Consider the following 46,928-nt stretch of genomic DNA (forward strand, 5'->3'; position numbering starts at 1 on the left):
TTTTGCCATGCAACATTCTTTCATAAAAAATGTTGCACTTGGAATTCGAGCGCGCCTCTGCTAATAATGCGCGAATAATCGCTAATGACGATATCGGCCGAAAGCATTGCCCCATAGCGGCGGCTTATTCGATCACCCCCAGCTTGCCGCTGTGGCTGCCCATGTACCATAGGCGTCCCTTGGCATCGACAATCATTTTGCGTATCCCTTCATTTTTTGTCGGCAGCACAAACACACGGAATTTTTCCGTGGCGGGATCGAACAGCGCGACGGTATCGGTGGCGATTTCATTCACCCATACCTTGTCCGCACCGTCGACCGTCACCGCATACGGATTGCCGCGCGGTCCGGCCGGCATATCGTAGCTCTTGAGGGCTTTTGCGGTCTTCGCATCGATGTGCGTTAGTTTGCCATCGCCGTAGCGCGCCACCCACAAAGTGTTGTCGGAGGCGGCGGCAATACGGCGCGGCATTGAGCCGTGACCCAGATCGAGCTCCGTCACCTGCCCGGTGCTGGCATCAATGCGGCCGACGCGCTGGCCGCTTGCCTGGCAGAACCATACGTTGCCGTCGTGATCCATTGCCAATCCGTAGGGGCCGTCGCGCGCGGTGAATTCCGTCATTTTTTTGGTCACGCGATCGAAGCGGGTGACCTTATCGGCCGACTGGTTGGTGAACCATAACGCATTGCGTCCATCGAAGATGATGGTGTGCGGACTCCCACCGGACGGCGTCTTGTGCGCGATCATCGGGCCTGGCTGACCCTGTTTGAATGGGATTTCAAGCAGTGTGCCATTGCCGTTGCCGGTCATCCAGACCGTGCCTTTTTCATCGACCACCAAGCCGTGCGGCTTGGTGCCTTCGGGCAAGGCCCATTCATCGAAGCTCCGGGCAGCAGGATCGAAACGTGCCAGCTTGTCGCCGTGCATGACAGCAATATAGATCCGGCCATCCGGCGCAGCGGCCGGGTCGCGTGCAAATTTCGGCGTCGGCACCGGCCATTCGGATATCTTGCCCCTCGGCTGCGAGGTGCCGGGTGTCACGGTGTAGTTGGAGCCGCCTGCAGCCGCCAGTGCGGGCAGCAACATCAAAATCGATAGAAGGGTTCGCATCGTGCGCTCCTTTCAGGCGGTGAATGGCTCTTGCGTCCGATGCTGCCAGCGTCTGCAGCGCAGACTCCGAACATGCGCTTATCTCTGACTTAAGGCAAGCTTCTCTTGCGTCCGGATTGGCTACTAAATCTCGATCACCAATGCTCGATGCGCATTCGCTTCGGAAAGTAGTCACTCCACATTCCCGTAAAAGTCGCCGGTGATACCAGTGCAAAACTCACCAGCGTTTCCGATCGAAATCCACCACTATTATGAATCAGCTCCTCGCCAGCTGTCTCTGATCGGCCAGTTCCGGTCACTGGCAGGGCGGTGAAAATTGCCGGGCTGAGGGTCCGCAGCACTCCCGATAACTGACGTTGGCGAAAACCTTCCGAAATCCCGCTCCTCGGCCAATCCGGACCTTCTCGACCAAGTGCTAACCATCAACTGGCAACGTCCGCTTTCGGAAACGGAACGCGTACTCCCGACACATTGGGTTGAGTAGACGCTCGTTTAAATACACTCAGGTCACCTCTGATCCTCGGAACGGCCGGCACCGAGCGCCTCGAGCAGCGGCCGGAGGGCATCGAGTTCCGAGCCGAAACCGCTCCAATCTCCCGCCTTCAATCGCTCGATGGCGCGGTCATAATGGGCGAGTGCCTCGCGGGCGCGCGCGTCCGCCATGCCCCGGGGCGGCGATGCTACCGGGGCGGTCCCCTTGAAGAGCGCCGCCAAGGCTTCGCCCAAGGTCTCCTCCATCACCACACGGTCACCATAGGTGGCGATCACCCGCTTCAACTCGGGCAACTGACCGGACGCCGCGCGCAAGTAGAGCGGGGAGACGTAGAGGATCGAGCTCTCGATCGGCACGACCAGAAGATGGCCGCGGATGACGCGCGAGCCCATCTGGTTCCACAGCGAAATCTGCTGCGAGATCTCGGTATTCTGCTGGATGCGCGCCTCGATCTGGAACGGCCCATAGACCAGCTTGTCCTTGGGGAAGGTGTAGACGATGAGCTTGCCGTACTCGGGCGGATCGCAACGCGCCGCCAACCAGGCGATCATATTCTCGCGCTGGCTGGGCACCATCGGCAGCATGAGGACGAACTCGGCGCGCGGCTCCCCAGGGAGCCGCATGATCATGTAGTAAGGCGTCATCGGCGTGCCGGGGGCATTCCCACCATCGATGCCGGCCAATCCCCGGGGGAACTGCCAGAGATCCTCGCGATTGTAGAAGACTTCCGGCGCATCCATATGGTAGGTGCGGTAGAGTTGCGCCTGGATCAGGAACAAATCCTCGGGGTAGCGGATATGCTGCTGCAGGTCTTGTGGCATCGCCTCCAAAGGCTTGAATAGACCCGGGAAGATGCTCTGGTACGTCCGCAGGATCGGATCGGCAGGATCGCTGACATAGAAGTCGACCGTGCCGTTATACGCATCGATCACCACCTTGACCGCGTTGCGGATGTAATTGGCGCCGTCGCCGATACGCGGCTGGGCGTAGGGGAACCAGCGGCTGGTGGTATAGGCGTCCTGCATCCAGAAAAGGCGCCCGTCGCTCGCGACGATATAGGGGTCATGGTCGAGGCTGAGGAACGGGGCGATCGTGCGTACCCGGTCCTGAATGTTACGGTGGAGCAGGATCCGGCTCTCGTCCGTGATGTAGCCGGTAAGCAGGATGTTGGGATCGTCGAACTGCCAGGCGAAGAGGCTGCGTCGCGCCATGCTGCCGATGGCGACACCGTCGCGCCCGCTGTAAGTGGTGTAGACGTTGTCCTTTCCCATGGGGTAGTCGAATTCGGGTACGCTGCCCTTCACGATGACGTAGCCATGACCGCCTCCACCGAAATAGAGGCGCGGTTCGTGGATGGTCGGGCCGCCGTTGGCGACGGGCGGAATATCCTGCAGATAGAGGGAAGGTAAACCTTCCGTGGATTTCTCGGTGACCGGCGACATCACGACGCCGTTGCCGTGGGTGAACAGGAGATGCAGGTTCACCCAGGTCTGGGCGTTCGCCGGAAGCATCGCCGGCTCCAATTCGCGCGCCGACAGCATCACCTGCCGGTAGCCGGCGTCAAGCCGGTAGCGGTCGATGTCCACGGAGAGGAATTTGTAGTAGGTCCTGATCTCCTGCAGCTGCGCGTAGGTATCCATCAGCGGCTGCACATCCCACAGGCGGACGTTGTCGATGGTCGCGCGATTGGCCTGGAGCGAGGCGAGATTCAGCCCCTGCTCGGCCGGAAACGGTTTTACCGCGATCTGCTCTAGGCCGTAGGCCTCCCGCGTCAGCGCGATATTGTGCTCGATATAGGGCGTCTCCAGCTGTAGCTCGCTCGGCTTGACATAGAAGCGCTGGAACAGCGCCGGGTAGATCAGGGCGAACACAAACGAGCTGCCGAACACCAGCAGCACCGAGGCGGCAGGAATTCGATAGCTCCGCCAGCGCATATTGGCCCACGAGGCGACGGATGCGGCAGTGGCAAGACCGACGAGCAGCCACAGGACCGGCAGCTCGACGTGGACGTCCGTATAGCCGGCGCCGACCACGACGCCGTTGTCGCCGTAGAGCAGCAGAAAGCGGTCGAGCCCGTAGGACCAGGCCTTCAGCACAAAGAATAAACCGAGCAGTGCCGAACCATGAGCGGCGGCGGCGGGCGAGAGCCCACGCGGCGACTGCCCGAGCGCGATGTCGCCGCGCACCCCGTAGACCACGCCTGCAACGACCGCGCTGCAGAAGAGCAGCTGCAGCAGCCAATTCTTGAGCGCAACATAAGCGGGCAGCGAGAAGAGATAGAAGCTAATGTCCTTGCCGAAGATCGGATCGCGCTCGCCAAAGGGCACCTGGTGAAGGAAGCGAAGCGCCATGTCCCAGCTCGAGATTTCGAGGGCTGCGATAACCAGCCCAAAGAGGACGGCGCCGCAAGCGATGCTGGAGCGCCAAGGAATGCGCGGCGCGACCTGGTCGGCCAGTTCGCTTATTACGACGAAAAAGGCTGCTTCCGCTTGCGAGGTACCGAGGCTCCTCGCGTAACGATGCGCCAGGAACCCCGACACCCATATAGCGCCCGCCGAGGTGGCGAACACGGCGACAAACAGGAGCGCCTGGGCGGAAAGGACCGTCCAAAAAATATCGACATAGCCGATCGAAGAAAACCACAGCCAGTCGACCAGGACGCCAGTGATGCGCCCGACGACGATCAGGCCGACGACGACGACGACCGCAACCGTGATTGCATTGCGTCTTAAGCGCACGCCGGACCTCACTTGCGACCGCATCGATCCTCCTTTGCTGGGCCGTCACCCATGGCCGGCTGGACCGGACCATTGTGCACCGCTGATCTGCCAGGAGCGTGGCTGAACGGGTTATCAATGCAACGCTCATAGCCGGCGCGCAGCGAGGCAATGACTTGCGCCAGAAAACGCCAGATGAATGATTGTAGCCCAGTGAACCAGGAGGCGGTACGCTCGCCGCCAGACACTCCCTCAAGACCGGCTTGTGTGATGTCTCACTCGGCGCCCGGTTTGTTTGACCTTCCTGCAAGTTTCTCGATGTGCTCAAAAATGCTAATCGCGTCGTTGTTCAGGAGCCGGCTGTGAACCGACAGTTCTTGCGACGAACGATGTCATATCAAGTCAGATTCCGAAGCTGGCAAGGATTGTGAGTTCGACCTCATCTATCACTTCGAGGTCGGCGAATTCCCTTGTTGGAAGACGTACAATCTGTACACCGTCAACGTCGATAGTTCGGGGCTCAGGCGTATCACCAATGAAAAGGAATATCGCCCCAGTCAGTTGTTCTGGATTCACCGACCCGCGCCAGGTCCCACATGTTTTACCAGGCAATGGACGTTCGCGCTGAGGCGCGAAACGGTTCTGTCGCAAATTTTTTGATGGGGCGAGGAAGAGATCTGGTTTAGAACTCGCTTATGCAGCCAAAGCATAAAATTGCTGCGCAGGCGTAAGATCACCGCGGTCTTGCAATTGGCCCTTACGAATCATGTGCATGATTTCGATGCCAGCCAAGGTATTTTGGGCCGACCGAAAAGATCTAAAACCGAGCATCGGCCTGATGATGCGCTTGACTGCTCGATGGTCCTGCTCAACAATATTATTCAGATACTTGATCTGACGGAGTTCAATTTCCGGATTGCCTGCCGTGTTGTAGCCCTCGATTGCTGCAGCATTTGCCCCGCTCTTGTCGATGGTGATTTTCTCTGGAACACCTTGATAGCGGATTGCCTTGGTCAAGAAGCGCGAGGCTGCTTTCTTATCCCGTTGTGCGGTGAGCAGGAAATCGATCGTTTGGCCGTCTTTATCGACCGCACGATACAGGTATTTCCACTTGCCCTTGACCTTCACGTATGTCTCGCCCATCCGCAAGCTGGTGCCCACAGCCCGCTTACGCCGCACAAAGGCTTGCTCCAGCTGCGATGAGTACTTAACCACCCAGCGGTTAAGCGTGGAATGATCCACCTCTACGCCACGCTCTTTCAGCATTTCTTCTAAATTGCGATAACTGATTGGATATGCCACGTACCAGCGGACACCCCACAGAATCACTTCCCGCTCAAAATGACTGCCCTTGAATTCGATCATCGCCATTCCCTGCCTTTTCAAGGAACAGAGATTACCAACAATTTGACTTGACCGAAAATTTGCGACAGAACCGGCAGTTGAGCTTGCTCGAGAACGAAAGTGGATTGCGCGCTCGCCCTTGTTGGGCAAGGACGACCAATGAAGGCAGTCTGTCTGGCCCGCGGCGTAGCGCGCTCCAATCTCCACGCTCGGTTCAATCGCAGCGATGATTGGGCCGATGGCCGCACGGCACGGGTACGCAATCTGGTTCTGTCGCATTAAGCGCAGTCATCAAGGCGTTCGGGTAGGCTGCATCCGTTGAAACTCTCAGGATAACCGACATGCGGGACATCAAAAGGATGCGCTTTCCGATCGACGTTATTCTGGTGTGCATGATGTTACTGTGCGCGAGCGACTTATAGCGAGTCGCGGGGGCGACTTTAGAATGCATGACAATCCGGATTTTTAGAAGGAAGCCGAGTGCAACCGATCATTTCTATCAAAAACCTTACCAAGACCTACACATCGGGTTTCAGTGCGCTGAAGAGCATCAGTCTGGAGATCCAGCGAGGAGAAATCTTTGCGCTGCTGGGCCCGAACGGAGCCGGCAAGACGACGTTGATCAATATTATTTGCGGGATCGTCAGTCCAACCCAGGGCACGGTACTTGCTGACGGTCATGATGTGGTGCTCGATTATCGCGCCGCGCGATCCAGAATCGGCCTTGTTCCACAGGAACTGGCTACCGACGCATTCGAAAGCGTATGGGCGACGGTAAATTTCAGCCGCGGCCTTTTCGGTAAGCCGGCGCATCCGGGCCATATTGAAAAGGTGCTCCGCGATCTCTCCCTATGGGACAAGAAGGATGCGAAAATCAGGACATTGTCGGGCGGCATGAAGCGCCGGGTCATGATCGCAAAGGCCTTGTCGCACGAACCGCAGATCCTGTTTCTCGACGAACCCACCGCCGGCGTCGACGTGGAACTGCGCCGCGATATGTGGAAGATGGTCCGCGGCCTCCGCGAAAACGGCGTGACCATCATTCTCACCACGCACTATATCGAAGAAGCGGAGGAGATGGCTGACCGCATCGGTGTGATCAGGAACGGCGAGATCATCCTGGTCGAAGACAAGGTGGTTTTGATGGAAAAGCTTGGCAAGAAACAGCTGAAACTGCATTTGCAGCATCCGCTGTCCCGCATTCCCGAAGGACTCGGCGGCAACCAGCTCGAGCTCAGTGCGGACGGCAACGAGCTTATCTATACTTTCGATGCGCAAAGCGAGCAAACGGGGATCGCAAGCCTGTTGCGGCAACTGAGTGAGCATGGTATCGACTTCAAGGATCTGCAGTCCAGTCAAAGCTCGCTCGAAGAAATTTTCGTCAGCCTAGTGAAAGCATAACCATGAACATTCACTCTATTCGCGCGATCTACGTGTTCGAGATGGCGCGCACCGGGCGAACGCTAATGCAGAGCATCGCATCACCGGTAATTTCGACAGCGCTTTACTTTGTTGTATTCGGCGCTGCGATCGGTGCGCATATGGTCAACATTGACGGCATCAGTTACGGCGCCTTTATTATCCCTGGCTTGATCATTATGTCGCTGATGACGCAGAGCACCGCCAACGCCTCCTTCGGCATCTACATGCCGAAGTTTTCCGGCACCATTTACGAAGTTCTCTCTGCACCTATTTCCAGCGTTGAGATTGTTGGGGGCTACGTCGGTGCTGCAGCCACGAAGTCGATCATTCTCGGGCTGCTGATTCTGGCTACCGCGTGGCTATTTATCCCGTTCGAGATTGCGCACCCGCTGTGGATGTTCGCGTTCCTAGTACTAATTGCCGTGACGTTTAGCCTGTTTGGTTTCATTATCGGCATCTGGGCCGACGGTTTCGAGAAACTACAGCTGATCCCGTTGATGATCGTAACACCACTGTCTTTTCTCGGAGGCAGCTTTTACTCGATTAGTATGCTGCCGCCTTTCTGGCAAAAGATTGCATTATTCAATCCGGTGGTTTATCTGATCAGTGGTTTTCGCTGGAGTTTTTATGATGTTTCCGACGTCAACGTGTTGATCAGCGCCGGTATGGCATTAGCTTTCCTAGGACTTTGCGTCGCGGTGGTCTGGTGGATATTCAAGACCGGATATCGGCTCAAAGCTTGAAAAGTGCAGGCGCACCATGTGTGTCGCTCGCCTGCGCAGTTGGGAGGTGGCAGGCGTCTGGACTCGCCAAGCAGGATTCCCGTTACGCACCGAAGGTGCGAATTAGCGGATCCTTGTCGGGGTCGCGACCCATCGCTTCGAGGGTCTCCGACACCCATCCAGGGCTAACGACATTTACGCGAATCATGCCTTGCAGTTCAAGTGCCGCCGCCCGACCAAACGCCTCGATGCCAGCGTTCACGGTGCTCACTGCAGCACCGGGCATTGGGTGTTGCGCGAGCAGGCCACTGGTCAGCGTAATCGAGCCGCCCTGGACTATGTACGGAACACCATACCGGACCAAGTTGGCCTGGCCCATCAGCTTATTGGCAAGGCTGAACGCAAAATCATCGTCGGTAATGGTAATCAACGGAGCGAATTTCGCTCCGAATTTCGCTGTGCCCGCCACACAGACCATGGCGTCAACCGTGCCCACTTGTTTGTACATCGCCAAAATTGACTGCTTGTCGGAAATGTCCACAGAGACCGCCGAGCCCTTACGGCTGGCACCTATCACCTCCCGCTCAGCGGACAACAGACCGACAATTTCTTTTCCAAGGAGCCCTGCGGCTCCAACGACCAGTATGCGCATACCTCCTCCTGATGGTAGATGATGGACCTCGGCCTACAGCTCCAGAGCCCCAGCTGGCTTTGAAGACGAAACAGCCCGCCTACCTTATGTAGCATAGACACAAATGGATATCCCGCCATCGTAGATAGGAGCCGACGTGGCCAAGCCAGATAATGCTCGGCATCCGGTGGCATCGAATCTGACAAGAAAAAACCCGCGAGAGCGAAGCTCAACGCGGGTCTTGTATGAAATGTCGTCGTCGTATTTTTAACACGTAAACATTAGCTTTACCCCTAGGCGCGACGTCCAAGGCCTACTTGATACTCACTGCATCAGCGCCCTATCAAGCACCTTATCAAGCTCGCGCTCTACTTCCCTGCTCTGCGCTTCGCCGCTTTCGGGTCGACAGCATCCTTGAAACCTGCGCCCGGTACGAACTTCGGGACTTTGCCGGCCGGAATCTTAATTTTCGTGCCCTTGCTCGGGTTGAATCCAGCGCGCGCTGCGCGGCTCATCTGCTTGAAAGTGCCGAAGCCGACAATACCGACGGTATCGCCTTTCTTGACGGTGGCAACAATGGTCTCTGTGATAGTCGCAATGATGCGCGCGGCCTCAGCTTTCGACAGTTCATGTTTGATTGCAATCTTTTCAGCGAGTTCTAAGCGATTCATGTAAGACCTTAAAGGAAAGAGTGACCCGAGGCCACGGAAATGGCTGGATGCATGAAATGCAATGCCAGAGCCTATTCTCTCGCATCTGTTTGCCTGCGGCAAGCAGCGATAGCCTTACAGGCGACTGCCGGCAGCAGCTAACATGCGCGTTACCTGACAGTCGTAAGCGTTGCGGCTGCACCGTTCTTGACAATGGCGCCCGAATAGCTGCAGTGAATTAGTCGGTTCGAACACCGCGCGCGCGTCCATTGTGGATGATACGGAAGTGTAGCCGGCGCCGGCGAATATGTGCTCCAGCAACGCGACGTTTGCTTCCTGATCATCGACGATCAGTATCTTCGCTTTCAGGATATCGGAATCTTGTCGTCGAAGCTGGGCCAGGGGGTCTGATGTTTGCCAATGAGCTGGGGCTCGAAGCTGCCGTCGCGGTCCCGTGGAATCTTGACGGGCAAGGCGCCAAAATCGCCTTTGAGCGTTTTGGCGCTGCTGCCGTTACGGGTGTTGCCGCTCTCGTTAGCCACGGCTTCATGCTGTCGTGGCCCACGTGGGCAGCCAGTTCGGCTTGCAAGGCGCGTTCCACAATGGCTTTGGTAAGCTGCTTTAAAATCCCGTTCTCGCCGATCAGGTCTTCCGTTTCTGGTAATCGGCGAGCAAAAGATCGATCAGGTCGGGTTGTACCACTTTGCGTTTGGTCATATTTTCCTCGTAGGTGGCAATGTCCTGCCAAATGACCGATTACACAAACTTCAGTACACCCCCGACTATTTTCCATGAGATGACATCACCACCGGAAATCTTGTCCTGAATTCGTTCAACCTCTGCCAGCAGGTTCAGCAATTTCTCTAACCATGGATAGCGCTGATAGCGTTGTGCTTTGTTCTTTGTATCCAGGTCAGCGATGCACTGCGGGGTCAAAATGCGTGGCTGTGTCCTGCTGCATACCCCGCCATGAAGTTGCGCGCGGTTCCCGAGATAAGCCATCGCACACTGTCGTTTGTACGCGCCGACCGCACCATAAGAACTGACAAAATCTTTGTTGTCGTAGTGACCTGTGATGTGATGTAAATAGGCCTTCCAGTCCCCCACACGAATGTCAATCGTCACCGCTTTGGGATAGACGTCAAGCACCAGGTCGTTTGAGTAAAGTACCACTGACACACTACCTCCGGTGCCACGCTATTGAATTGCCATTAAATTCTTATTCATTCCCGCCCAGCGTTCGTTTCAATAGTTGTTGCCATCCCCGCTTTGCCTCTCATTCCATCCTAACCTATCCTATCGGAAACCCCGGTTTTCTCGTACTGGGTTAGCGGCAATCTTAGCTTCCGTTGCTTTTTTAAGACGATTCATTTCGTCTGCCTTGCCCGGCGCCTACCATCACCGCCCTGAATGCTTTGCTGAATGACGCCTTGAGCAATATCGCAGACGAACAGGGCAACGAGAAGGCGATTCCTGATTTGCCCCTCTTACTCGTACGAGCACAGAATCCCGGAGTCGCGCTGTCCCCGCCCATAACATCGAAATAGTTGCTTCCAGCCATCAAAAACACAAGGGCCAGCGGGTCGATCTGCGACGCAAATAGATCCATCATTCCCCCTATCGCAGAACGCATAGATTGCCTAAAAAACAACAAGTAGGCTTGGGAAAAACCGTTAGACACAATCGCATGGACGCCCTATGATTTGCTGCCCCGCACAAGATGTATCCGGTGTCAGCGCAGTCAAATCCCTACCCCAGGAGAAGTCATGTTTTCGAATACAGAACAATATACGTCTGCAAGCAAAGCCTTTTTTGAATCCCAGCTCGCTGCATTGAGCGCGCTGACGAGCATCGCGGTGCACGGAACAGAAAAGCTTGTTGCATTGAACATGGAAGTTGCCAAAGCATCCGCCGCGGACACGGCAGCCGCAGCGAAGGACTTGTTGGCAGCGAAAGACCCGCAAGCCTTCTTCTCGCTGGCAACTGCATACACCACGCCCAACGCAGAAAAAGTTGCTGCCTACGGCCGTCAGTTGACGGACATCGTGTCCGCCACGAAAGCGGAGTTTTCCAAGGTCGCCGACGCGCAAGTCGCCGAAGTCCAGAGCAAGATAAGCGCCTTGGTGGACGACATCGCAAAGAACGCGCCAGCCGGTTCTGAAAACGTGATGGCAATGCTGAAATCGTCCGTCGCGAACGCACATGCCGGTTACGAGCAAATGAACAGCGCCGCAAAACAAGCCGTCGAAGCGACGGACGCCCATGTCACCGCAGCCTCGGACCAGTTGACGCAAGTCGTCAAAAAAGCAGCGGCGAAATAAAAAACAAATTGCCAGTATTTGAACGGGCCGCGCTTGCGGCCCGTTTTCTTACTATATGGCAGAACACCGACATTTCTCAATATTGAAACGTCTCGTCAAGAACGCGCACGTTCAGAACGAGCACTTTCCGCGAGACAGGTCACGGTGCAGGTCCGTCAATTGACAGGTAACGCCCCACAGCGATTTGCTGGCAGTCGAATATATCGCGGTTGCGGCGCACGGGCACCGTGACGCCCAACCCTGCGCTCAGCGGACCGCCGGATTGTATTCAGAGACTCGCTGCATTGCGTCGATGGTGGATGGTCTGGAGCCAGGCATTTCATTTGCAATTATTGCGATCCCACTGCCACGGAATGCGAGCCGTGGCTGATAAATGCAAGCTCATTTGCAGATAATGTGAGCCAGCGTGCTCTATCAGTCGCAGTTAATCTGAGCCAAAAACGGCGTCAAATGGGAGCCCGGTCGTTTTCAAATGCGATCCGTTACAGCTAGGCGAAGCAATGCACACTTGATTCTGTGCTACACTTATCTATGTGTACACTCATTAGGGGAGACCGTCATGGCAGAAACTGTTAATTTTACCGGGGCGGTGGACCGCGAGTTGCTCAAGCGCGCCAAGATCATTGCCGCCAAGTCGGATACATCGGTCAACGCATTATTCAATGCCGAACTGCGTTATCTGGTGGAAACTTTTGAAGCGGCAGAGGCGTCGGACAATCAGAATTTCAAAACGCTGCTGGATTTCTCGTTGGGACGCGCGGGCGATCATGTCGCAATGACTGCCTTGGGGATCGACAGCCAGGAAGATCTGTTTTTGTTGATGGCGCAGGCACACCTTCCTATGCCGCGCTTGCCGGAACCCACGACGCAAAGCATGGTGGACAGCCTTCACGCATTAGCGCCGTAATCGGGCGCATGAACGCCGACACAACAATCCTGCTATTGCCGGATGCAGGGCCACTCATTACGCTGGCCTATGCGGATGCGCTTGATGCGCTATTCAGGCCTGGATGGTCAGTGCAAATCGTGGACATGGTGCTGCATGAGGTCACGCGCAATCAGACACCCACAAGCCAAGCTATCGCGGCGTGGGTCAAAGCGAATAAGTTGCATGTCGTGCCCACCAAAACACTCAAGCACTTCCAACAAGTGCAGACCACCGGCGCTACGGCCCCGAGAAAGTCGAACCTGGGCGAACTCGCCATACAAGAAGCGATGAGCGACTTCGCGCTGATCGATCCACCGCCTACCGGTGTATTCCTGTTTGAAGATCACAAGATTGCCCGTACCGCCTTTCTGTTGCCGGACAGTTGCCGCAAAGTGAGTACGCGCGCTTTTCTGATATTTCTGGAACAAAAGGGTTGGCTGGAGTCGGCGGCAGAAGTCGAGCGCAGAGCTATTCTAAATGGACGCAATTTTTCTCAGTTGCGATTTCCGCCTGCGTGATCTGACGTAACACCGGGGATGTCAGGGCAATCGGTAACGATGGGTAAACCCTGGGCTTCGCCCTATCAAAAAAGCAACCTTTACTGCAATACTGCGCGCTATACTTATCTCAACACGTTTCGAGATTAAGTCTGGGCGGAGTTCGAACGTGCCGGAGGGCGGGTAATGTTTTTTTACCAACTATCGCTCATGTATTCAATTTTTGAAAGACGCATTATGGCAACCGGTACAGTAAAGTGGTTTAATGATTCCAAGGGTTTCGGATTTGTCTCACCAGATGACGGCGGTGAGGATTTGTTCGCCCACTTTTCAGCAATCACCATGGACGGCTTCAAGACCCTGAAAGAAGGTCAAAAAGTTCAGTTCGACATTACGCAAGGCCCTAAGGGCAAGCAGGCTTCGAACATCAAAGCTGCTTAAGGCCCGAACTGCCTTCAGCCCAATCTTGGCCCCCAGGTCTGTTTCAAAAAAACTTGTTCGGGCCAGTCGGTTAATGTGCTGTTGACGCTCGCGCAGAATTGAGCCATATGCTCAATCTGCGTTGACCAGTGCTTGGCTCTCGCGAAACCATTGAATGCAGGTGTTCGGAGTAGCCAGCCGGGTCACTCGAAAATGCGCATACTGGATACAACGTAAAGATGTCGCCGGCACAGAAAAGAGCCCGCAACGTTTCCGGGTGCGGGCCCTAGGTGCGGTTCGTTCAGTTAGTCGCGCGACCCCGTTACAATTCGAAGCATCGCCAAGAACATGTTCAGGATATCCAGGTACAGGCTAATGGTCGCCATGATGTAGTTCGTCTGGCGGCCGGCGATGATATTGCTCGTGTCATACAGGATATAGCCGCCGAAAATCAGCACGCTGACATAAGCCAGCCCCAAGCTCAGCGCGGGTGTCGGGAAAAACATGCCTACCAGGCTCACCACCAGCAATCCGATGAGTGCAACCATCAGGAAGCCGCCCAGGAACGCGAAGTCCTTCTTGGTCACCTGCACGTAGGCGGAGAGTCCAAAAAATGCAGCCCCTGTCGCTAACAGCGCCGTGCCAACAATTTCTGAGCCGTGTGGCAAGCTCAGGTAGTGATTCATCGTTGGCCCAAGGCTAAAGCCCATCAGTCCGGTGAACCCGAAAACCAGTAACACCCCGGCACCGCTGTTGCTGTAAGCGCGAGTCGCAAACAAAAGGCCAATTGCGAGCACCATGATGCCCAGCATGCCCAAGCCGCCTACCGGAAAAAGCATGCCAAGGTAGGCAGTCAGCGCGCTCCAGATGAGGGTCAGCGACAACAGCCGATAGGTGTTCTGCAGCACCGTTGTTCTGGTCGCTACAGCGCCAGAACCAAAGGTCGTATCAATCATGATGTTTCCTTGTTATACAAATGTGTTTCGGCAGGCGGATTGCTCGTGTTCGTGCTGATTATATGCATTTTTTGAATCGCGTGATTGAGGGCGTCGTCTACGCCATCAAGACGGTCGAATGCCTCCTGGACGACTTTTGCAGGCCCCTTCACCTTCCCTGCCATTGCAGTATCAACATAGAAGACACTGCCCACAGGGCCATACGATTTCCTGGATTGAGTGGCCAGTGCAATGCCAGCTCGAAGATAATGCATCTTGCCACCGTCGGCATCGATATCGCTCTGACGTATTTTCAGCACGCCAGCCGGGTGCACGCTTTCTATTTGCCGCAAATCGGTTCTTGCGGCACCTTTTCGCGAGATTACACTTCTTCAAGCGTAAGGTCCCCCACGCCTTTACCCACGGCGCGAGCAATATCGACCAGAAGCTCATGGAGGTTGGCATACTGCTTGCCCTTCTCGATGAGACTTGTCCTGTCCACGCAGCTCTCGTCCGTGATAGAAACAACCTGAAAAGTCCCCCCAGCCCCGGCTCCCTTGCCCGTGGCTCGGTCAAGCTCAACTTCAAAATGGGGCATCTTTGGCTCTCCCCTCAATCAATAAAAGCATCTTTACCTTGATTTCGTCCCATGTAAGAGCTATCCATGGCGTTCGGACCCGCAACCGTAACCGGGTTCCCCCGTCGCCTTGGCATCTGAAATTACCCACATTTTATGTGGATAGCATTGTGGATAACTGATGCTGGCAGTGGACAAAGCTATTGCCAGCAAGGGATGCGAGGGTGTGCAAGTATTAATGGCAGGAACGTGAAAGACCAATTTTTGTTGCCTGCTTGAGCTTAAGGGACTCCCCGGCGCGCCTGCCTGCCTCCGCAGCAGAGCGGCCGACTAGCCGAGACTACTGCAGCTTTTCCGCGGCAGGTCTGTTCTCGCAAATGAACGCTAGCGCGCTTCGCAAATCGTGAAACGAGACTGCAGGATGGACGCTGCTCAACACCTGCGCTTTACCGTCTTTGCTCAGATTCAGCCAGTTCTTATCGCGAATCTTGGCGCCCTGCAACTTGATACGAAACTCGTAACTCCCGCGCTGAGGTGTCAGGAAAGGCAGTACAGTCTCGATGCCTTCCAGTACCTGCTCCACTTGCTCGACCTGGTTACGGACCATCCTTATTTCGGTGACATACTGCCCGGTCTTTGGATTCATTGGGCCTGTCGCGCCCATGCAGAACGGGGACAAAGCCTTGTCCAGCAGGGCCCAAGACCCGGCCGCATGCTTGTCCAAAGCGACGAGTAGCGTGTCCCACCGAGGTCCCTCGTCACTGACTTTCCTTTTGGACGCGACGGCTTCTTGCTCGACAATAATTTTTTCTATGTCCCACGCTTGGCGGTCCTCCAACAACTTTTTGTTGGCACGTTCCTGCGCTTTCGTTCGGGGCTTTGCGGTTTTTGTGAGGGGTGCACCTTGCTTGAGGCGAGGTTCCTGCGGGGCGTGAGTGGCCAATCGAGACTGGGTAGTCGGCATATCGCGTTCTCCGTCGCAAAGGGTCCATATTATACAGGTCGCGCGGCGCTCTAGCGCAACGCGCTCACTCTTGTCAAGAGGAAATCCTTATGCCGCGTTTCTTACTTTCGTCGCACTGTGGGCAAACATGGCACCAACACAATTTAGTGGCCGCCGAACATCGCGTTGAGCTACACCCGCCAAATTCCTGTGTACGAAAAAAAGCCCGCTGCTAAGAGCGGGCTAAATCCAATTCTTGGAGGAGATTGGAGGAGACAGATGAATTATGGTGCATTGCCGCATATATCGCTAATTTTAATTTGACATGATAGATATCATATTCATGAATAATGCTCAGCGCCTGTATGGTGAGAAACTACGCACTCGATTCCGCAATGCGCTTTGGAATAATCCCCATTTAGAATGTTGGCACATCTACGTCTTTACGTAGAATGTTGGCATGCCTGTGTCAGCGTACACAATAGAACCACCATTTTTCGACAAATTACCAATATGTTATTGGATGGATTTTGTAGACGAAGACGATATGTGGTGGTATTCATCTGTCCGCGCGCTCGCTTTTACAATAGTTTACGCGGCGACCCAACGAAATGGCCTGTCTCGAATTACTCGATGCTCTAATCCGTTCAACACTGGACAATCCAGTATACCTATTGCCGGGCGGACCTCATGACTTGGCACACAGCTGACGTTGTATTGCAGATCTTTCACGACAGGTATTCGGCGATTTTATCGTGTATCATATGATTTAATTAAACATATCAATTGATACTTGGTCAATCATGCAAATTGTTACACCAGAAAAAATTGCCGCGGTCATGTCGCTGACACCGCCGCCACACTCTTTTTCCGAACTCGACTACATGGTGCGTCGCGGGCTGCCGAAATCGGCACTACGCGTCAGCGTCGATCACGTCGGCCGCAACACGGAAGAGCGTACCGCACTGCTGTATAGGATCATCGCGGAAGCGACGTACAAGCGTCGCCGGGATCGTCTAACGCCAGATGAGTCCGAAAAAGCCGAGCGCCTCGCGCGCGTGTTCGCCACTGCTGAGCATGTCTGGGACTCTGAAGTTGACGCCAGGGAATTCCTGCATACACCCCACCCTCTCTTGAACAGCCAGACTCCGCTCGATGTGTCGATGACCGAGCTTGGTGCGCGCCGCGTCGAAGAGTTGCTATGGAAGCTGTTCTATGGGCTGCCGGCGTAAATGCGGATCTATCGGATCGCTGATAGCCGACACCCGATATGGGATGGCTCCGGTGCCCTGCTGATCGGCGGTCGCTGGAATAGTCCAGGCAGACCCGTAATTTACGGCTCTGCAAGCTATGCCGGCGCCATGCTCGAGGTCCTGGTTCACGCACGCATCGGCAAACTACCGAGAACGCATGTGTTTGTCGTTGCCGAGACCCCGGTCGATGTCCCCATTGAAGCGCTGTCAGTCGAAAAGCTGGCAGCGGGATGGGACGCAAGCGACAGCCGCACCGCGCGCGAAGTTGGCGATCGCTGGCTGAGTGAATTGAGAAGCGCTGTGCTGATGGTGCCGTCGGTGGTCGCACGCGAAGAGATGAATGTAATCGTGAATCCGCTGCATGCGGATGCGGCGCGGATTGTTGTGTCAGAAGTGAGGCCGGTGATCTGGGATGATCGCTTGTTTTCCGGAGGGCGCTAGAATGACGACTGACAATACAAAGGGCTTGGTAGATGCTTGAAAATCAAGATACCCACAGCAACGCCGCGCCCAGTCAGCTGCTGGCGATTGCGGCCGGTTTAGTCAAGGATGCCAACACGTTCACCAACACCGCCCATGGTCGATACGTACTGGTCAGTGAAGCCGTACACTCGCCATGCGACATGCTGATCAGGGCGTATCAGCGCGAAATCTGCCTGGTACAGATCACTGATTGCATCTTCGCGGATATGAACCAGCGTCAAATTTGGCAGCAACTCGCGCATATCGATTAGCGCAACCGCGCCCGTGTTATCGCGGTTCAGGCATAGCAAGGTGAAGCCTTGGCCGAATTTGTCGTACAGCGAGCTGCCGTCTTGCAGCCAGCCATGCGGCGCCCGATGTCCCGGCCTGGCGCTGGCCTGATAAAGATTCGCGCTATCCGGAGTTGAAGGCCCTGCTTCAGCTCTTACCAGTGGCGACTGTTCGTAGCGCGTGCCCAGATGCACGCCGGGAATGACGAACTCGTGATAAGCATGAAAGGCAAGATATTGGCCAACCGCTTCGCGCATCGCGTCGCCCTGCGCGCCGTCGATGAAGGTCTCTGCCGGCGGTTGTATGTGACCGATGCTATCGGCGAACTTCCTGGCAAATTCCGTGTTGCGCAGTGCAGCCGGATGGCGTTCCGCATGATAACTGTCTGCCAACGCCGAACCAGCGTGTCCCTTGACCAAGGCTTCCAGTTTCCACGCCAGATTTGCCGCATCTTCGATGCCAGTGTTATAGCCGAGGCCGCCGGTTGGCGTAAATAAGTGAGCGGCATCGCCGGCCAGGAACACACGTCCGGCACTGAAGCGTTCTGCCACCAGTGCATAGCCGGCCGTCCATGACGAATTGCTTTTGATCTCGAAAGGAATATCGGCGCCGATCGCGGTGACGATCCGATCTCGAATTGCTGCCGGATTGGCCGCTTCGCCATCGCGTAGCTGGATATTCATGATGAAATGACCATGGCCGTCAATTGCGATCAGCAGTGCGCGCTGGGTCGGGCTGAAAGTCCAGTATTGCCATGCAGGGGCACGCTGGGTAACGCTGTAGAGCGTTGGCGCATAAAAATAGACGGCATCCATCTGCCCGCCCATGAACTCGCGCTTCTCACCGGCCACGCCGTCATAGCGAATATTCAGTGCCTTGCGCACGGAGCTGCGCGGGCCGTCGCAACCGATCAGATAACGCGCTCGTACGGTACGTGTGTGCGCCTCCCGATCCGCCGTGGCAGCAAGGGACACCAGCGCGGTCACGCCTTCATCATCCTGCATGAAGCTGTCTACACATGCAGAAAAATTGATGCTGCAGGCTGATTGCTGATGTGCTGCGTTTAACAGGATGGGTTCAACATACAGCTGCGAACAACGGTGTGGCGGCTCAGCTGTCGGCCAGGTGAATGCACGCTCCTTTGCCCACCGCTCGGAGATTCCCGATGCCGGTTGTTTCAATCTCGCCAGCTCATGTTGCGCAATGGATGTGAAATAGGCGATATCGGGTGCATAGTCCCTTGGCAATCCCGCTGCGCGCACCGCATCGGAAACGCCAATACGACGGAAATGTTCCATGGTGCGCGCACTGTTCGCATTGGCAGCCGGATGTTTGCTCGTGCCAGGCTTGGTATCGAACAGTTGCACTTTGACGCCGCGCTGACCAAGCTCCGCTGCCAGGAACAAGCCGACAGGACCGCCGCCGACGATAAGGACATCGCAATCGAACACGTTAAGTCTCCTGAATTTTTATTTATTGAGACGGATGCTAATCTTCGAACAGATATAAATCTATATAATGAATTTCATATTAATTATGAATACGGTGCATTTATGATTGGTCCGGATCTTAATTTTCTGTACGTCTTACGCGCGTTGTTCGAAGAAAAATCGGTGTCGCGCGCGGCAGATCGCCTTGGTTTGACCCAACCCGCGGTAAGCCATGCCTTGGCCAGGTTGCGCACCCTATTCCAGGACGACTTGTTCGTGCGCGCAGGGGCTGTGATGGCTCCCACCCCTACCGGCGAACGCATTGCGCTAGGCGCCTTGCACGCGCTGGAGGTGATTCAGCAAGACATATGGGATGCGAAAGCATTCGACGCACTGACGACGACCAGAACCTTCTCGGTCTGCCTGAGCGACATGGGCATGATCGTGCTGCTGCCTCGCCTGCTTGCCGCGCTACGCGAACGTGCTCCGCACGCGGCATTAAAACCCATTCAGGTACCCTCACTGGAGCTGGCGTCGGCATTGCAAGACGGTGCGATTGACCTGGCTATCGGCTATCTTGGAAAGATGGGCGACAGTCTCTACCAGCAAGCGCTGTTTCGCCGATCACTGGTAGGTATAGTTCGCAAGGGAAAGCGCAAAAAGCCGGTGATGACGCTTGAACAATTTATCGAAAGCAGACACGTATTGGCAGGAACGCTCGCGCTCTCCAATCAATTGCTGGAGGATGAATTGCGGCAGCTCGGAGCGCAGCTTAAGGTCGGGGTCAGTGTGCCCTACCTGCTGACAGTGCCAAGTCTAGTTGCAACATCGGATTTCATCGCTTGCGTGCCTAGTGAGCTGGCCGAGTTATTCTCACGCCTGGCAGATATCCAGATGTTCGAGCTTCCGGTGCGATTGCCGGATTTAACGGTCAAACAGTTTTGGCACGCCCGTTATCACAACGATACTGCACATCGGTGGTTTCGCGGCCTGGTCGCCAACACGCTGGGTGACGGGACAGTCAAATAGCCGCAATAGAGGTAAATCAGGGAGAGTAGCACTGACCCGCGCGCTCATCGCAAAATTTTTAATGCTCTCTACGCGGCGTTGCAGATTTTGTGAAATTATTTCCAATGATGAGGTTTTGGCACCGCACAAGGCCCGTCAACTTCGACACTTGCAAAATTCGCCGGTCCAACCACCTCAAGGTATTCCATGTCTGGAGAGTAATCGAAAAGAAAATGCCGGAGCCCTGGCGTCTGATGTACGCAGTCTCCTGCGGATACGAGCGCTTCTTGATCGCCGTACATGAAACGCGCCCAGCCTTTCAACATATAGACGATTTGAAAATCCGCAATATGGATGTGCCACCCTGTACCCTCCTCCGGCGTCGCATTTGCTTTTACCAGGTGCGCAATTACACGACCGCCGGTGGCATCCTTAATACCAAGGTCTCGATAAGTGAAGAAGTCTCGCAAACCACCGGCGAGATACGGTGTATCCGATGGCTTAACGTGGGAAAATCCTGTGGCAGGTTGACTGTGTTCCATAATGAATCTCTTCCGTATTTAATAAAATTTATAACACACGCTCTATCGACGATTAAGGTGCGCAGATTTATAGGACGCTTTTAAATTTTCCGTCATTACTGTTCAACATTTGGGAACTTGCTGCAGAGGAAGGTTCAATTAAATGTACCCGCCGCTGCACAGGGAAAAACCGCAGATCGAAACGTTGCTGTATAAATCCCCAAATTCCCTTGGGCCATTTGATCATCACGATGATGGCGACCAAGCCCATCACCATCAGGTACCAACTCCCGTAATCCGACAACATCTCGCGCATGATGAAGAAAATCACAGCCCCGAGGATAGGTCCTTCAATAGTACCGATTCCGCCAATGACTACGATAAAAATTGCAGACACAACCCAACTCAAGTCGAATGCGGAATTGGGCGCAATACGAAGTACGTTCAAATAATAGAGCGCACCGACCAGACCGGACCCGAATGCCGAAAGCACATACACGTAGAACTTCACTCTTTCCACGTCTACCCCTTGGCTTTCCGAGGCCGCTTCGCTATCCCGGATCGCAGTTAATGCAACCCCGAACCGGGAGCGGAGTAGCCAGTAGATAAGGGCGATCAAACCTATTGCCATCGCACTTGCGATCCAGAATGTGATCGACTCACGGGTCGCTTTAGGGATACCACTCATGGCCGTTAAACTTTGACCTGACCCGCCCCCCACGAGCGGCACATTGGAAATCGCCAGCCGGTAGACCTCTGCCACGACCCAGGTACCAACCGCAAAATAGCCTCCGCGTAAGCGAAAAACAATTTTTGCCGTCGGCACGGCCAATATCGCAGCAATGATTCCGCCAACAAGCACTGCGATAAACGGATTCATATTTCCATGGTTTGCCATCAAGAACAGCCCGTAGCCGCCTATCCCGACAAATGCTTGCTGTCCTATTGAAATCAAGCCTCCGTATCCCGCCAAAAGATTCCACATCTGCGCAAGAACGAGATAACACATGAATTCCACTAAAAGACGCAATGTGCTCGAGTCAGCCCAGAATGGAAGGGACACAAGCAGTCCGCAGATAGCCGCACCGAGTAGTAAACCGATGCGACTCGCCGTTGTGCTGCGCTCAATGACATAGTTAATGGAAGTTTTCATGATTGTGTTTTTGCGAATAGCCCGGTCGGCTTGAATACCAACACCGCCAGAAAGACTAAGTGCCCGACCAGGATACCCCAGCCTGGATTGAATTTGTATCCAATGCCCTGCGCGACACCGAGCAGAACGGCGCCAGCGAAAGTTCCCCAAAATGAGCCGAGACCGCCGATTACGACCGCCTCGAAAGCATAGAGGAGGAAGCTGGGACCCATGTCGGGGGTAAAGGAAGTCTTAATTCCCAGGAAGACTCCGCCTACAGCCATCAAAGCAAACGCAACGCCCATGGCTAGCCCATACACATGGCGGTTTTTAATACCCATCAGTTGTGCGGTTTCCTGATCATCCGACGTCGCTCGAAAAGCCATGCCGAGCGAGGTCTTTTTGAACAAAAGCGTCAGGCCAACCGTAAGGCCGACGGCGGTTAGAAAAGCAATGAATGGAAACCATCCAATCGCAAGGTTTTCCCCCAGATGAAGACTTGCCGTCGCCAAGTCGCCCACGTTAAGCGATTTGGCGTCAGCAGAGAAGCCTTCCAGCAACCCGTTCTGGATGATGATTGACATGCCAAATGTCACAAGGAGCGGTGGCAGGATGTCGGGACCGAGCGTGCGGTTGAGAATAGTCCGCTGCAGGAAATAACCCAAGGCAAACATAACCACCACGACGATCGGCAGCGCTACAAATGGATGTACTCCGCTTGAAGTCACAAACACCAGCGCGATGTATGCGGACAGCATGATGAAATCACCATGGGCGATGTTCACCAACCGCATGACGCCATAAGTTAATGACAGTCCAATGGCGAATAATGCATACAGGCCGCCGGTCAATATGCCTTGAACCATCGTATCAATCCATTCGATCATGATAAGCCTTCCTAAATGCCAAAATAGGCATCTGAAATCTGATTTTTAGTCAGATCCGCGGATCTTCCCTTGAGTGAAACACGGCCATGCATGAAGCAGTACACGCGATCAGAAACGCGCATTGCGGTGTCGATATCCTGCTCCACAATGATCACTGCAAGGCCGTCAGACGTTATCTTTGGAAGTGCGTCATAAATGCCCTTGACCACGATTGGTGCCAATCCAAGTGAAACCTCATCGCAGATCAAAATTTTTGGGTTGGCCATTAGGGCGCGCCCGATTGCCACCATCTGTTGCTGGCCGCCGGAAAGTGCGGTGCTGAGGTTATTGCGCTTCTCTTCAAGGGCAGGGAAAAGCTGGTAAACACGCTTCAGGTTCCACGGCCCGGATCGCTTTGCGAATCCACCCATAAGGAGGTTTTCCTCTACCGTGAGGCTGCGGAATAGCCGTCTGCCTTCGGGAACCATTGCAATTCCCTTGGCAACAATTTCGTTGGCCGGTTTTCCTCCAATCGGCTCGCCCGCGAAAATGATGGCACTGGGGGCGGCTTTTAGTTGCCCACACACGGTTTTCAAAAAGGTGGATTTTCCGGCACCATTAGAGCCGATGATCGAAACGGTTTCACTCTCGCCGATTTCAAAATCGATGCCAAAGAGCGCCTGGAAGTCCCCGTAGAACGCTTCTAGTTTTTTCACACTGAGCATGGTTAAACCTCGATTCCCATATAGACGCGTCTGACTTCAGCGCTCTCCATTACTTCGCGCGGCTCGCCTTCTGCGAGCTTTTCCCCGAAATTGACAACAAGGAGTCGCGTGGCTACGGCCATCAATGCATGTACGACGTGTTCGATCCAGATGATGGAAATACCATCTTTGCGAATGTCGTTGACCATTTCGACGAGTTCATGCGCTTCATGTTCGGTGAGTCCGCCGGCGATTTCATCAAGGAGAAGGACCTCAGGTTGGGTAGCCATCGCTCTTGCCAGCTCTAATCGCTTCCGGTCGAGCAGCGTGAGACTACCCGCCAGACGGTTTGCCTTCTGCAGCAATCCGGTACGCGAGAGCACGTTGACGCAAATATCGTCGGCGTCCTGGCCCGATTTCTCTGCGCCGAACATCGCGCCGACAAGCAGGTTTTCGAACACCGTCATGCCCTCGAAGGGGAGCGCAATCTGGTACGAGCGCCCGATGCCGGCCCGACATCTCTGATGAGGTGGCTGACTGGTGATATCAGCGCCTTTGAGCGAGATGCGGCCTTGATCGACGCGGACATCCCCGGATATTAAGTTGAAGATCGTCGTCTTACCGGCACCGTTAGGGCCGAGCACACCAAGCGCCTCGCCTGGATTGAGATGAAAGCTAAAGTCCTTCGTTACTTTGAATGATCCAAAGCTTTTTGAAACATTTTCAACCGACAAAAGTGGACTCATTATCTTTCCATCTGCCCACTTTGCGAAGATGCAAAGTGGGCGAAAGTCGAAACTATCGACCGTTAGAACCTGTTTGCGATCTGTAGCGAGCGGCCCTCAGCGGGGTGAAGAGCAGCGCAGAAAGCCTTAACAGACTAGTTGCAAGATATCTTGCAAAAAGTCATGCCAGATCAGGTAGCTCAAATGTTAGCAACAGCTTGAAGCACTGCACTAGGAGCGGGTTTAATCTTTTCAGCCGATTCCCATCCCAACTCGCGCCGAATCTGTTCAATGTCGGGCGGTGGCTCAGTTTTGAGTTGACGATGCTTTAGCCAATCTCTGACTTGCATTTTACTTGGTTGATTGATCGCGTCCATAACACCATCCATGTTTTGCGAAAAACTCCCTCTGGCCGTCGCGCTTTTGATTCAGAGACAGTTGGGTAGTCCTACTTCGTTAAAAAAATCAGAGCTCCTTCTCCCTGCCAGGGAGAAGGGTGGGCACTTACGCGCAATTTGTGACGCAGTAGGATTACGGCAATGGTTTGATTTTGGCTTGCACTGGAATATCCGGCGAAGTCTCATTATTGACGACGATCAGGTCGTATTTATGCTTCTTTCCTTTTACCCACTGCCCTCCCACCAAAGGTGTTTTCGCGACGTTCTTGACCGGACCACTGCCCCATGCAACAGAACCGATAATGGTATTCAGTTTGGTCGTCGTAATAGCGTCCCTGATCGATGCCTTGTCGTTGACATCCTTCGTGCGTTTCAACACGTCTATGGCGACCTCGAACAAAGCATGTGCATAGCCGAGGGGCTGGGTCCATTGTTTTTTTGATTCCGCTTCGTACGCATCGCTGAATTGTTGAGCGCTTTGGCCGGTAAGGGACGATTTGTACGGTCTGTTAGGACTCCACCAAAGCTCCTGGGTCAAGCCATCAGCACTGTCACCAAGTGCTTCAACCGAGGCTGGAAACGCTAACGCTTTGCCCACTGAAACAACTTTTGGCTTAAACCCTTGTTGCTTGGCTTGAGTCCAGAAATTTTTAAAGTCGGGCGGAGTTGGAACACCGGCAATAATTTCGACATTCGCTTTTTTGAAAGCGGAGATCTGGGCGCTGAAATCTGCCTGAGAATTTTGGTAACGGCCCGGATCGACGATCTTATAACCCTTTTTCTTCAGTACAGGGGGCAAGCCTCGCTCTGGATCCCCCCATGCGTTGCCGTCACCATCGTTTGCGAACAGGAGTCCAACGACCTTGTTGGTAGGTACGTCCTTCCACATATTCGTGAAGACGGCGATAATGTCCTCCAGGCCCCAGAAAAAGTGATAGGTCCATTCAAAGCCCTTGTCTGGCTTCCCGCCACGAGTGAAAAACCATGGCTGCCACGGCGTGGTTGTTGAAATGCAGGGAACCCCGTTTAATTCACACTGATCGGATACCGGGTTCGCATTTTCAGGTGTCGATCCAACCACCATCAGATCTATTTTGCTTTTGAGAATGAGTTCCGCGGCCACCTCCGCGGCGCGGTTCGGATTGGATTGACTATCCTTGACGATGACTTCGACCGGATAGCTTTTCCCCCCGATCATGATGCCGGATTTAAGTAAATTGTTAATTCCGGAAAGGACAAATCGATCCACTTCACCGAAACCTGCGAGAGGCCCGGTTTGCGGGGTCACGTAGCCAATTCTTATTTTGCGTCCTGTTTGCGCGAACGCCAGTGGACTAAAACCTGTTACGGCGGCTGCACCGAAGGCGAGCGCCGTCCCGGCGGATGCTCTAATCACGCCGCGACGGCCAGCATTGAAAGTGTTTTCAGGAATCTTGAATTTCTTCATGTCTCATCTCCTCAACCAACCATATTTCTCAGCGAATCACAATGAGAAAAATGGCCAGCCTCTGACTAGTTTGGGTAGTGGTGTACGGTTAGCTTGTATATTCCGCACGCATCAAGACAAATTCCTGAGTAAGCCGCACCGATAGCAGGAACTTGTTCTCTTTGAATTACAACGGGAAGACAGCCTTAATCCAGACCGCGCTGCCTTGAGCGTGGTTTTCGACAGCCATCTCTTTTTGCCATTTGGCAGTGACAAACCATCCTTTGCCACTATCGTATTTAACCGATGGCCCGATTGCGAATGCTCGCCCTTTGCTGTTTGGTATGTTCGCGCCGTTTAGTTGATCATCCGTTGTCTGCTGGTAGTAGTAGCCGCCTGCACCGACTGTCCATCCGTTGCCCAGTCCCCAACCCGCCGCGTAGTCAAAATGAAATTCTTGCCCGGACTTATAGTTCGTGCCGTTGTTTTTCTGATTGAACGTATACCCAAGCTTTATGTCGCCGTTGAATCCCTTAGGGTCGATATAGCTAACGATATATACCGGCTCATATGCCCAGTAATTGCGTCCAATATTTGCGAGGTCATTCTTGTTGTAGCCGCCAGTCGGAACGAATAAGTCCAATCCTGCGAGCGTGTGCAGCTGTGGACTGTAGTGGTGGCCGAGAGAAAAACCAGTCGTAATGTCGCCAATTCCAGTCTTTTTTTGGCTTGCGTTTCCGACCTTGACATCGAGATTTACCAGCGGAACAATGGCATGAAAAGCGAGATCACCGCCTGCAATTTTTTGACCCGTCACCCAAATAAAGCGAGGGGCAATGACGTCCGCGGTGACTTTAAAGTTAAGCGGAACTCGATTCCCGTCCTTGTCGTTTAAGCGATCTGCCGTGTAATGCTCGCCAAATACCATCCCGTAAATTCCAGGTGGAGGCATGGCGCCCGCCGCGAAATTGTCTACACCGTTCGGATATACCGAGCCGCCGCCTTCGGTTGCATGCGCTGCAGCACAGCCGATCAGACTAAGTGCGAATATCGCGCCAAGCCGATTACCATCTTTTATGAACTTCTGAATTTTCATGTCTCTCCTCCAATATTATTGAATTGCGCCTCTGCGCTGTGCCTTTGATGCTTCCCTCTTCCTGCCTACAGCCGTGCTTCCGAACCTTCTTCGGCTTTGTTATTCGACTCACCTGCTCTCTTGAAGCCATACTTGCCTAAGTCGATTGCAAGCCGCTCAATCAGTCCCGATATTTCGGATGGCGCTGTTGCGCCTCCGTAAATATAGAAATCCGGTCTCACCAGCATTGCAACGATGCCGTGGCCATCCATGAAGGGTGTAAATTTCTTATCGAGGTCTACGATCACTTCCTCCCCGTTGCCATCTTCCTGATCTCCGAGATGAACAATCTTGCCGTTCATACCGGCCAAACATGCACGATCGGCTGGCGTGACGGAGGTGCCGTGCGCGGCGTTGCGCAAGATGAGAACAAAGCCCAGTCCTACGAGGTCATCGAAGCGCCCCACCAGGCCTTTATGACGCACTGTTCCATGTGGGCTGAGTAGTCCTGCCGGAGCATTGATTTCTCCGTTCGCATTCCGATCCAGCAATCCCCCGGTCAGGCTAGGGAATGGAGGAGGCGGCTGCACGGTCTTCTCGAAAAATGCTTTGTCGCGGCGAGCGGCCGCCTCTGGGTCAGGAATGCAGATAACCTTTCCGAGATACATCGACAGATCAATGATGTCGCTAGCATGGGGCCTGCGTTCAATCTGGTAGGTGTCGAGCAAAGAGCCGTCAGCTTGTCCAGTCAAAATGAGGTTGAGTTTCCACGCGAGGTTCCAGTCATCCCGTAGGCCGGCACACATGCCTTGCCCCATAAACGGTGGCATCACGTGTGCTGCATCGCCGGCGATGATCAAACGATTCTTGCGCCATGTGTCCGCGATCAAAGAGCGGAAGGTGTAGACCTTATGGCGCACGATCACCGCTTGGTCTGGTTTCACCCATGGTTCCAGCAAACGCCACGCCATTGTTTCGTTTTCGAGGTCTTCACGCGACTCACCGGGCATGCGCATGAATTCCCATCGACGGTAATAGCGTCCATCGCGGATTCCCGCAGGTACGATGGTAGTTGGCCTTGCGGGATTGCAATACTGCGCTGCCGGCGGGATATCGAGAGTCACACCTTCGTTAGGAAGCAGGTCGATTACCAGCCAATCGGCTTCGAAACCACGATCTTCCTGACTGGATCCGATGGCCGCCCGGACAAGACTGTTGGCACCATCGGCGCCGATCAAATATCGGCCGCGCACTGTCCGAACCTTTTCGGTATCGACTTCGCGTGCCACCAATTCCGCGTACGCATCGGTCTGTCGTACTTCAACGACATCCCAGCCCAGGTTGATATCTATTTCCTTGTAACGGCGCGCTGCCTTATCGAACATCGCTTCCATGGTTGGTTGATGGACGAAATTCACGTCGGTCCCACCCGAGATCGATTCTGCAGACCAGTCAATGGATAAAAGCTCTTTCCATTCTGCGTTGAACCACCGGTAGGGAGGCGCAGGATGACTTACCGCAGGCAGTTCATCGCGCAAGCCGATCGCAGACAGGACGCGGTAAATCTCGTGGTCGATGCAGACGGCGCGTGGCAACGGGAAACGCTCGGTCCACCGCTCAAACACCGCCACGGAGTGGCCGAGGCGCGCTAACATGACGGCGAGAATCTCGCTGACGGGGCCGTATCCCACCAGGATGACGTCGTACATAACTTCGTTGTCTGTGCTGCTCATTGGGTTTCTCCGTTTCTTACTTGATAGTTGGAGTCTCGCTCGGCGCAACTGCTTTACTCAGTTGCAACTCGGAGCCAATTTCGTAATTTTTGGTGAAGTCGTCAGGTGGCGGCGATCCCCACACGTAAAGGGCGTCTTCCGGTGGATAGTCACCTGCGGGCCACTCCAGATCAGCGGCGATATGGTCGATGTCAAAGGAATACTCGCTATAGCTTCCCCAGGGATCGCGGACATAGCGAAAGTAATTGGAACCGAGAACGTGGCGTCCCACACCCCATCCTTCCGGGTAACCCGCCTGAGACATTTGCTGGGTTCCAAGTCCGACGTCATCGAATGACGTAACATCCCAGCTGCTGTGATGTAAGCCGCATCCGGGAGACGACGCCATTGCGATCAGATGGTGGTCGCTGCCGTGCTGACTATGCATAAACGCGATGATTGATCCAGAGCGGTCAGACAGTCGCAGACCGAGGACCTCGGAGTAAAACTGCACGCTGGAATCAACGTCAGCGGTAAAAACCAGGATGTGAGACAGCCGGTTTGGCCGTACCTGCTTGACCTGGCTTCGGTGCGGTGCGCGTCCGCTACTGCTGATTTCAGGCGGAAAGATGCGCGGGGATTTGGTGTCGGGTGAGCACTTCTCGCTCGGCAGCAGTTGTTGAGGCAGCCCGTCCGGGCCTGTAAACCACATGCCATCCGGGTTCGCACCGACGGGGGCGGCAATGCGCCGCACCCCGAGGTCATTGAGCTTTTTATTAAACGCATCCTGATCGTCAGCATAAATACCCCAGGTGACCCAGAGTAGCCGCTTCTGATCACCATGGATCACACGCGCCCAACGATGAGGATGTCCGTAAGTGAATAAGGCCAAACAGTTAGTTTCGACCCTCACATCAAGACCGAAGCTGCGGTAAAAGTGCTCCGCCTGCTTCAGGTCTGGTACGCTGAAAACGAACTCGTGAATGGAATGCACGCCGAGCACGTCGCGACGACGTGAAATCGGTTTCTCGATCGACATGTCTCTCTCCTATGTCCTAACCTTGATTCCGTTCCATCGCCAATTTCGGTCTTATGGAACATGTGGCGTTTTACGTCAAACCACTCGCTGGGTTTGACTGCCCAACTGATCGATGCGCAGCGAGACCACATCACCCTTCTTGAGGAATTGTGGCGGCTTCATGCCCAAACCAACTCCAGCGGGTGTGCCGGTGATAACAACGTCGCCTGGCAATAAGGTCATGAACTGGCTGAGATAGGAAACGATTTCCGTCACGGAGAAAATCATGTCTGCAGTGTTGCTGCGCTGTTTCACAGCACCGTTGACGCTCAACTCCATGTCAAGCATCTGGGGATCCGGAATCTCGTCAGCGGTAACGAGCCACGGTCCTATCGGGCCGAACGTGTCAAAACTTTTGCCCTTGCCCCACTGGCCGTTGCGCTTGATCTGCCAATTCCGCTCGGACACATCATTGGCGAGGCAATAACCCGCCACGTAATCCAAAGCAGTCTCGCGTGAGACCTTGCGCGCGGTCGTGCCAATCATGAAAGCCAGCTCGATCTCCCAATCAGTTTCTTCCGAGCCCTCGGGCAACACGATGTCGTCATCGGCGCCGCTCAATGAGGTCAGCGCTTTCGTGAAAACAACCGGCTCCGTGGGAATTGGCAAGCCGGACTCTTCGGCGTGCTTGCGATAGTTCAGGCCAATTGCGACAAACTGTCGCACGCCGGAAATTGGGACACCAAAGCGCGGCGTACCTCCGACCAACGGCATCTTCTCGAGATCGATAGCCGCGAGAGCGCGCAGGCGTTCGGGCGAAAGCCATTCTGGCGTCAAGTCAGGGACCAGGAGGGACAGGTCGCGGATGCGCCCTTGGGCGTCGAGTGCGCCGGGCTTTTCAGCGCCTGGCATTCCATATCGAAGTAGCTTCACAGCAAATCTCCATAATTTCGTTGAACTGACACATTTGTCAAAACCAAGTTTCATTCATAATGACGCTTGTGTCAAGATGAATATCGGATATTCTGAAAATATATTTCTCTTCGTTTTTTGGAGTGAATTTAGCAACCGGAAGGCAAAAAATTTTGATTTAAGGTACCCTCACGCTCTATGAATAAACCGATTGAAACCTCTGTTGAAAACCACCGTACGCGGGTTGGGATGGAGCGTCGAGAGAAGACCCGCGCACTGCTCATCAAGAGTGCGGTGGAAGTATTTGCGAAAAAAGGGCCGGACCTGCCCGTCATCGACGATTTCATCGCGGCAGCGGGGGTGGCCCGCGGCACGTTCTACAATTACTTCAATACAACGAGCGAGTTACTCGCCGCGGTCACCGGCGAAATGAGTGACGAAGTTCTGAGCATCATCGATCCAGAAGTTTTGAAATTTGACGATCCAGCTGTCCGCATCTGCATGGGAACAAAGTTATATGTCCATATGGCAACGCGATACCCGATTTGGGGAACATTTTTGACGCGAATTGGTTCTCAGCACGCTGTTCGAGGGAAATTACTCGATGTCTATCTGACGCGCGACGTGGAATTGGGTATTGCAACAAACCGATTCACGGTCGGGAGTGCTTTAGTCACGCGCGATATCATTTTGGGATCCATCTTTTTCGGCATTGAAACGCTCTTGACCGAGCCTAGTCATGTGCATCATATTGAAAATATGCTGTACACCGTCTTACACGGGATGGGACTAAAAGCGAAAGAGGCACGCAAAATTGCCTTTATGCCGTTGCCGGAAACAGGAGCAGTATCGGGGCCGATCTTTTCGGCGCTTGTCCCGGAATCTGTTCAGCTGAGTTGAGAACGTGAAACTACCTTCATGCGCACGAGCAGATTTGCGTGGCTCATTGGGGTTGCGGCCAGTCGGAAACTGACCTCGCCATACATAATGGGGTTACACACCTCGGAGATCCTTTTTTGTTTATAGCGTTCTACGTTTGATCAGTGCGGTGCCCCGCACTTTCAAGCGTAGTCGCATCAGGCCCAGCTGCCGCAACGCCCGCTGTCAACGTTCGAATGAAGATCAATTCCGCTAAACTTGTTCATGTCGGCCTCCTTTGTGTCAAAGTCTTTGCGAACCTTGACTCTACTCCGGCTGCTTTCTCAGCTAGGACGGAGGTCGGCTACATGATTATCAGAACCTGCCATAGTATTGCTCGGCTGTTTCTGATCCTGCATGGGAATGCACCGGTCGCAGACCCGTCGGTCGACAAAGTGATCAGCGGCACGCATTTCGTCGCCGATCTCACCGTGTCCTACGGTCGTGTTCTGTTCGATTATCTGAAGGAGGCGGCATGGACCACCGAATCGGCAACACACTCGCCATTTGCAGTGCAATCGGCATCGTTCTTCTCGCGGTGCAGCAGACCACCCATTTGCTGCCTGGCTCGAAGAAAATGTTCACGTTCGACCGCGAGCGCTGTTACGGAGTGGTGCGCGCCGGCAAGAATGACTGCGGCACCGCAAAGCACGCCTGCGCAGGCCGGGCGGTGCACGATGCTGATAGCGATGAATGGCTGATGCTGCCGGCCGGTACCTGTACAAAGATCGTGGGAGCTGATGGATATTCGGGCACTGTTTGGTAGGGAAGCTCGTGTGTTGCCACAAGGGCAGAACGGGGTAAGGCTCTTTGCCGGTACGCGCGCATAAGTCAGGAAAACGGAGGCGACACGATGCCAACGCCATTAAAAAAGCTATTCGCCACGATTCTGCCCACGCGCGGCGACATTCAGTTTCCGACGCGTGTACGGCGCGAATTCGAGCACGAGCAATACCGCAGTGAATTGCTGGTAACAGCGGTTCAACTGGTGATCGCCGCGTTGCTCGCCGTGCTCTATGCAAGCACGCCGCCTGGCTTCTCGCCCGATGCGCCGATCGAAGCGGTGCCACTAGGGCTCACGCTTTTTGTGGTGCTGGCACTGCTGCGCCTGTATTTTGCGGTGACCGGGCAGCTCACCCGCTGGATGTTGGGCCTCACGGTGGTCGCAGAAATGACAGTGCTGATGTTCGTGATCTGGGCCTACCATCTGCAGTACGAGCAGCCGGCCCAGTTTTATCTGAAAAGCACACAGTTCGTTTATGTCTTCATCCTGATCGCGTTGCGTGCGCTACGCTTCGAGCCGATCTGGGTGATCCTGTCGGGCCTCACTGCGGCAGTGGGGTGGCTGGTGCTTCTCGGATACGCGCTAACCCACGCGCAGGGAAATCCAATCACATGGGACTATGTGACGTCGCTGCGCTCGATACAGATTCATTACGGCGGGGAGTTTGACAAGCTGCTCGCCATTTTGATGGTGACCGCTGTGCTCGCATTGGCGCTGGCTCGCGCGCGCGAGTTGCTCGCCAAAGCCGTATCGGGTGAGCAGGCGGTCGCCGATCTGTCACTGTTTTTCGACGATTCGGTAGCCCGCCGCATTACCCAGTCCGAGGCGGAAGTCATGGCGGGCCAGGGCGAGTTGCGCGAGGCGGCTATCCTGTTCCTCGATATGCGCGGCTTCACCGAAGCGTCGACCAAGCTGGGGCCGACCGAGCTGATCAAACTGCTCGGCGAATACCAGGGCCTGCTGGTGCCGATCGTCACTGCGCATGGCGGCAACATCGATAAGTTCATGGGCGACGGCATCCTGGCAAGCTTTGGCGCCGTCACGCGGAACGCACATTATGCCGCCAGCGCGTTGCGTGCGGTCGACGCGATCATGACCGCAGTCGATGCGTGGCGTGCCAACCGCCGGGAAGCCGGAAAAATCGCGCCGGATGTCGGAGCGGGGCTGGCGACCGGCGAGATCGTGTTCGGCATCATCGGCGAGGGCAAGCGCCTCGAATACACGGTAATCGGCGATGTGGTCAACCTTGCAGCCAAGCTTGAAAAGCATAACAAGATCGAAAAGACGCGCGGGCTGGCCACGCGCGTCGCTTATGAGTTGGCAGTGGCTCAGGGTTACCAGGCACCGAAAACGATCTTGCTTGAACGCATCGTGGACGGTCTGCTTCAGCCGGTGGACTTGGTGGTGCTGAGCAGGTTTGCCGATATGGGGCCGCAGCAGCAATCAGGGACCGCGGGAATGCGCGAAGCGGGGGCGTAAACCGACGCCCGGGACGTTCAACCTCGTGTGCCAATGGCTGGTTTGAGCTCAAGCGTACTCCGATGGCCAGTATGTGTTCCGGACGCTGCCCGATAACGACATCCCGATGAATGACGGCCGCGCATCCTGGTCGATGCCGGACCATCGTGTTGCTGACCCATCTGCACGTCGATCATGCAGGTGAGCCGCCGGGCCTGTTCATGGCACGCGCCGCCCAAGGCCGGCGGCGAGGTTACCCGCGACAGCGGGGCGAAGCGGCTGTTGCTGAGCCACTTGTCGCCGACCATCAAGAACGCGCGCGCTGCGGTCGAGGCGTCGATCGTCCAAAGCTACGCGGGGCCGACAGAGTTTGCGCAAGACGGGTTGAGACTGGTTCCTTAGCGAGAAGGTCTCGCCGATGCGAAAGTTGTGGTTGGACCTTGTTCGCTCATGTGTGGCCGCAAATCGGGCAGTCAATTGAACGGCGGCCAATGGCCGCAGAGCGAAGTCCGGGGACGTCCGCTTCTACTGAAGCTGACCGGGAGCAAGGGGTAGGGTGCAGTCTTTCGTGACCGGCAGGACCCGGCCGAGCTTGTGTAAAAACGCAATTCTGACAAAAATTCGTGGGTAGGGACACCATTGCCGATGTCGAGAAAATCGCATAGCGGCCGTTTTGAGAGGTCGATTTTTCTTTCGACGAAATTATTTTGCCCTTGCAAGGGAACACTCCTGCCCTACAGGGCCGCAGGCGTTGCTCCTCCTCGAAGGATGCAGCCTTCAGCGTCGTCGCGTCTAGCCAGAAAACCGAAAAAATGCATACTCGCACCTGTCCAACTACCGTTTCTAGGTTTAAGTAATTTTGTAAGGCTTGGGCTGTAAGGTTTTGGCTGGCTCCCCGGTCTTATGATGTGACAAGCCATGCTTGTCCATCCGTCCAGGCAACCAACAGGAGATAGTCCATGAAAACCACCGATCTCATCATCCGCTCCGCCATTACCAGCGCCCTCGCCCTGGGCCTGGTCGCCGCCAGCCAGTCCGCACTCGCGGCCAAGGGCGACATGGAGCATTGCGCCGGCATCGCCAAGGCTGGCAAGAACGACTGCGGCTCGACAGCCAACGCCTGCGCCGGCACCGCCAAGGTCGACGGCGACAAGGATGCCTGGGTCTACGTGCCGAAAGGCACTTGTGACAAGATTGCCGGCGGTAAAGTCTACGATGGCAAGAATATGATGAAAATGGATCCGGAAATCATGAAAAAAATGGGCATGAAAATGAAGATGTAACACGTGAAGATGTAACGTGGCGAGGGCGGCTAAGCCGCCCTTGACCAAGTGGAGGCAACCGTGTCCGTGGTCAATCCCGAAAACATCACAACCGGCCCGGCGGCCACCGGAGCCGCCATTCCGGCCAGCGTCGGCATCGGTCTGCGCACCCCGCATCTGCGCGAGATTCTGGAACAGCGGCCACGCATCGCCTGGCTGGAGGCGCATAGCGAGAATTTCTTTTGCCCGGGCGGGCGGCCGCTGCGACTGCTCGAACAAATTCGCGCCGACTATCCGGTCAGCCTGCACGGCGTGGGGCTGTCGCTGGGGGCGATCGAGACCTCGTTTTTCGAGGGCCACCTCGGCCGACTCAAGCGCTTGATCGAGCACATCGAGCCGGGGCTGGTGTCCGAACACTTGTCTTGGGGCGCGATCCAGGGGCGCCATCTGAATGATTTGCTGCCGCTGCCCTACACCGAGGAGGCGCTGGACCACGTTTGCACGCGCATCGACGCGGCGCAGACGTTTCTGGGACGGCGCCTGCTGATCGAGAACATCTCCAGCTACCTGCGCTACCGCCACGAGACGATCCCCGAATGGGAGTTCGTCGCGGCAGTGGCGCGCCGCACCGGCTGCGCTCTGTTGTTCGACGTCAACAACACCTATGTGAACAGCCAGAACCACGGCTTCGATCCACAGGTGTATCTCGCCGCGATGCCGGCCGAAGCGATCGGCGAGATCCATCTGGCCGGCTTCGACGAAGGCCAGGGCTGCCTGATCGACACCCACGGCAAGCCCGTCGCCGAGCCAGTATGGGCGCTCTACCGCGCAGCGCTCGAGCGCTTCGGCGCGCGGCCGACGCTGATCGAATGGGACACCGACATCCCGCCGCTGGCGGTCTTGCTCGACGAGCGGAACCGCGCCCAGGCCATCCTTGAGGAGCACGATCTTGCGCACGCTGCGTGAGCTCCAGCACAGCTTCGCGCACGGCATGTTCGGTGCCGACCGCGACATCACAGCGCTGCTGCTTGGCGCCAGCGGCCAGAGCGGGGCGGCGGGACTCGCGATCTACCGCAACAACGTGCTGGCCAATTACCGCAAGGCATTGCGGGAAACCTATCCGGTCATCTTGCGGTTGATCGGCGCGGACTGCTTCGATCAGGCCGCCGACGCCTATGCCCGCGCCACGCCGTCGTATTCCGGCGACTTGTACGACTTCGGCGAGCATTTCGGCAACTCCCTTGCGGGCTATCCGGCGACGCGTGATCTGGCCTATCTGCCGGATGTGGCGCGCCTCGAATGGATCATCGAAGCGGCGGACCGGGCGCCCGCGGCGCCGCTGGATCTGGCGCTGGGTCTCGCACGACTTGCGGCGGTGCCGCCGCAGCGCTTCGCCGATCTGGGTTTCGCGCTCGATCCGTCGGCGCGGCTGTTCGCCTCGCCTTATCCGGTGCTGCGGATCTGGCAAGTCAACCAGTTAAGCTACGACGGCGACCAGGCGGTACAGCTCGACAGCGGCGGCGCTACCCTATTGATTATCCGGCGCGGCCTCGCCGTCGACATCGAGCCGCTGTCCGGCGCCGGGTTTAGCCTGCTGTCGGCCTTCAGCGCAGGGCTCACGCTGGGCGCGGCACTGGAACGCGCGCTGGCGCTGGACGTGGCATTCGATCTCGATGCGTTCCTGCGGTGGCACATGCCGGCCGGAACCTTCAGCGACTTTCGACTGGCGGAGGAACCGAAGGAAGGAGGCAGAGGATGAACCTGATTGCTGACGTAAGCAAAGCCTACGGGCGGGTCGTCGGCTGGCTCAATCTTGCAGCGCCGCTGTTCGATCTCGGCGTACGGCTGTATGTCGCCGACGTGTTCTTCCGCTCCGGCCTGGTCAAGCTGCAAAGCTGGGATGCGACGCTGTTCCTGTTCGAGGACGAGTTCGCAGTGCCGCTGTTGCCGCCGGAGATCGCAGCTTACCTCGGCACCGCCGCAGAACTGACGCTGCCGGTGTTCATTGCGCTCGGCTTCGGTACCCGCTTGTTTGCGTTGGCGCTGGCGCTGTTCAACGTGATGGCAGTGATCTCGTATCCCGGACTCAGTCCGGCAGGTTTGAAGGATCACATCTTGTGGGGTACGCTGCTGTTGGTGATCCTGTTCCACGGCCCCGGCAAGCTCGCGCTCGATGATTGGCTGTGCAGATGGCGAGCGCGCGGCGCACGCTGAAAGAAACAGATGTTCTCCAGACCAAGCGAACGGCAATTTGAGCAGACGGTGCGCGCCTACAGCGCCGACCTGTATCGCTACGCCTATTGGCTGTGTCACGACCGCTTCGTCGCGGAAGACCTGGTGCAACAGACGTTCGAGCGCGCCTGGAAACACTGGCGAGACTTGCACGACATGGCTTGCGTCAAATCGTGGCTGATCACGATCCTGCGCCGCGAACACGCGCGCCTGTACCAGCGCATGCGGCTCGACACGGTGGACGACGACCCGGAGACGCTCGATCTGCCGTCGTGCGTACAGGCCGATTCGCAGCTCGAGCTGGAACAAATGGTGGAAGCGCTGCCGCTCGCGTACCGCGAACCGCTGCTGCTGCAGACCTTGGGCGGCTACAGCTGCACCGAGATCGCGGCCATGCTCGGCACCTCGGTGGGTGCGGTCATGACCCGCCTGACGCGCGCCCGGCACGCGTTGCGCGCCCACCTGGCCGCCCTTGAGCAAACGAGAATACCCAAATGAACTGCCTCGAATTTCGCCGCGAAAAACTGGCCGACCCGCGCTGGCTCAGCGCCGAGGCATTGGCCCACCTGGAGCACTGCGCCCCGTGCCATGCGTTCGCGCACAGCGTGGACGAGAGCGAGGCGCGGCTGGCCGAGATGCTGCGCGTGCCTGTGCCTGACGGCTTGGCCGAACGGGTCATCCTGCGACGCAAGAACGGCTTCTCGTTCACACCGCGCCGGCGCGCGCTGGTCGCGACCATCCTGCTCACGGTCGGCACCGGCGCCCTTTATTGGAAAGCCTTGCCAGCCCCGGATTACGCGCGGCTCGCCATCGAACACGTGATCGATGAACCAGAGTCCTTCACCACCACCCGCAACGCCGACCCGGCGCTGCTGCGCAAGGTGCTGCACGACTTCGGCGGCGAGTTGACCGCGCCGCTGGGCCAGCTTCGTTACCTCAGGCTTTGCACGGTGCCGGGGGGTATGGCATGGCACATTGTGTTCGAGACTGATCACGGGCTCGCCACCTTGTTGCTGATCTTGGCACGCGACATGAAAGCCAGCGGCAGCGCGGCCGAAATGGCCGGCTGGCACGCGATCGCCCAGCCGGTTGGCAAAGGCTGTTATGCGATCGTCACAGACTCGCCGGAGTCGCTGGATGCGGTGAGCCGAATGGTCCGCCAGCGCATCGTCTGGAGAGCATGAGCGCCGATCCGATGGCTGCTCCTGCGAATGGCTCTCAAGTATCTGTTTCCCTTTGCGTGCGTTCGGTTAGCCGTTCTTTATCCCGTCGCGGAGAATGTCAGCACCGAATTCCTCATCTGCCAGAATGCCGGCACAAGATGCTGGCACCTCGCTATCGAGCGCTTCCCGAAATCCATCGCGTCTCCCGATAGATATTATCCTGTTGTGCATCAGGCGGTACGCAGCGTATTCGTTAAGCTACAGGCACCTGGAAGAAATGATGCCGGAACGCGGTGTGTTTGGATCACTCATCGATCAATCGGAGGGCGATCCGATTTCTGCCGTTACTTGAAAAAGTTTTCCGCAAGCATAAGCGCCCGGTTAGTGGGAGCTGGCGAATGGACGCGACGTACATCAAGGTGAAAGGCGTCTGGAAATTTGGCGGGAAACGCCAACGGCGCTTGTCGCCTGCGAAAACATGGATAGCGCTGATAGCGTTGTGCTTTGTTCCTTGTATCCAGGTCAGCGATGCACTGCGGGGTCAATATGCATGGCTGTGTCCTATTAAAGAAATTGCTGAACCTGCTGGCAGAAATTGAACGAATTCAGGACAAGATTTCCGGTGGTCATGTCATCTCATGGATACCTGCGGTTAAATAGTCCGAGTGGTTTGCCCAAACGAAGGTTCCAACGCATACCCCGCCATGAAGTTGCGCGCGATTCCCGAGATAAGCCATCGCACACTGTCGTTTGTGCGCCGACCCCACCATAAAAACTGACAAAATCTTTGTTGTCGTGGTGCCCTATGATGTGATGTAAATAGGCCTTCCACGTGTGTCGCTTCGTCACCATTAGCATCGGAGTGCTCTTGCTGATGGTCATGGGCTGACCCGCAACCATTGTCCTTCTCCTGAACATGAAGACGAAACGCAGGTTTTGGCTTATCGCTGGCTCATAGTGCGCGTCTCCGGGAATAATGCCATTATTTAACAGTCTGTAGCTACTACAGAGTCAAGCATTTTTAGAAAGATGTGGGATGAGAATCGGTGAACTGACACAGCGCAGCGATTGCGGCGTGGAGAGCGTGCGCTTTTATGAACCCTGAATTCGTGATCTCCCACCCACAAAGTGAGCAACCACGCAGTCTCCAAGCAAAATACGGTGCACCCGGCAGGTGAAATGAAGCAGACGTAATGGCACGACGGCGCAACGGGATCTCCATGAAGTTCGCCATGCCCGATTTTCACATCAAACGCCTGCCCTACCATCTGACCTCCCATGCCAGTCTTTCCCTGACCGGCCAATATCTCAAGCGATTTGCCCAGATCAATCAAAATCGTCGATCTGCGATTTCCCATGAGCGGGACCGGTGGCATTCCCAAGCCGCATCCAAGCTTATGAGGGCCTATCATGCACCGGTCAGTCCGATTTCGACTCCATCGAATCGCTGCGCCGGGATGACTTTTTTCTCAGTGCCTGGGACGCTGTATTTAAGCTTACAGCACAGGGCTGAACAACCGTGCGACGAACTTTAGTTTTTAGCTTGCGACGTGCCGCTTTCATTCTTTTTACTGAGGTCCTCCTCTATCGCCGCCTGCTTCGCCTCAATCATGTTTTTGTCAGCCTGCTTTTTTGTCGTCTGGCTAGGAACGGTGGGCGCAGCGGCAGGGACAGGGTGCTCCTTCCGCGATCCGAATGTCAGCGCATAAGCCCAAGTAAATTCCGCACCCATCAGAAATATCTGGGCGGAGTAGTACACCCACACCAGCACGGCGACTAGCGAACCCGCGGCACCAAATCCCGAAGTCATACCGCTCTTGCCGATGTAGAACCCGATTAGGAATTTACCGATCGTAAAGAGCAGAGCGGTCACGGCGGACCCGATCCACACGTCCGCCCAGTCAACCTTCACTCGCGGCATGAATTTGTAGATCATTGCAAACAAGATCGTGATAAATGCGAAGCTGACCACAAAATTAATTAGGTGCGCAAGGATTTCCCATCCTGCGAATAGTGGGCCCCACAATTTCCCCAGTGCGGCCAGCGCCGCACTGACCACCAGCGATACCATCAACAAAAAACCGATACCCATGATCATGCCGAAAGACAATAGGCGCGCACGCAGCAAGCTCCCGATTCCTCCCTTGTTTCTTTTTGGCGCGCGCCATATACGATCCAGCGCCGCCTGCAATTCGCCAAATACCGTTGTCGCACCGATCAACAGCAGAATTCCCCCGACCAGCGTTGCGGTGACGCTTTCGGTCGGCTTGCTTACGCTTTCGAGCAAACCTTGCACGGCCTGGGCGCCTTGCGGCCCCATCAGTTCTTGCAATTGCCCGACAATTTCGCCGCGCGCGGCCTCGACGCCAAAGATTAGTCCGGCAATCGAAATCACAATCAGCAATAACGGTGCAATCGAGAACATGGTGTAATAAGCCAGTGCCGCTCCCATGCTTTGCGCATAGTCGTCGACCCAAGATGAGGCCGCGGCTTTAATCAGAATCCAGATATTTTTTAAGGTCATGACATCTCTCTGCGACCATCGATGAGCTCTGATTTTACCTACATTCGCCGGTCTCATTTTACGCTACGCCTGCTACCACTCTCCCTCCAGTTTGGCGCGATCTGCGCGCCTCAGCCCGACTGATCGCGTGTCCCGCGCGGCGCGCCAGTCGTCAACCGTCAACCGTCAACCAAAGTAATTTGGTAAAAAATGAACCGGTTCAAAGCCGTCCTGCACTAGTTTTCTCGCTTCGGCGGCACGCACATCGTCGAGCGCCTCATTTATTTTGGCGACGATGTGGAAGCGATCGAGAATGTTGAGTGCGTTGCTGCAGCGCTCGCGAATGACTCGTAGATATGGCCGCCAGATGTCGGAGCAGACAAATTCGATCTTCCCTGCCAGATCGGTGCCGATCATGTCGAAGAATCGTTCGAACGTTGCAACCGTGCGTTCCTTGCCAATCCAAAGCAGTCGGGTGCACTGCGCATCGATCTGATAGACCAGCGTCAGATATTTGTGACCCTTGCTGTATTGGATTTCATCGACGCCGATCGCCGCGATCGGCCCGAGCTTGCGGTGCGCGAGCCCCCACTGCACGACGACTTCGACCGCCTGGCAGACCTTGTCCCAGGACGTGTGAAACGACAAAGCGGTTTCCTTCCAGGATAACTTCCTGGCCCAGTGCGCCAGGAATAGCACATAGGCGGTCGTCATCTGGTGCTTGCCACAACCCCATGGCACCTGTTCTACTTTAACCCCGCAACGCCGACAATCGACCCGTCTCATGCGGTATAGTAATAAAATCATGAAGCCCCAGAAGGGGACGAATTCGAAACGCCTCAGTCCCAGATGGTCGTAAGTCGGACCCGGGCGATGGCAGCCGGAACACACCGGTTTGGAACCACGGCGCGCTCGCACATCGATTTCAATGGTCTTGTTGTGGGCGCACATTCGTGCAGTTTCATTCACGAAGCCGGGGAACCGGTGGCAATGGTTCAGGATCGAAATCAGTCGCATGTCAAAGAAACAGATTGGAAAGTTGAGTGGCATCTTATCGGAGGTGGACTTGGCCGCCTATTGTCCCGATTTGCTCAATTGGCCGACGAGTTGGTGCGGCGAGAAACGTGACTTGATTCCTGGTGAGCAAATTGTGGCGCTATTCAAACCATTTCTCTTGCATTTGCTGAGCCAGAATCTAACGCGCAAGACACTCAACCTCCACCGCGACAACCTGTGGGTGCTGGGCGGCGAGATCATCCGCGATCTCAACGAAACGCCAAAACTCAGGACGCGTCCTGTCAAGGAGTTGGTCATCGAGGCTGTCTTTGATGGAGAAGGGCCACTGATCCATGGCGGCACGTCGGAGCAGGAGCAGCGCTCCTTTGATTCGACCTGCCGAAAGCTCAACCGATTCCTGACGGCATCCTGAAGTAGCGTCGCGGGTCCAGCGTATTGGCTGATATGCCCAGCCTGAGATGGTCGTGGCATCAGCAACGTAGACTTATCCACGGCGGCGTGCGGGGTCTCTATCTCGACCATGAACGCGCGCCGCGGTGGGTAAGTCGGCGCCAACCCGGATCTGCAATCCATTCCTATCCGCCAAAAATCCGACTCTCGACAGCACGGATGGCCTAACACCACCCACAGATTTCCCAGATGAGCCATTTTATTTAACAGGGGAGGAGAATGGCGATGTTGAAGGTAATCGGAGCCTCCGCAGTCTTTGCGCTATTTCCAACTTCGGCGGTGTTTGCCCAAACGCCTAATCCGCCCGCAGTGACGCTCGTAAAAGAGAAGACTCCCGATGGTGTTGAGGCCAGACTGTTGAAGTCCGAGTTTGCGCCCAATACTTCGAGCCCTTGACACACACATCCGGAGCCAGTAATGATTTATGTGCTTGAGGGGACTGGGGTATGGGAAGTAGACGGTCTACCATTAAAAGAACTCACGGCTGGTCAGGGCACGCTGGAGCCTGCCAACAAGAGGACGCGTGTAGTCAATAACGACTCAACACACACGCTTAAGCTCGTGCTGGTGCAAATGTCAGACCCGGGAAAGTCATTTTCGGCTCCGGCCAAGTAGTCTTTCAATTTTTTCCATGGCAGTTCGAACCCGTGCAACTCAGTGCTCGAGACGCTTCAGTGTCCAGTGCAAGCCTAGCGCCGGCGTCAGAAGAATAAAAACAAGATAAAATCGGATTAACCCGAAAAAATTCATCAGTAGGACGTGCCAGGATTTTTGGTCAATGAGCGCCCATCGATCAACAATGAGCCCGTCCCAATAACCCCGCCCGCCATAGTAAACACCGAAAGACAGTAAGCCGAAGATAAGGCCGATAAGGAAAGCTCTGAAAAGAGTGTTCCGAATAAGACGGATGGTTCCATGTGTTTCATGCATAGTTGGTCTCTTCAGGTTGGCGTCTATTGGGTTGGCCGTCAGCCAATTAGAAGCTCCAGATCGCGTTTACCGATGCACCGTGCCTTGATCCCCGGAAGTGCATGACCCCGTTGTCGGTGAACCGATACATAAGCGATGGGCGGTGTCCGGTAGCGTCCCAGTGCAACCCGACGAGAGGATCCACCGCAAAGCGCACATATTTTCCTTGAACATCCTCGATTTCGCGTTTGAATGAGGACTCAAAGCCACTCCGTCTGTAAACCGGATCAACCCATCCTGTGCCCAAGTTTTCAAATCGAAGCTGCGCGTCGTGTGGCAACTCCGGAGCAACGAGTGGATCAGCGAACGTATTTTTGTCGGCGTGAGCGGGCGGCACCGTCAACAGGACAGCCGATAAAATCAGGATTCTCTTCGTCGCCAACATGCCCTATGCCTCTAAGGAAATTGCTTGAGGGATTTGGACCTCTTGCGATCCTCGTCATGAGTCTCCAACTGCTGACGATTGTGTCGTTTTAATCCAATTCACCGTAATCATTTCATTTCGGATTGACCCTGCCACCGAATGTCAATACCGTGGATCCGTACGGTATAGCTGGTCGGACGCGATACTCAACAATGCTGCTGCAAACTTGTACGTGTTTTGCGCAAAAACAAAAAGGACCGATTAAGGTCCATTCTTATTGGATGCAGATGGCAACGCAGGAAAGCTTGGCGCAAAAAGAGTGGCACTGTGGCCACCCCTTTATTTTTTGCCATGATCCGCCCCGCTGATTATGGGGCGCTGCTGACCAGCATCGACCGGCAAGCTGTTACCAATTCAGTACCGAGAACATGCGATGCGATCATTGCATCTAGCTACGTGAACAGGTCTGGTATCAGGCCTTCTTCGCCCAAGCACTGCACCAGCCTTTAGCCGATACCTGCTTGCCAGCGAACAGCGGGCACCCACCGGCCGCATCACCGGCTTTGCCTTGGTACAGTGCGCAATTGCCACATTGCTGGCCAGCTGCATACTTGGGAAATTTTGCCTTGTCCGCCTTATTGGCATCCACCTTATAGCCTAGCGCTATAGCTTGGGCATCGTTCTCGGCGACCATAGCGCCTTGGGCCATGGCACCTTGGGCCGTGCCGTAACTGGCGACCAATGCAGCGCTCCCCAGGCCAAATTTAATAATAAACTCGCGACGACTGGTCATGAAATTTCTCCAAAGTTATAAAGAATTAAGGCGGTATTAATCAATCTTGAAAATTTCAGGTGCTCGACCACCTCTGAGTCTTCTTATACCCGGGTCGATGTCATTTTTTATGATATGGATCAAATTCTCACAAAGCATACGCCGCCAGCGTATTGGCGTTGCAATCGCGGTAGGAAGCCGCTTCTTCCATGCGATCGCTAGCCATTTCGTAGTTGCACTTCACTACGCTCTCTGTGGTCGGGTTACGGGAGCACTTGCGCCTCCATCATTGCGCCCATGCTGAGCGCTTACTCAAATCACAGACGATCCATCATCCCCACTCCAGTCGTCGGTAGCAACATCATCCACGCTTGTGCTGTCATCCGTTGCCGTATCGGTTCCGTAATAATTGTTGACCGTGGTGTTCTCCACAGGTGCCGCTAACGGTGCCATGCCGGTTGATTCATCAATCCGGTGCCACCGCTGGGATGCATCAGGTGTTCGATCCCTTGGAATAGGAACGCGCCGCCAGCCACGCCAGCAGCGGTAGCGGCGACGGTGCCGAGCACGCTCCCAACGCCACCACCGAAGAACCCGGGAGATGCTGCTGGAGCCGGGCTTTGCATAACGGGTGTCTGCATTGGAGCGGGAGCACTCGGCATCATCGGGACTGCTGCTGACCGAGAGGCTACAGCCGGAGTGCTACCCCATGCATTGGGGTCGAGCTGCGTGCTGGCACCGACTGCGTTGCCTGTATCTGGCTCTGCAGCGAAGCAATTTGTGTTTTTGCAGTATTCAGCGCTTGCTCCATCAGTAGTGCGCGTTGTACCAGAAGGTAGGCCGCGTCCGGTTGTTGCGCAATGGCACTTGCAATCAGTGCATCGGCTTGCGGATCTTTCGCAATGCCTCGCACCTGGGTTAGTTGATTCAGAAAATCCTGTAGCGATTGGGTTTCTTGCGGGCTCATGATTGTTGCTCCTATAGCAGCGACGAAGAATTAGTCAGGCCAATATTATGCACGTGATCTGCATGGGGATTAAAATACGTTCAATCGAGATGCGTCCCGTTAGGGCCGTAGAACCGACAGTCAGCCGAGCTCCATATCGAGTATCTTGCACGCGGCAATCCCTAGCATACAATACTGTACGCAATAACAGTATATGCCCATAGCAACCCCGATCCCACCTGCCGTCGTCACACCCGCTGGTGCTGTTCAGCAGCGCCCATGTCGCGGCAGCGCCGCCCGAATGCAAGCGAAGTGTATTGGCAACCCTGGTCGGAATGACGAATCACCGCATGGGGGCGCCGTGGCAAGAAGCGCCATGTCGAGAGCGGCCAGCATCAGTTCGGTGCGCAGATGATCGGCCATGCCCCAACCGACGATACGCCGGCTGAAAACATCGAGCACCATGGTTAAATACAGAAAGCCAGCAGCGGTCGGAATGTAGGTCGCATCGGCCACCCACAGCCGATTTGGCTCAGTCGCATGGAAACGGCGTTGCACCAGATCCGGCGCCGGACGGTTTCGTTCCTGACGTTGTGTGGTAATGATCCAGCGGCGCCTGACGCCACGCAAGCCGGCTTCCCGCATCAGGCGGGCCACCCGCTTGCCGCCCACAAGGATGCCTTGCATCGCCAATTCTGCCCGGACGCGCGGCATGCCGTAAGTGGCCTTCGAGCGCTCATGGATTTGCCGGATATGCACCAGCAATTGGGTATCGGACCGGCTATGCTGCGATGGCGGACGTCCGAGCCACGCGTAATAGCCGCTGGCGGAGACTTCCAGCAAGCGACACATCGTGTGAACCGGATACATGGCCTGATTCGCTTTCACGAAACCCTTGTCGGGCAGCGCTTCGGTCTCCCGTGCAAACCAGGCCGCTTTTGCCAGTATCTCCCGCTCCATCTTGAGCTGGCGATTTTCCCGTTTCAGGCGGTTCAACTCCTCGCGTTCCACGCTGGTCAGCCCATCGTGGCGTTTGCCGGCGTCTCGCTCGGCTTGTGCTACCCAGGTATATATCGTCTGCGCCGTCGGCTCAAATTCCTCAGCGAGTTCCTCCGGGCTGCGTCCGGCTTGCACCAATTCAATCATTTTCCGGCGAAACTCTGCCGGATATGGGGTTCTGTGGCTTTGCATGATGGACTCCTACATTGCTACAGGATAGGTGTCCACCAAAGCGGGTCAAGTCCACACTACTCCTATGCCAGTTAGCCTGGCGCACAACGGAGTGGACGCCCTCTCTCAAGGCCGTAAGGTGCAATCCGTGGCCCTAAGTCGCAATTCGTAGCGCCGCATGTTCCTACACATACTTCGAGGTGTATTTTTAAAACAGCGCGGATTCAGATACGAAGTGCAACTTTGATTATTCGGTTGAAGGGCCAGATGCGGTAG

The 46,928-nt window shown here is 55.5% G+C and carries 47 protein-coding genes and 4 pseudogenes; 22 read left to right on the top strand and 29 right to left on the bottom strand.

Annotated features, from left to right (window positions below; genetic code table 11):
• Positions 1-124: 124 nt before the first annotated feature.
• The 3 genes from ACFOFO_RS04990 to ACFOFO_RS05000 all read right to left on the bottom strand — a co-directional run bounded on the left by ACFOFO_RS04990 (position 125) and on the right by ACFOFO_RS05000 (position 5,692).
• A complete protein-coding gene (locus ACFOFO_RS04990) occupies positions 125-1,111 on the bottom strand; it encodes a Vgb family protein (protein ID WP_390331001.1) in 987 nt (328 codons plus the stop codon).
• A 507-nt stretch (positions 1,112-1,618) separates the two neighbouring features.
• Positions 1,619-4,366: a UPF0182 family membrane protein gene (locus ACFOFO_RS04995; protein ID WP_390324528.1), complete on the bottom strand. Its 2,748-nt coding sequence runs from the start codon at positions 4,364-4,366 to the stop codon at positions 1,619-1,621.
• Positions 4,367-5,014: 648 nt separating this feature from the next.
• The gene (locus ACFOFO_RS05000; protein ID WP_390324526.1) at positions 5,015-5,692 is read right to left on the bottom strand and encodes an IS6 family transposase; all 678 of its coding nucleotides are present in this window, start codon (positions 5,690-5,692) and stop codon (positions 5,015-5,017) included.
• A 453-nt stretch (positions 5,693-6,145) separates the two neighbouring features.
• On the opposite strand from ACFOFO_RS05000, the gene ACFOFO_RS05005 reads away from it, so the two are divergent.
• Both ACFOFO_RS05005 and ACFOFO_RS05010 read left to right on the top strand, forming a co-directional pair.
• The gene (locus ACFOFO_RS05005) at positions 6,146-7,066 is read left to right on the top strand and encodes an ATP-binding cassette domain-containing protein (protein WP_390324525.1); all 921 of its coding nucleotides are present in this window, start codon (positions 6,146-6,148) and stop codon (positions 7,064-7,066) included.
• Between the two features lie 2 nt (positions 7,067-7,068).
• A complete protein-coding gene (locus ACFOFO_RS05010; RefSeq protein ID WP_390324523.1) occupies positions 7,069-7,830 on the top strand; it encodes an ABC transporter permease in 762 nt (253 codons plus the stop codon).
• A gap of 82 nt (positions 7,831-7,912) precedes the next feature.
• Here the strand turns inward: ACFOFO_RS05010 and ACFOFO_RS05015 are convergent, their stop codons facing one another.
• From ACFOFO_RS05015 to ACFOFO_RS05030, 4 genes and pseudogenes are all read right to left on the bottom strand, one after another.
• Entirely contained in the window at positions 7,913-8,461 is a 549-nt protein-coding gene (locus ACFOFO_RS05015) for a short chain dehydrogenase (RefSeq protein WP_390324522.1), read from the bottom strand.
• Positions 8,462-8,808: 347 nt separating this feature from the next.
• On the bottom strand, positions 8,809-9,111 hold the full coding sequence (locus ACFOFO_RS05020; protein WP_390324520.1) for an HU family DNA-binding protein: 303 nt from the start codon (positions 9,109-9,111) through the stop codon (positions 8,809-8,811).
• A gap of 356 nt (positions 9,112-9,467) precedes the next feature.
• Positions 9,468-9,807 (bottom strand): annotated as a pseudogene (locus ACFOFO_RS05025) (transposase); the annotation flags it as partial.
• Between the two features lie 39 nt (positions 9,808-9,846).
• On the bottom strand, positions 9,847-10,269 hold the full coding sequence (locus tag ACFOFO_RS05030) for a hypothetical protein (RefSeq protein WP_390331003.1): 423 nt from the start codon (positions 10,267-10,269) through the stop codon (positions 9,847-9,849).
• 587 nt (positions 10,270-10,856) lie between these two features.
• Between ACFOFO_RS05030 and phaP the strand changes: the two genes are divergently transcribed.
• The 4 genes from phaP (at position 10,857) to ACFOFO_RS05050 (ending at position 13,277) form a co-directional block, all read left to right on the top strand.
• Positions 10,857-11,411 carry a TIGR01841 family phasin gene (gene phaP / locus ACFOFO_RS05035; RefSeq protein WP_390331005.1) on the top strand — a complete coding sequence of 185 codons (555 nt, stop codon included), beginning with the start codon at positions 10,857-10,859 and terminating at the stop codon, positions 11,409-11,411.
• Positions 11,412-11,970: 559 nt separating this feature from the next.
• The gene (locus tag ACFOFO_RS05040) at positions 11,971-12,318 is read left to right on the top strand and encodes a hypothetical protein (protein WP_390331006.1); all 348 of its coding nucleotides are present in this window, start codon (positions 11,971-11,973) and stop codon (positions 12,316-12,318) included.
• An 8-nt stretch (positions 12,319-12,326) separates the two neighbouring features.
• Positions 12,327-12,857: a hypothetical protein gene (locus ACFOFO_RS05045; RefSeq protein WP_390324514.1), complete on the top strand. Its 531-nt coding sequence runs from the start codon at positions 12,327-12,329 to the stop codon at positions 12,855-12,857.
• 216 nt (positions 12,858-13,073) lie between these two features.
• Complete coding sequence (locus ACFOFO_RS05050; RefSeq protein WP_390324512.1) at positions 13,074-13,277, top strand: cold-shock protein; 204 nt, start codon at positions 13,074-13,076, stop codon at positions 13,275-13,277.
• Positions 13,278-13,561: 284 nt separating this feature from the next.
• Here ACFOFO_RS05050 and ACFOFO_RS05055 read toward each other — a convergent pair whose 3' ends face one another.
• From ACFOFO_RS05055 to ACFOFO_RS05070, 4 genes are all read right to left on the bottom strand, one after another.
• The gene (locus tag ACFOFO_RS05055; protein ID WP_390331008.1) at positions 13,562-14,212 is read right to left on the bottom strand and encodes a Bax inhibitor-1 family protein; all 651 of its coding nucleotides are present in this window, start codon (positions 14,210-14,212) and stop codon (positions 13,562-13,564) included.
• Positions 14,209-14,544 (bottom strand): hypothetical protein, encoded by a 336-nt coding sequence (locus ACFOFO_RS05060; protein ID WP_390324509.1) that lies wholly within the window; start codon positions 14,542-14,544, stop codon positions 14,209-14,211. Before ACFOFO_RS05060 ends, ACFOFO_RS05055 begins: the two co-directional genes overlap by 4 nt.
• A 29-nt stretch (positions 14,545-14,573) precedes the next feature.
• Positions 14,574-14,789, bottom strand: coding sequence for a hypothetical protein (locus ACFOFO_RS05065; protein ID WP_390324508.1), 216 nt, complete (start codon positions 14,787-14,789; stop codon positions 14,574-14,576).
• A 319-nt stretch (positions 14,790-15,108) separates the two neighbouring features.
• On the bottom strand, positions 15,109-15,732 hold the full coding sequence (locus ACFOFO_RS05070) for a hypothetical protein (protein ID WP_390324506.1): 624 nt from the start codon (positions 15,730-15,732) through the stop codon (positions 15,109-15,111).
• A 782-nt stretch (positions 15,733-16,514) separates the two neighbouring features.
• On the opposite strand from ACFOFO_RS05070, the gene ACFOFO_RS05075 reads away from it, so the two are divergent.
• Both ACFOFO_RS05075 and ACFOFO_RS05080 read left to right on the top strand, forming a co-directional pair.
• On the top strand, positions 16,515-16,943 hold the full coding sequence (locus tag ACFOFO_RS05075; RefSeq protein ID WP_390324504.1) for an antitoxin Xre/MbcA/ParS toxin-binding domain-containing protein: 429 nt from the start codon (positions 16,515-16,517) through the stop codon (positions 16,941-16,943).
• Positions 16,944-17,405, top strand: a complete 462-nt coding sequence (locus tag ACFOFO_RS05080) for an RES family NAD+ phosphorylase (protein ID WP_390324502.1) — start codon at positions 16,944-16,946, stop codon at positions 17,403-17,405.
• A 98-nt stretch (positions 17,406-17,503) separates the two neighbouring features.
• On the opposite strand, the gene ACFOFO_RS05085 is transcribed toward ACFOFO_RS05080, so the two are convergent.
• A complete protein-coding gene (locus tag ACFOFO_RS05085) occupies positions 17,504-19,168 on the bottom strand; it encodes an FAD-dependent monooxygenase (RefSeq protein ID WP_390331010.1) in 1,665 nt (554 codons plus the stop codon).
• Positions 19,169-19,270: 102 nt separating this feature from the next.
• On the opposite strand from ACFOFO_RS05085, the gene ACFOFO_RS05090 reads away from it, so the two are divergent.
• The gene (locus ACFOFO_RS05090; protein WP_390331029.1) at positions 19,271-20,176 is read left to right on the top strand and encodes a LysR family transcriptional regulator; all 906 of its coding nucleotides are present in this window, start codon (positions 19,271-19,273) and stop codon (positions 20,174-20,176) included.
• Between the two features lie 95 nt (positions 20,177-20,271).
• On the opposite strand, the gene ACFOFO_RS05095 is transcribed toward ACFOFO_RS05090, so the two are convergent.
• From ACFOFO_RS05095 to ACFOFO_RS05145, 11 genes are all read right to left on the bottom strand, one after another.
• Positions 20,272-20,697: a cupin domain-containing protein gene (locus ACFOFO_RS05095; RefSeq protein WP_390331012.1), complete on the bottom strand. Its 426-nt coding sequence runs from the start codon at positions 20,695-20,697 to the stop codon at positions 20,272-20,274.
• A 67-nt stretch (positions 20,698-20,764) separates the two neighbouring features.
• Positions 20,765-21,829, bottom strand: a complete 1,065-nt coding sequence (locus tag ACFOFO_RS05100; RefSeq protein ID WP_390331014.1) for a branched-chain amino acid ABC transporter permease — start codon at positions 21,827-21,829, stop codon at positions 20,765-20,767.
• A complete protein-coding gene (locus ACFOFO_RS05105; protein WP_390324492.1) occupies positions 21,826-22,695 on the bottom strand; it encodes a branched-chain amino acid ABC transporter permease in 870 nt (289 codons plus the stop codon). The genes ACFOFO_RS05100 and ACFOFO_RS05105 overlap by 4 nt, the downstream gene beginning before the upstream one ends.
• A gap of 11 nt (positions 22,696-22,706) precedes the next feature.
• Positions 22,707-23,399 (bottom strand): ABC transporter ATP-binding protein, encoded by a 693-nt coding sequence (locus ACFOFO_RS05110; protein WP_390324490.1) that lies wholly within the window; start codon positions 23,397-23,399, stop codon positions 22,707-22,709.
• A 2-nt stretch (positions 23,400-23,401) separates the two neighbouring features.
• Positions 23,402-24,124: an ABC transporter ATP-binding protein gene (locus ACFOFO_RS05115; RefSeq protein ID WP_390331016.1), complete on the bottom strand. Its 723-nt coding sequence runs from the start codon at positions 24,122-24,124 to the stop codon at positions 23,402-23,404.
• Positions 24,125-24,303: 179 nt separating this feature from the next.
• Positions 24,304-24,480: a hypothetical protein gene (locus ACFOFO_RS05120; RefSeq protein ID WP_390324488.1), complete on the bottom strand. Its 177-nt coding sequence runs from the start codon at positions 24,478-24,480 to the stop codon at positions 24,304-24,306.
• Positions 24,481-24,634: 154 nt separating this feature from the next.
• The gene (locus tag ACFOFO_RS05125; RefSeq protein WP_390331017.1) at positions 24,635-25,948 is read right to left on the bottom strand and encodes an ABC transporter substrate-binding protein; all 1,314 of its coding nucleotides are present in this window, start codon (positions 25,946-25,948) and stop codon (positions 24,635-24,637) included.
• Positions 25,949-26,114: 166 nt separating this feature from the next.
• Positions 26,115-27,023, bottom strand: a complete 909-nt coding sequence (locus ACFOFO_RS05130) for a SphA family protein (RefSeq protein WP_390331019.1) — start codon at positions 27,021-27,023, stop codon at positions 26,115-26,117.
• Between the two features lie 65 nt (positions 27,024-27,088).
• Complete coding sequence (gene mhpA, locus ACFOFO_RS05135; protein ID WP_390324479.1) at positions 27,089-28,735, bottom strand: bifunctional 3-(3-hydroxy-phenyl)propionate/3-hydroxycinnamic acid hydroxylase MhpA; 1,647 nt, start codon at positions 28,733-28,735, stop codon at positions 27,089-27,091.
• A 16-nt stretch (positions 28,736-28,751) separates the two neighbouring features.
• Entirely contained in the window at positions 28,752-29,753 is a 1,002-nt protein-coding gene (locus ACFOFO_RS05140) for a VOC family protein (protein ID WP_390331021.1), read from the bottom strand.
• A 75-nt stretch (positions 29,754-29,828) separates the two neighbouring features.
• Positions 29,829-30,665, bottom strand: coding sequence for a fumarylacetoacetate hydrolase family protein (locus ACFOFO_RS05145; protein ID WP_390324476.1), 837 nt, complete (start codon positions 30,663-30,665; stop codon positions 29,829-29,831).
• A gap of 177 nt (positions 30,666-30,842) precedes the next feature.
• On the opposite strand from ACFOFO_RS05145, the gene ACFOFO_RS05150 reads away from it, so the two are divergent.
• The 11 genes and pseudogenes from ACFOFO_RS05150 to ACFOFO_RS05200 all read left to right on the top strand — a co-directional run bounded on the left by ACFOFO_RS05150 (position 30,843) and on the right by ACFOFO_RS05200 (position 39,996).
• Positions 30,843-31,544 carry a TetR/AcrR family transcriptional regulator gene (locus ACFOFO_RS05150; protein WP_390324475.1) on the top strand — a complete coding sequence of 234 codons (702 nt, stop codon included), beginning with the start codon at positions 30,843-30,845 and terminating at the stop codon, positions 31,542-31,544.
• 493 nt (positions 31,545-32,037) lie between these two features.
• On the top strand, positions 32,038-32,328 hold the full coding sequence (locus ACFOFO_RS05155) for a BufA1 family periplasmic bufferin-type metallophore (protein WP_390324473.1): 291 nt from the start codon (positions 32,038-32,040) through the stop codon (positions 32,326-32,328).
• An 87-nt stretch (positions 32,329-32,415) separates the two neighbouring features.
• Positions 32,416-33,825, top strand: a complete 1,410-nt coding sequence (locus ACFOFO_RS05160) for an adenylate/guanylate cyclase domain-containing protein (RefSeq protein WP_390324472.1) — start codon at positions 32,416-32,418, stop codon at positions 33,823-33,825.
• Positions 33,826-34,763: 938 nt separating this feature from the next.
• The gene (locus ACFOFO_RS05165; protein ID WP_390324471.1) at positions 34,764-35,087 is read left to right on the top strand and encodes a BufA1 family periplasmic bufferin-type metallophore; all 324 of its coding nucleotides are present in this window, start codon (positions 34,764-34,766) and stop codon (positions 35,085-35,087) included.
• A 60-nt stretch (positions 35,088-35,147) separates the two neighbouring features.
• Positions 35,148-36,032: an MNIO family bufferin maturase gene (gene bufB, locus ACFOFO_RS05170; RefSeq protein WP_390324469.1), complete on the top strand. Its 885-nt coding sequence runs from the start codon at positions 35,148-35,150 to the stop codon at positions 36,030-36,032.
• Positions 36,001-36,825, top strand: a complete 825-nt coding sequence (locus tag ACFOFO_RS05175) for an HvfC/BufC family peptide modification chaperone (RefSeq protein WP_390331023.1) — start codon at positions 36,001-36,003, stop codon at positions 36,823-36,825. The genes bufB and ACFOFO_RS05175 overlap by 32 nt, the downstream gene beginning before the upstream one ends.
• Entirely contained in the window at positions 36,822-37,280 is a 459-nt protein-coding gene (locus tag ACFOFO_RS05180; protein ID WP_390324466.1) for a DoxX family protein, read from the top strand. The genes ACFOFO_RS05175 and ACFOFO_RS05180 overlap by 4 nt, the downstream gene beginning before the upstream one ends.
• 9 nt (positions 37,281-37,289) lie before the next feature.
• Positions 37,290-37,796 carry a sigma-70 family RNA polymerase sigma factor gene (locus ACFOFO_RS05185; protein WP_390324464.1) on the top strand — a complete coding sequence of 169 codons (507 nt, stop codon included), beginning with the start codon at positions 37,290-37,292 and terminating at the stop codon, positions 37,794-37,796.
• Positions 37,793-38,482, top strand: coding sequence for a DUF3379 family protein (locus ACFOFO_RS05190; protein WP_390324462.1), 690 nt, complete (start codon positions 37,793-37,795; stop codon positions 38,480-38,482). Before ACFOFO_RS05185 ends, ACFOFO_RS05190 begins: the two co-directional genes overlap by 4 nt.
• Positions 38,483-38,606: 124 nt before the next feature.
• Positions 38,607-38,901 (top strand): annotated as a pseudogene (locus ACFOFO_RS05195) (hypothetical protein); the annotation flags it as partial.
• Positions 38,902-39,681: 780 nt separating this feature from the next.
• A complete protein-coding gene (locus ACFOFO_RS05200; protein WP_390331025.1) occupies positions 39,682-39,996 on the top strand; it encodes a hypothetical protein in 315 nt (104 codons plus the stop codon).
• Here ACFOFO_RS05200 and ACFOFO_RS05205 read toward each other — a convergent pair.
• The gene (locus tag ACFOFO_RS05205; RefSeq protein ID WP_390331031.1) at positions 39,993-40,985 is read right to left on the bottom strand and encodes a YihY/virulence factor BrkB family protein; all 993 of its coding nucleotides are present in this window, start codon (positions 40,983-40,985) and stop codon (positions 39,993-39,995) included. The two genes, ACFOFO_RS05200 and ACFOFO_RS05205, sit on opposite strands and share 4 nt — an antisense overlap.
• Positions 40,986-41,150: 165 nt before the next feature.
• Positions 41,151-41,771 (bottom strand): transposase, encoded by a 621-nt coding sequence (locus ACFOFO_RS05210; RefSeq protein WP_390331027.1) that lies wholly within the window; start codon positions 41,769-41,771, stop codon positions 41,151-41,153.
• Between the two features lie 208 nt (positions 41,772-41,979).
• Here ACFOFO_RS05210 and ACFOFO_RS05215 point away from each other — a divergent pair, with 208 nt between their 5' ends.
• Entirely contained in the window at positions 41,980-42,393 is a 414-nt protein-coding gene (locus tag ACFOFO_RS05215; protein ID WP_390324457.1) for a hypothetical protein, read from the top strand.
• A gap of 446 nt (positions 42,394-42,839) precedes the next feature.
• Positions 42,840-43,046, top strand: a pseudogene (locus ACFOFO_RS05220) (cupin domain-containing protein); the annotation flags it as partial.
• Between the two features lie 361 nt (positions 43,047-43,407).
• Here ACFOFO_RS05220 and ACFOFO_RS05225 read toward each other — a convergent pair.
• From ACFOFO_RS05225 to ACFOFO_RS05240, 4 genes and pseudogenes are all read right to left on the bottom strand, one after another.
• Complete coding sequence (locus tag ACFOFO_RS05225) at positions 43,408-43,785, bottom strand: hypothetical protein (protein WP_390331028.1); 378 nt, start codon at positions 43,783-43,785, stop codon at positions 43,408-43,410.
• Between the two features lie 451 nt (positions 43,786-44,236).
• Entirely contained in the window at positions 44,237-44,557 is a 321-nt protein-coding gene (locus ACFOFO_RS05230; RefSeq protein ID WP_390324453.1) for a high-potential iron-sulfur protein, read from the bottom strand.
• A 291-nt stretch (positions 44,558-44,848) separates the two neighbouring features.
• Positions 44,849-45,503, bottom strand: a pseudogene (locus ACFOFO_RS05235) (DUF2076 domain-containing protein).
• Between the two features lie 246 nt (positions 45,504-45,749).
• On the bottom strand, positions 45,750-46,673 hold the full coding sequence (locus tag ACFOFO_RS05240) for an IS3 family transposase (protein ID WP_390324452.1): 924 nt from the start codon (positions 46,671-46,673) through the stop codon (positions 45,750-45,752).
• Positions 46,674-46,928 lie beyond the last annotated feature (255 nt).

It is taken from the genome of Pseudundibacterium arcticum (genome assembly GCF_042646465.1).
Taxonomy (GTDB): domain Bacteria; phylum Pseudomonadota; class Gammaproteobacteria; order Burkholderiales; family Burkholderiaceae_D; genus Undibacterium_A; species Undibacterium_A arcticum.

What these genes read in the sequence shown, in the direction of transcription:
- ACFOFO_RS04990 (WP_390331001.1), bottom strand. Translation starts at nt 1,111, where the DNA reads ATGCGAACCCTTCTATCGATTTTGATGTTGCTGCCCGCACTGGCGGCT.
- ACFOFO_RS04995 (WP_390324528.1), bottom strand. Translation starts at nt 4,366, where the DNA reads ATGCGGTCGCAAGTGAGGTCCGGCGTGCGCTTAAGACGCAATGCAATC.
- ACFOFO_RS05000 (WP_390324526.1), bottom strand. Translation starts at nt 5,692, where the DNA reads ATGGCGATGATCGAATTCAAGGGCAGTCATTTTGAGCGGGAAGTGATT.
- ACFOFO_RS05010 (WP_390324523.1), top strand. Translation starts at nt 7,069, where the DNA reads ATGAACATTCACTCTATTCGCGCGATCTACGTGTTCGAGATGGCGCGC.
- ACFOFO_RS05015 (WP_390324522.1), bottom strand. Translation starts at nt 8,461, where the DNA reads ATGCGCATACTGGTCGTTGGAGCCGCAGGGCTCCTTGGAAAAGAAATT.
- ACFOFO_RS05020 (WP_390324520.1), bottom strand. Translation starts at nt 9,111, where the DNA reads ATGAATCGCTTAGAACTCGCTGAAAAGATTGCAATCAAACATGAACTG.
- phaP (WP_390331005.1), top strand. Translation starts at nt 10,857, where the DNA reads ATGTTTTCGAATACAGAACAATATACGTCTGCAAGCAAAGCCTTTTTT.
- ACFOFO_RS05040 (WP_390331006.1), top strand. Translation starts at nt 11,971, where the DNA reads ATGGCAGAAACTGTTAATTTTACCGGGGCGGTGGACCGCGAGTTGCTC.
- ACFOFO_RS05045 (WP_390324514.1), top strand. Translation starts at nt 12,327, where the DNA reads ATGAACGCCGACACAACAATCCTGCTATTGCCGGATGCAGGGCCACTC.
- ACFOFO_RS05050 (WP_390324512.1), top strand. Translation starts at nt 13,074, where the DNA reads ATGGCAACCGGTACAGTAAAGTGGTTTAATGATTCCAAGGGTTTCGGA.
- ACFOFO_RS05055 (WP_390331008.1), bottom strand. Translation starts at nt 14,212, where the DNA reads ATGATTGATACGACCTTTGGTTCTGGCGCTGTAGCGACCAGAACAACG.
- ACFOFO_RS05065 (WP_390324508.1), bottom strand. Translation starts at nt 14,789, where the DNA reads ATGCCCCATTTTGAAGTTGAGCTTGACCGAGCCACGGGCAAGGGAGCC.
- ACFOFO_RS05070 (WP_390324506.1), bottom strand. Translation starts at nt 15,732, where the DNA reads ATGCCGACTACCCAGTCTCGATTGGCCACTCACGCCCCGCAGGAACCT.
- ACFOFO_RS05075 (WP_390324504.1), top strand. Translation starts at nt 16,515, where the DNA reads ATGCAAATTGTTACACCAGAAAAAATTGCCGCGGTCATGTCGCTGACA.
- ACFOFO_RS05080 (WP_390324502.1), top strand. Translation starts at nt 16,944, where the DNA reads ATGCGGATCTATCGGATCGCTGATAGCCGACACCCGATATGGGATGGC.
- ACFOFO_RS05090 (WP_390331029.1), top strand. Translation starts at nt 19,271, where the DNA reads ATGATTGGTCCGGATCTTAATTTTCTGTACGTCTTACGCGCGTTGTTC.
- ACFOFO_RS05095 (WP_390331012.1), bottom strand. Translation starts at nt 20,697, where the DNA reads ATGGAACACAGTCAACCTGCCACAGGATTTTCCCACGTTAAGCCATCG.
- ACFOFO_RS05100 (WP_390331014.1), bottom strand. Translation starts at nt 21,829, where the DNA reads ATGAAAACTTCCATTAACTATGTCATTGAGCGCAGCACAACGGCGAGT.
- ACFOFO_RS05105 (WP_390324492.1), bottom strand. Translation starts at nt 22,695, where the DNA reads ATGATCGAATGGATTGATACGATGGTTCAAGGCATATTGACCGGCGGC.
- ACFOFO_RS05110 (WP_390324490.1), bottom strand. Translation starts at nt 23,399, where the DNA reads ATGCTCAGTGTGAAAAAACTAGAAGCGTTCTACGGGGACTTCCAGGCG.
- ACFOFO_RS05115 (WP_390331016.1), bottom strand. Translation starts at nt 24,124, where the DNA reads ATGAGTCCACTTTTGTCGGTTGAAAATGTTTCAAAAAGCTTTGGATCA.
- ACFOFO_RS05120 (WP_390324488.1), bottom strand. Translation starts at nt 24,480, where the DNA reads ATGGACGCGATCAATCAACCAAGTAAAATGCAAGTCAGAGATTGGCTA.
- ACFOFO_RS05125 (WP_390331017.1), bottom strand. Translation starts at nt 25,948, where the DNA reads ATGAAGAAATTCAAGATTCCTGAAAACACTTTCAATGCTGGCCGTCGC.
- ACFOFO_RS05130 (WP_390331019.1), bottom strand. Translation starts at nt 27,023, where the DNA reads ATGAAAATTCAGAAGTTCATAAAAGATGGTAATCGGCTTGGCGCGATA.
- mhpA (WP_390324479.1), bottom strand. Translation starts at nt 28,735, where the DNA reads ATGAGCAGCACAGACAACGAAGTTATGTACGACGTCATCCTGGTGGGA.
- ACFOFO_RS05140 (WP_390331021.1), bottom strand. Translation starts at nt 29,753, where the DNA reads ATGTCGATCGAGAAACCGATTTCACGTCGTCGCGACGTGCTCGGCGTG.
- ACFOFO_RS05150 (WP_390324475.1), top strand. Translation starts at nt 30,843, where the DNA reads ATGAATAAACCGATTGAAACCTCTGTTGAAAACCACCGTACGCGGGTT.
- ACFOFO_RS05155 (WP_390324473.1), top strand. Translation starts at nt 32,038, where the DNA reads ATGGACCACCGAATCGGCAACACACTCGCCATTTGCAGTGCAATCGGC.
- ACFOFO_RS05160 (WP_390324472.1), top strand. Translation starts at nt 32,416, where the DNA reads ATGCCAACGCCATTAAAAAAGCTATTCGCCACGATTCTGCCCACGCGC.
- ACFOFO_RS05165 (WP_390324471.1), top strand. Translation starts at nt 34,764, where the DNA reads ATGAAAACCACCGATCTCATCATCCGCTCCGCCATTACCAGCGCCCTC.
- ACFOFO_RS05180 (WP_390324466.1), top strand. Translation starts at nt 36,822, where the DNA reads ATGAACCTGATTGCTGACGTAAGCAAAGCCTACGGGCGGGTCGTCGGC.
- ACFOFO_RS05185 (WP_390324464.1), top strand. Translation starts at nt 37,290, where the DNA reads ATGTTCTCCAGACCAAGCGAACGGCAATTTGAGCAGACGGTGCGCGCC.
- ACFOFO_RS05190 (WP_390324462.1), top strand. Translation starts at nt 37,793, where the DNA reads ATGAACTGCCTCGAATTTCGCCGCGAAAAACTGGCCGACCCGCGCTGG.
- ACFOFO_RS05200 (WP_390331025.1), top strand. Translation starts at nt 39,682, where the DNA reads ATGAAGTTCGCCATGCCCGATTTTCACATCAAACGCCTGCCCTACCAT.
- ACFOFO_RS05205 (WP_390331031.1), bottom strand. Translation starts at nt 40,985, where the DNA reads ATGACCTTAAAAAATATCTGGATTCTGATTAAAGCCGCGGCCTCATCT.
- ACFOFO_RS05210 (WP_390331027.1), bottom strand. Translation starts at nt 41,771, where the DNA reads ATGATTTTATTACTATACCGCATGAGACGGGTCGATTGTCGGCGTTGC.
- ACFOFO_RS05215 (WP_390324457.1), top strand. Translation starts at nt 41,980, where the DNA reads ATGTCAAAGAAACAGATTGGAAAGTTGAGTGGCATCTTATCGGAGGTG.
- ACFOFO_RS05225 (WP_390331028.1), bottom strand. Translation starts at nt 43,785, where the DNA reads ATGTTGGCGACGAAGAGAATCCTGATTTTATCGGCTGTCCTGTTGACG.
- ACFOFO_RS05230 (WP_390324453.1), bottom strand. Translation starts at nt 44,557, where the DNA reads ATGACCAGTCGTCGCGAGTTTATTATTAAATTTGGCCTGGGGAGCGCT.
- ACFOFO_RS05240 (WP_390324452.1), bottom strand. Translation starts at nt 46,673, where the DNA reads ATGCAAAGCCACAGAACCCCATATCCGGCAGAGTTTCGCCGGAAAATG.